This is a genomic window from Staphylococcus sp. ZWU0021 (assembly GCF_000798895.1).
Lineage (GTDB): Bacteria > Bacillota > Bacilli > Staphylococcales > Staphylococcaceae > Staphylococcus > Staphylococcus saprophyticus.
The window spans coordinates 425,837-483,507 of sequence record NZ_JTLN01000005.1 but is presented as its reverse complement, the minus strand read 5'-3'; the positions used below and the strand labels follow the sequence as shown (position 1 = coordinate 483,507).

General features: G+C 33.0%; 60 protein-coding genes and 2 pseudogenes (1 of these 62 cut by a window edge). 49 read left to right on the top strand and 13 right to left on the bottom strand.

The features are described 5' to 3' along the window. Positions 1–58 precede the first annotated feature (58 nt). From nagB to L987_RS02980, 11 genes and pseudogenes are all read left to right on the top strand, one after another. On the top strand, positions 59–787 hold the full coding sequence (gene nagB, locus L987_RS03030) for a glucosamine-6-phosphate deaminase (RefSeq protein WP_047502850.1): 729 nt from the start codon (positions 59–61) through the stop codon (positions 785–787). Positions 788–906: 119 nt separating this feature from the next. Continuing rightward, positions 907–1,539, top strand: a complete 633-nt coding sequence (gene hxlA / locus L987_RS03025) for a 3-hexulose-6-phosphate synthase (RefSeq protein WP_011303783.1) — start codon at positions 907–909, stop codon at positions 1,537–1,539. Between the two features lies 1 nt (position 1,540). Beyond that, on the top strand, positions 1,541–2,089 hold the full coding sequence (hxlB, locus tag L987_RS03020; protein ID WP_002484088.1) for a 6-phospho-3-hexuloisomerase: 549 nt from the start codon (positions 1,541–1,543) through the stop codon (positions 2,087–2,089). Positions 2,090–2,470: 381 nt separating this feature from the next. Beyond that, a complete protein-coding gene (locus tag L987_RS03015; RefSeq protein ID WP_052190936.1) occupies positions 2,471–3,835 on the top strand; it encodes an AMP-binding protein in 1,365 nt (454 codons plus the stop codon). A 3-nt stretch (positions 3,836–3,838) separates the two neighbouring features. Beyond that, positions 3,839–4,981: a thiolase family protein gene (locus L987_RS03010; protein ID WP_047502846.1), complete on the top strand. Its 1,143-nt coding sequence runs from the start codon at positions 3,839–3,841 to the stop codon at positions 4,979–4,981. Continuing rightward, positions 4,953–5,315, top strand: a complete 363-nt coding sequence (locus tag L987_RS03005) for a hypothetical protein (RefSeq protein ID WP_011303780.1) — start codon at positions 4,953–4,955, stop codon at positions 5,313–5,315. The genes L987_RS03010 and L987_RS03005 overlap by 29 nt, the downstream gene beginning before the upstream one ends. A gap of 1 nt (position 5,316) precedes the next feature. Further along, positions 5,317–5,580: a hypothetical protein gene (locus tag L987_RS03000; protein WP_011303779.1), complete on the top strand. Its 264-nt coding sequence runs from the start codon at positions 5,317–5,319 to the stop codon at positions 5,578–5,580. A 189-nt stretch (positions 5,581–5,769) separates the two neighbouring features. Further along, positions 5,770–7,182 carry an MFS transporter gene (locus tag L987_RS02995; protein ID WP_047502844.1) on the top strand — a complete coding sequence of 471 codons (1,413 nt, stop codon included), beginning with the start codon at positions 5,770–5,772 and terminating at the stop codon, positions 7,180–7,182. A gap of 221 nt (positions 7,183–7,403) precedes the next feature. Continuing rightward, positions 7,404–7,826 (top strand): MarR family winged helix-turn-helix transcriptional regulator, encoded by a 423-nt coding sequence (locus L987_RS02990; protein ID WP_047502842.1) that lies wholly within the window; start codon positions 7,404–7,406, stop codon positions 7,824–7,826. A gap of 109 nt (positions 7,827–7,935) precedes the next feature. Beyond that, positions 7,936–9,279: pseudogene (locus L987_RS02985) on the top strand (MATE family efflux transporter). A 123-nt stretch (positions 9,280–9,402) separates the two neighbouring features. After that, positions 9,403–9,849, top strand: coding sequence for an ASCH domain-containing protein (locus tag L987_RS02980; protein ID WP_011303775.1), 447 nt, complete (start codon positions 9,403–9,405; stop codon positions 9,847–9,849). 254 nt (positions 9,850–10,103) lie between these two features. Here L987_RS02980 and vraX read toward each other — a convergent pair whose 3' ends face one another. After that, positions 10,104–10,274 (bottom strand): C1q-binding complement inhibitor VraX, encoded by a 171-nt coding sequence (gene vraX, locus L987_RS13875; RefSeq protein ID WP_002484080.1) that lies wholly within the window; start codon positions 10,272–10,274, stop codon positions 10,104–10,106. Positions 10,275–10,565: 291 nt separating this feature from the next. Between vraX and isaB the strand changes: the two genes are divergently transcribed. Beyond that, the gene (isaB, locus tag L987_RS02970) at positions 10,566–11,075 is read left to right on the top strand and encodes an immunodominant staphylococcal antigen IsaB family protein (RefSeq protein ID WP_002484079.1); all 510 of its coding nucleotides are present in this window, start codon (positions 10,566–10,568) and stop codon (positions 11,073–11,075) included. Between the two features lie 92 nt (positions 11,076–11,167). Here the strand turns inward: isaB and thiD are convergent, their stop codons facing one another. Beyond that, positions 11,168–11,998, bottom strand: a complete 831-nt coding sequence (gene thiD, locus L987_RS02965; RefSeq protein WP_047502839.1) for a bifunctional hydroxymethylpyrimidine kinase/phosphomethylpyrimidine kinase — start codon at positions 11,996–11,998, stop codon at positions 11,168–11,170. 576 nt (positions 11,999–12,574) lie between these two features. Here thiD and L987_RS02960 point away from each other — a divergent pair. The 6 genes and pseudogenes from L987_RS02960 to L987_RS02935 all read left to right on the top strand — a co-directional run bounded on the left by L987_RS02960 (position 12,575) and on the right by L987_RS02935 (position 17,844). Beyond that, on the top strand, positions 12,575–13,231 hold the full coding sequence (locus tag L987_RS02960; RefSeq protein WP_047502838.1) for a uracil-DNA glycosylase: 657 nt from the start codon (positions 12,575–12,577) through the stop codon (positions 13,229–13,231). A gap of 2 nt (positions 13,232–13,233) precedes the next feature. Next, the gene (locus L987_RS02955; RefSeq protein ID WP_047502835.1) at positions 13,234–13,599 is read left to right on the top strand and encodes a DUF5327 family protein; all 366 of its coding nucleotides are present in this window, start codon (positions 13,234–13,236) and stop codon (positions 13,597–13,599) included. A gap of 36 nt (positions 13,600–13,635) precedes the next feature. Beyond that, complete coding sequence (locus tag L987_RS02950) at positions 13,636–13,998, top strand: DUF423 domain-containing protein (protein WP_103301711.1); 363 nt, start codon at positions 13,636–13,638, stop codon at positions 13,996–13,998. 61 nt (positions 13,999–14,059) lie between these two features. Beyond that, positions 14,060–15,547, top strand: coding sequence for an APC family permease (locus tag L987_RS02945; protein ID WP_011303768.1), 1,488 nt, complete (start codon positions 14,060–14,062; stop codon positions 15,545–15,547). Positions 15,548–15,784: 237 nt separating this feature from the next. Beyond that, positions 15,785–16,243 carry a MarR family transcriptional regulator gene (locus L987_RS02940; protein WP_047502832.1) on the top strand — a complete coding sequence of 153 codons (459 nt, stop codon included), beginning with the start codon at positions 15,785–15,787 and terminating at the stop codon, positions 16,241–16,243. A 186-nt stretch (positions 16,244–16,429) separates the two neighbouring features. Then, positions 16,430–17,844 (top strand): annotated as a pseudogene (locus L987_RS02935) (DHA2 family efflux MFS transporter permease subunit). Positions 17,845–18,006: 162 nt separating this feature from the next. On the opposite strand, the gene L987_RS02930 reads toward L987_RS02935, so the two are convergent. The 3 genes from L987_RS02930 to hemQ all read right to left on the bottom strand — a co-directional run bounded on the left by L987_RS02930 (position 18,007) and on the right by hemQ (position 20,528). After that, entirely contained in the window at positions 18,007–18,459 is a 453-nt protein-coding gene (locus tag L987_RS02930; RefSeq protein WP_011303765.1) for a threonine/serine exporter family protein, read from the bottom strand. Between the two features lie 11 nt (positions 18,460–18,470). Then, positions 18,471–19,241 (bottom strand): threonine/serine exporter family protein, encoded by a 771-nt coding sequence (locus tag L987_RS02925; RefSeq protein ID WP_370445203.1) that lies wholly within the window; start codon positions 19,239–19,241, stop codon positions 18,471–18,473. 537 nt (positions 19,242–19,778) lie between these two features. Further along, positions 19,779–20,528, bottom strand: a complete 750-nt coding sequence (gene hemQ / locus L987_RS02920; RefSeq protein WP_002484071.1) for a hydrogen peroxide-dependent heme synthase — start codon at positions 20,526–20,528, stop codon at positions 19,779–19,781. 175 nt (positions 20,529–20,703) lie between these two features. Between hemQ and pta the strand changes: the two genes are divergently transcribed. From pta to L987_RS02815, 21 genes are all read left to right on the top strand, one after another. Then, a complete protein-coding gene (pta, locus tag L987_RS02915) occupies positions 20,704–21,690 on the top strand; it encodes a phosphate acetyltransferase (protein WP_011303762.1) in 987 nt (328 codons plus the stop codon). Further along, positions 21,690–22,526 carry a lipoate--protein ligase family protein gene (locus tag L987_RS02910; protein WP_011303761.1) on the top strand — a complete coding sequence of 279 codons (837 nt, stop codon included), beginning with the start codon at positions 21,690–21,692 and terminating at the stop codon, positions 22,524–22,526. The genes pta and L987_RS02910 overlap by 1 nt, the downstream gene beginning before the upstream one ends. A 599-nt stretch (positions 22,527–23,125) precedes the next feature. Continuing rightward, positions 23,126–24,049 carry a mevalonate kinase gene (mvk, locus tag L987_RS02905; protein ID WP_011303760.1) on the top strand — a complete coding sequence of 308 codons (924 nt, stop codon included), beginning with the start codon at positions 23,126–23,128 and terminating at the stop codon, positions 24,047–24,049. 5 nt (positions 24,050–24,054) lie between these two features. Continuing rightward, positions 24,055–25,038: a diphosphomevalonate decarboxylase gene (gene mvaD, locus L987_RS02900; RefSeq protein WP_047502909.1), complete on the top strand. Its 984-nt coding sequence runs from the start codon at positions 24,055–24,057 to the stop codon at positions 25,036–25,038. A 12-nt stretch (positions 25,039–25,050) separates the two neighbouring features. Next, the gene (locus L987_RS02895) at positions 25,051–26,127 is read left to right on the top strand and encodes a phosphomevalonate kinase (RefSeq protein ID WP_011303758.1); all 1,077 of its coding nucleotides are present in this window, start codon (positions 25,051–25,053) and stop codon (positions 26,125–26,127) included. A 278-nt stretch (positions 26,128–26,405) separates the two neighbouring features. After that, positions 26,406–26,744 (top strand): DUF1450 domain-containing protein, encoded by a 339-nt coding sequence (locus L987_RS02890; RefSeq protein ID WP_011303757.1) that lies wholly within the window; start codon positions 26,406–26,408, stop codon positions 26,742–26,744. Between the two features lie 400 nt (positions 26,745–27,144). Then, on the top strand, positions 27,145–28,080 hold the full coding sequence (locus L987_RS02885) for an aldo/keto reductase (protein ID WP_011303756.1): 936 nt from the start codon (positions 27,145–27,147) through the stop codon (positions 28,078–28,080). Between the two features lie 260 nt (positions 28,081–28,340). Next, positions 28,341–28,883, top strand: coding sequence for a flavodoxin family protein (locus L987_RS02880; RefSeq protein WP_047502831.1), 543 nt, complete (start codon positions 28,341–28,343; stop codon positions 28,881–28,883). Between the two features lie 133 nt (positions 28,884–29,016). Beyond that, positions 29,017–29,496, top strand: coding sequence for a GNAT family N-acetyltransferase (locus L987_RS02875; protein WP_011303754.1), 480 nt, complete (start codon positions 29,017–29,019; stop codon positions 29,494–29,496). Between the two features lie 36 nt (positions 29,497–29,532). Then, positions 29,533–30,834 (top strand): HD domain-containing protein, encoded by a 1,302-nt coding sequence (locus L987_RS02870; protein ID WP_002484055.1) that lies wholly within the window; start codon positions 29,533–29,535, stop codon positions 30,832–30,834. 56 nt (positions 30,835–30,890) lie between these two features. After that, on the top strand, positions 30,891–31,403 hold the full coding sequence (locus L987_RS02865) for a YwhD family protein (protein WP_011303753.1): 513 nt from the start codon (positions 30,891–30,893) through the stop codon (positions 31,401–31,403). Between the two features lie 440 nt (positions 31,404–31,843). Then, positions 31,844–32,257, top strand: coding sequence for a DUF1934 domain-containing protein (locus L987_RS02860; protein WP_047502830.1), 414 nt, complete (start codon positions 31,844–31,846; stop codon positions 32,255–32,257). Further along, the gene (gene argS, locus L987_RS02855) at positions 32,258–33,925 is read left to right on the top strand and encodes an arginine--tRNA ligase (protein ID WP_002484052.1); all 1,668 of its coding nucleotides are present in this window, start codon (positions 32,258–32,260) and stop codon (positions 33,923–33,925) included. Between the two features lie 128 nt (positions 33,926–34,053). Next, on the top strand, positions 34,054–34,698 hold the full coding sequence (locus L987_RS02850; protein WP_011303750.1) for an endonuclease III domain-containing protein: 645 nt from the start codon (positions 34,054–34,056) through the stop codon (positions 34,696–34,698). Between the two features lie 183 nt (positions 34,699–34,881). After that, on the top strand, positions 34,882–35,766 hold the full coding sequence (locus L987_RS02845) for an ABC transporter substrate-binding protein (protein ID WP_011303749.1): 885 nt from the start codon (positions 34,882–34,884) through the stop codon (positions 35,764–35,766). A gap of 175 nt (positions 35,767–35,941) precedes the next feature. Then, a complete protein-coding gene (locus L987_RS02840; protein ID WP_011303748.1) occupies positions 35,942–36,892 on the top strand; it encodes a FecCD family ABC transporter permease in 951 nt (316 codons plus the stop codon). A 96-nt stretch (positions 36,893–36,988) separates the two neighbouring features. After that, a complete protein-coding gene (locus L987_RS02835; protein ID WP_011303747.1) occupies positions 36,989–37,690 on the top strand; it encodes an HAD family hydrolase in 702 nt (233 codons plus the stop codon). Further along, positions 37,691–38,491: an alpha/beta fold hydrolase gene (locus L987_RS02830; protein ID WP_047502828.1), complete on the top strand. Its 801-nt coding sequence runs from the start codon at positions 37,691–37,693 to the stop codon at positions 38,489–38,491. It begins immediately after the preceding gene. Between the two features lie 170 nt (positions 38,492–38,661). Further along, positions 38,662–39,171, top strand: a complete 510-nt coding sequence (locus tag L987_RS02825; protein WP_011303745.1) for an SA0570 family protein — start codon at positions 38,662–38,664, stop codon at positions 39,169–39,171. Between the two features lie 444 nt (positions 39,172–39,615). After that, positions 39,616–40,326 (top strand): membrane protein, encoded by a 711-nt coding sequence (locus L987_RS02820; protein ID WP_011303744.1) that lies wholly within the window; start codon positions 39,616–39,618, stop codon positions 40,324–40,326. A gap of 206 nt (positions 40,327–40,532) precedes the next feature. Then, entirely contained in the window at positions 40,533–41,336 is an 804-nt protein-coding gene (locus L987_RS02815) for an alpha/beta fold hydrolase (protein WP_047502826.1), read from the top strand. A 265-nt stretch (positions 41,337–41,601) separates the two neighbouring features. Here L987_RS02815 and sarA read toward each other — a convergent pair whose 3' ends face one another. The 3 genes from sarA to L987_RS02800 form a co-directional block, all read right to left on the bottom strand. Then, the gene (sarA, locus tag L987_RS02810) at positions 41,602–41,976 is read right to left on the bottom strand and encodes a global transcriptional regulator SarA (RefSeq protein ID WP_002484043.1); all 375 of its coding nucleotides are present in this window, start codon (positions 41,974–41,976) and stop codon (positions 41,602–41,604) included. Between the two features lie 360 nt (positions 41,977–42,336). Continuing rightward, positions 42,337–43,164 carry an efflux RND transporter periplasmic adaptor subunit gene (locus tag L987_RS02805; protein ID WP_231558562.1) on the bottom strand — a complete coding sequence of 276 codons (828 nt, stop codon included), beginning with the start codon at positions 43,162–43,164 and terminating at the stop codon, positions 42,337–42,339. Positions 43,165–43,386: 222 nt separating this feature from the next. After that, positions 43,387–44,316, bottom strand: a complete 930-nt coding sequence (locus tag L987_RS02800) for a DMT family transporter (RefSeq protein WP_011303741.1) — start codon at positions 44,314–44,316, stop codon at positions 43,387–43,389. Positions 44,317–44,541: 225 nt separating this feature from the next. Between L987_RS02800 and L987_RS02795 the strand changes: the two genes are divergently transcribed. Beyond that, positions 44,542–44,775, top strand: coding sequence for a hypothetical protein (locus tag L987_RS02795; RefSeq protein WP_011303740.1), 234 nt, complete (start codon positions 44,542–44,544; stop codon positions 44,773–44,775). Positions 44,776–45,272: 497 nt separating this feature from the next. Here the strand turns inward: L987_RS02795 and L987_RS02790 are convergent, their stop codons facing one another. Both L987_RS02790 and sroA read right to left on the bottom strand, forming a co-directional pair. Continuing rightward, a complete protein-coding gene (locus tag L987_RS02790; protein ID WP_011303739.1) occupies positions 45,273–45,491 on the bottom strand; it encodes a DUF2922 domain-containing protein in 219 nt (72 codons plus the stop codon). Positions 45,492–45,509: 18 nt separating this feature from the next. After that, positions 45,510–45,716: a sigS mRNA-stabilizing protein SroA gene (gene sroA / locus L987_RS02785; RefSeq protein ID WP_002484039.1), complete on the bottom strand. Its 207-nt coding sequence runs from the start codon at positions 45,714–45,716 to the stop codon at positions 45,510–45,512. Between the two features lie 147 nt (positions 45,717–45,863). On the opposite strand from sroA, the gene L987_RS02780 reads away from it, so the two are divergent. From L987_RS02780 to L987_RS02740, 9 genes are all read left to right on the top strand, one after another. Beyond that, positions 45,864–46,415, top strand: a complete 552-nt coding sequence (locus L987_RS02780; RefSeq protein WP_002484038.1) for a tyrosine-type recombinase/integrase — start codon at positions 45,864–45,866, stop codon at positions 46,413–46,415. 24 nt (positions 46,416–46,439) lie between these two features. After that, a complete protein-coding gene (locus L987_RS02775) occupies positions 46,440–48,836 on the top strand; it encodes a DUF4040 family protein (protein ID WP_047502823.1) in 2,397 nt (798 codons plus the stop codon). After that, positions 48,823–49,248: a Na+/H+ antiporter Mnh2 subunit B gene (gene mnhB2, locus L987_RS02770; protein ID WP_047502821.1), complete on the top strand. Its 426-nt coding sequence runs from the start codon at positions 48,823–48,825 to the stop codon at positions 49,246–49,248. The genes L987_RS02775 and mnhB2 overlap by 14 nt, the downstream gene beginning before the upstream one ends. After that, positions 49,245–49,595 carry a Na+/H+ antiporter Mnh2 subunit C gene (mnhC2, locus tag L987_RS02765; RefSeq protein WP_011303736.1) on the top strand — a complete coding sequence of 117 codons (351 nt, stop codon included), beginning with the start codon at positions 49,245–49,247 and terminating at the stop codon, positions 49,593–49,595. Before mnhB2 ends, mnhC2 begins: the two co-directional genes overlap by 4 nt. Continuing rightward, positions 49,588–51,087: a Na+/H+ antiporter Mnh2 subunit D gene (mnhD2, locus tag L987_RS02760; protein WP_077461053.1), complete on the top strand. Its 1,500-nt coding sequence runs from the start codon at positions 49,588–49,590 to the stop codon at positions 51,085–51,087. Before mnhC2 ends, mnhD2 begins: the two co-directional genes overlap by 8 nt. Next, the gene (gene mnhE2, locus L987_RS02755) at positions 51,087–51,569 is read left to right on the top strand and encodes a Na+/H+ antiporter Mnh2 subunit E (protein ID WP_011303734.1); all 483 of its coding nucleotides are present in this window, start codon (positions 51,087–51,089) and stop codon (positions 51,567–51,569) included. The genes mnhD2 and mnhE2 overlap by 1 nt, the downstream gene beginning before the upstream one ends. Continuing rightward, entirely contained in the window at positions 51,566–51,868 is a 303-nt protein-coding gene (gene mnhF2 / locus L987_RS02750; RefSeq protein ID WP_002484032.1) for a Na+/H+ antiporter Mnh2 subunit F, read from the top strand. The genes mnhE2 and mnhF2 overlap by 4 nt, the downstream gene beginning before the upstream one ends. Continuing rightward, positions 51,843–52,289, top strand: coding sequence for a Na+/H+ antiporter subunit G (locus L987_RS02745; RefSeq protein ID WP_011303733.1), 447 nt, complete (start codon positions 51,843–51,845; stop codon positions 52,287–52,289). Before mnhF2 ends, L987_RS02745 begins: the two co-directional genes overlap by 26 nt. A 423-nt stretch (positions 52,290–52,712) precedes the next feature. Then, positions 52,713–54,764 carry a cation:proton antiporter gene (locus L987_RS02740; protein WP_011303732.1) on the top strand — a complete coding sequence of 684 codons (2,052 nt, stop codon included), beginning with the start codon at positions 52,713–52,715 and terminating at the stop codon, positions 54,762–54,764. Positions 54,765–55,259: 495 nt separating this feature from the next. On the opposite strand, the gene mntC is transcribed toward L987_RS02740, so the two are convergent. The 3 genes in view from mntC to L987_RS02725 are tightly spaced (at most 22 nt apart) and all read right to left on the bottom strand, a layout consistent with a single transcriptional unit that may run on beyond the window. Continuing rightward, entirely contained in the window at positions 55,260–56,189 is a 930-nt protein-coding gene (mntC, locus tag L987_RS02735) for a manganese ABC transporter substrate-binding lipoprotein MntC (RefSeq protein WP_047502817.1), read from the bottom strand. Further along, entirely contained in the window at positions 56,186–57,022 is an 837-nt protein-coding gene (locus tag L987_RS02730) for a metal ABC transporter permease (RefSeq protein WP_100217406.1), read from the bottom strand. The genes mntC and L987_RS02730 overlap by 4 nt, the downstream gene beginning before the upstream one ends. Positions 57,023–57,044: 22 nt before the next feature. Beyond that, positions 57,045–57,671, bottom strand: partial view of a metal ABC transporter ATP-binding protein gene (locus L987_RS02725; protein ID WP_011303729.1) — the 3' portion only. 96 nt of this gene lie beyond the right edge of the window; only the last 627 of its 723 coding nucleotides appear in the window; its start codon lies off the right edge, out of view; it ends in the stop codon at positions 57,045–57,047.

Sequence of the window (57,671 nt, the reverse complement as noted above, 5' to 3'; positions counted from 1 at the left end):
TGTAAGTATATGGATAGATTAGAGTCGTTTTGTATTTATTTACGGGGAGGGCACGTATATGAAAATAACAAATCTTGGTACAAGCGGATATGCTTCATTTTATGTGGCGTGTGAATTATATAAACAAATGAGCCAACAAAATCATAGTAAATTAGGACTAGCTACAGGTGGCACGATGGTAGACGTATATCGCTTTTTGGTGCAATTATTAAGAAAAAACAAATTAGATGTTAGTGAAATTGAAACGTTTAATTTGGATGAATACGTCGGACTCGATGCACAGCATGAGCAAAGTTACCATAGTTATATGAATGAGATGCTATTTAAACAATATCCTTATTTTAATCCATCATTACTTCATATACCAAACGGGAATGCCGACAATTTAAACGATGAAACGAAACGCTATGAACAATTGATTAATCAAAAAGGTCCAGTAGATATTCAAATTCTAGGTATTGGTGAAAATGGTCATATTGGTTTTAATGAACCAGGCACAGATATTAATAGCGCAACGCATATCGTTGATTTAACAGAAAGTACAATTAGTGCAAATAGTCGTTATTTCGATAACGAAGTAGATGTGCCCAAACAAGCAGTTTCTATGGGCTTATCTACCATATTAAAAGCGCATAGAATTATTTTATTAGCTTTTGGTGAGAAAAAAAGAGCTGCTATTGAAAAATTAGCAGAAAATGAAGTGAACAGCGATGTGCCTGCTACGATATTACATGCACATCCAAATGTAGAAATATATGTTGATGACGAAGCGGCACCTCGATTATAGAAATTCGTTTTAAATTTTATGAAACGGGTAGACATTTTAGGTAAATGATTTTAATGAGTAATCAGTAAGTTTAGCCATGTTATGGCTTTGATAATTTAATTCAAGAAGGGATGATCATTTTGGAATTACAACTAGCAATTGATTTATTAAATAAAGAAGAAGCGGCAGAGCTTGCAAATAAAGTAAAAGATTATGTAGATATCGTAGAAATTGGTACACCTATTGTGATTAACGAAGGTTTACCAGCAGTACAATATCTAAACGATAATATTGATGGCGTAAAAGTCTTAGCAGATTTAAAAATTATGGATGCAGCAGATTATGAAGTAAGCCAAGCAGTTAAATTTGGTGCTGATGTAGTAACAATCTTAGGTGTTGCTGAAGATGCATCTATCAAAGGTGCAGTTGAAGAGGCGCATAAAAATGGCAAAGAGCTATTAGTGGATATGATTGCAGTACAAGATTTACAAAAACGTGCTAAAGAATTAGATGAATTAGGTGCAGATTATATTGCTGTACACACTGGCTATGATTTACAAGCTGAAGGTGAATCACCATTAGAAAGCTTACGCCAAGTTAAATCAGTTATTAATAATTCTAAGGTAGCTGTTATCGGTGGTATCAAACCAGATACAATTAAAGAGGTTGTAGCAGAAGAACCAGATTTAGTTGTCGTAGGTGGCGGTATTGCTAATGCAGATGATCCAGTAGCAGCTGCAAAAGCATGTAAAGATGCGATTGAAGGCAGATAATATGACTGAAATTACAAATTATCGCTTAATTTTAGATGAATTAGACCATACACTATCACATGTGAGAGATAATGAGGCGGAAGCTTTTTTAGCACAAGTAGTCAAAGCGAACCAAGTCTTTGTAGCTGGTAAAGGTCGCTCTGGATTTGTAGCGAATAGTTTTGCTATGCGTTTAAATCAATTAGGCAAATATGCGCATGTGGTCGGAGAGTCAACAACACCATCGATTACGAAAGATGATTTATTTGTTGTTATTTCTGGCTCTGGTTCTACAGAGCACTTGCGTATCTTAACTGAAAAGGCTAAAAGTGTTGGAGCTGAAGTTGTATTACTAACGACAAGTCCTAATTCAGCGATTGGTAAACTTGCAAATGCAGTGATTGAGTTACCAGCTGGCACGAAATATGATGCTGAGGGATCAACGCAACCTTTAGGTAGTCTTTTTGAACAGGCATCACAGATATTATTAGATAGTATTGTTTTAGATTTAATGTCTGAACTGAACGTGGATGAAGAAACAATGCAACAAAATCACGCTAATTTAGAATAATTGAGTAGCGATTAAAAATTTAAGCAGTGTTGCTTAGATTTTCGAGAGTCGACAAAGTTATAAATGCTTTGTCGACTTTTTTTATGCTCAGGTTTAAACAATTTTTAATTACTATTTTGTATTTAATCGTTTTGCAAGTTAGTGACACAAATGCAACGGTTTAGAGTGGTTATTTTAGGTTGATTACCAAAATGGGATGACTCCCCATAATTAATGAAATGTAATTCGAATATTGACTTATCATTACCCAAATGAACGCTTAATTGAGGTGAAAATGGAAAATATAAGTTCATATTTACCACAAGGAAAGATTCATGCTATTTAGCAGTTTTAATGTTAACATATTTGTTATGAAGGTTAACAAACAGTGGGGGAATCATAGTGGAATTATTAAAGAAAATGGATGATTATGCGAAAAAACAACCCAATCAATATGCTTTAGACTTTGGACGAGATAAACAAACGTATGCAGGGTTAGTACAAAATATGAAATGGTATAAACAACAGTTTCAGCATATACCACAATATAGTTATGTGGGGTTACTAATTGAAGATCCTTTAACCACCATAGAATTATATTTAACCATGCTTCATCATCAATGTATTCCTTGTATATTGGACTATCGTTGGTCAGAAGAACAGATTAAAACACTGATAGATCATTATGGCATCCCATTTTTAATAAATAGTGAATTAGAAGTGATAAAAATGCAAAATGAACAGGGACAACTCAAGTGGCACGAAGATGTATTACATATTGGCTTTACTTCTGGAACGACAGGTTTGCCTAAAGCTTATTATAGAAATGAATTATCTTGGATATATTCTTATGAAGAAACAGAAAAATTAATGAAAACTGAAATAGATACTATGATTGCACCTGGCCCCTTGTCACATTCATTATCTTTATTTGTGTGTGTCTTTGCGCTATACACAGGACGAACGTTTATTGGACAACAGCAATTTGATGCTCAGACATTAGCGGACATGATGCAAAATAATCATACAATCCATCATTGTGCTTTGTTTGTAGTTCCAACAATGTTAGATGCCTATGTATCTGGACAATTGGAAATACAACAAATTAAATATATTTTTTCTACTGGTGATAAATTACCTTATAGTTTGAGAAATCGTGTTGCTACGCATTTTCCTAATGCAACGTTAATAGAATTCTTTGGAACATCGGAAGCAAGTTTTATAAGTTATAACTATGATAATGAAGCCCCTAGCCATTCGGTGGGTAAGCTATTTCCAAATGTGAAAATTGATCTTGAGCAGCCTGACGACAAAGGTATTGGTAAATTAAAAGTTAAGAGTAACATGGTCTTTAGTGGATATGTTGATGATGCACATCAAAGTGATTGTTGGATAGGTATAGGTGATTTTGCATCTATGGATGCCCATAACTATCTATATTTACACGGTCGTGAGCATGACCGCATGATTATTGGTGGGAGAAATGTTTATCCAATAGAGGTTGAACGTGCTGTACAAGATTTCGAAAGTTTTCATGAGGTTTTAGTGATTAGTGCACCGCATACAAAATTTGGAGAAATTGCTGTTTTATTATATACAGGCACAGAACACGTGACTTACAGCGAACTAAGAGCATTTTTATCGAAGCGATTAGCGAGATATCAAATACCTTCCAAACTGTTAAAAATAGAAAAAATGGAACATACCCAAAGTGGGAAAATTGCACGTGAAACTATGAAACAGCGTTATATGAAAGGAGCACTTTAAACTATGACAGAAGTTGTTATTGTGGCTGCGAAACGTACGGCATTTGGTAAATATGGCGGTTCATTAAAACATTTAGAACCTGAAGCATTATTAAAACCATTATTTCGTCATTTAACTGAAACCTATTCAGAAGCGATGGCTCATATTGATGATGTAATCCTTGGAAATGTAGTAGGTAATGGTGGAAATATTGCTAGAAAAGCTTTGCTTGAAGCAGGGTTAAGTGAACATATACCAGGTTTAACGATAGATAGACAGTGTGGTTCAGGATTAGAAGCGGTCATTCATGCATGTAGAATGATACAAGCGGGTGCAGGTCATATTTATATTGCAGGTGGTGTAGAAAGTACGAGTAGAGCACCATGGAAAATTAAAAGGCCACAATCGGTTTATGATACACATTTACCGGAATTCTTTGAACGTGCTTCGTTTGCACCAGATGGACAAGACCCATCAATGATTGAAGCAGCAGAAAATGTTGCTAAAACCTATGGAATTACAAGAGAAGAACAAGATCAATACGCTTTAAATAGTCATAAAAAAACAATAGAAGCCTATGAAAACAATATCGTTCAACAAGAAATTATAAATTTAAGTGCTAAAGGTGAAATATTTAATAGAGATGATAGCATCAAAGAAAGATTAAACGTACGTACATTAAGTCGCTTAAAACCTTTATTGTCAGAGGGGACAGTTACTGCTGGAAATTGTTGTATGAAAAATGATGGGGCAGTATTACTTATGATTATGGATAAAAAAACTGCTTTAGCACATAAATTTAAGGAAGGCTTAATATTTAAAGATAGCATTACAATAGGTGTAGAACCGACATTGCTGGGTATGGGTCCAGTACCTGCAGTTTCTAAGTTACTTCGCAAAAACAAGATGACGATAGAAGACATCAACGCAATAGAATTAAATGAAGCATTCGCGTCTCAAGTAGTAGCCAGTCAAAGATGTTTGGATATTCCAGCACATAAGTTGAACAAATATGGTGGTGCTATTGCTACTGGTCATCCGTATGGTGCAAGTGGGGCTGCACTTGTAACTCGCTTATTTCACATGAAAAATGATAAACGTACTATTGCAACAATGGGTATTGGAGGAGGAATGGGCAATGCAGCCTTATTTGAAAGATGGTTATGAGACAAAAGTAATCATATTTAATGCTGAAGCAGTACGGCAATATAATGCGTTTTTTAATATTTCGGAAGAAGATGTCGTTCAACCACTTTATTGCGCCAAGTTATGGCCCGAATTTACGTTATTTCAACCGTTTCAAAAAAAGGAAATCAAACTTAGAGAAACCCAAGTTACTCAAATACACGATATAAAGGTGAATATACACTATTTAGCACAAATGTGCGTGATAGAGCAGAAAAAGGTACGCCAATTTATGAAATATGTCTTGGAATTGCAAATTTATAAAAATAAGTCTAAATGTATAACTATCAGACAAACGTTTATGGAGAAATTTTAAAATGTTAAGTATAAACGCTAAAGAAATAAACACCTATTTAAAATTAATCAATGACCAAAATCCGATTCATGCACATATTGTACCTGGACAAATGATTGTGCAAATGGCACTTCAAAGTCAACGATTACAGTGGACATCATATCGCGTTAAATACATCGAAACTGTTGGTATAAATGAGTTGATACAATTCCAAATGGTTTCCGAAAGTATCGTAGTTATTTTAAATCAACATGATGAAACCCTAATTAAAATAATTAAAGTTTAAAAAAATAATCCATTAATTTTACTTTTATTTATTTGTAAAAATCAAATGCATATGATGAATTTTTGCAATCATCAATATACATTTTTTGTATAAAAATGATTTAGAAATCCTTTGTAAAACTTAATTCAATTTGACAATATTAATTAACTACGTATAATTATATCACATGTTAAGGGAGTGGACACATTCATGGATTATGAAAAGGATTTTGATAAAAGTAATATAAATAAGGTTGATCCTAAAGCAGCTAAAAAAACTGTGTTTGCCACAGGTATCGGAAACGCGATGGAATGGTTTGACTTTGGTTTGTATTCTTATTTAGCGGTCATACTAGGGCAAAATTTTTTCAGTTCGGTTGAAAATGATCAACTCAAGACTATTTTTACATTTGCGACATTTGCGATTGCATTTTTACTTAGACCCGTTGGTGGTATTATCTTCGGTATTATTGGAGATAAATATGGTCGGAAAGTCGTATTAACGACAACTATTATTATGATGGCGTTCTCAACGTTAATCATTGGATTATTACCTACATACGATCAAATTGGCGTTTGGGCACCGATATTACTCTTACTAGGTAGGGTATTACAAGGTTTCTCAACTGGTGGAGAGTACGCAGGTGCTATGGTTTATGTAGCAGAATCATCACCAGATAGAAAACGAAATACATTAGGTTGTGGCTTAGAAATCGGTACATTATCCGGTTATATTGCAGCGTCTGTTTTAAGTGGACTATTATTCTTCTTCTTAAGTGATGACCAAATGGCAACATGGGGTTGGAGAATTCCATTTATCTTAGGTTTATTCTTAGGTATATTTGGTTTTTATTTAAGAAGAAAATTAGAAGAGTCACCTGTTTATGAAAATGAACTTGCATCGAAACCGAAGAGAGATAATATTGGTTTCTTAACAATTGTCAGATACTACTATAAAGATATCATTGTTTGTTTTGTGGCAGTTGCGTTCTTTAACTGTACAAACTATATGTTAACTTCATATATGCCATCATATTTACAAGAAATTGTGAAATTAGATAGTACAACAGTATCCGTATTAATTACTGTAGTCATGGCAGTGATGATTCCATTAGCATTAATGTTTGGACGCGTTGCAGATAGAATCGGTGAGAAGAAAGTATTCTTAATTGGTCTTATCGGTACAGCTGTATTGAGTATTGGTGCCTTTGCATTAATTCAAACAACAACAATTATCTTTGTAATCGTTGGTATCTTCGTTTTAGGTTTCTTCTTATCAACTTACGAAGCAACGATGCCAGGTTCTTTACCTACAATGTTCTATACACATATAAGATATAGAACACTAGCAGTAACATTTAATGTATCTGTATCACTATTTGGTGGTACAACACCATTAATTGCATCATCACTTGTAGCGAAGACAGGAGATCCATTATCTCCAGCATATTATCTAACAGCAGTAAGTATTGTTGGTATTATCGTTATCTCATTATTACATGTAAGTACCTCTGGTAAATCACTTAAAGGTTCTTATCCTAATGTTGAAAGTGATGAAGAGTACGAGTATTATGCCAATAATCCTGATAAAGCAATGTGGTGGGCAAAAGACAAACGTGTTTAATTAAATAAATATTTTTAAATTAAAAAATTGAATTTTAAGCTGTCATCAAGTTTAGCGACTTTATGGCAGCTTTTTTGTATAAATGGCGCTTGAGTCAATATTTTTAAATCAAAGTGATGATAGTATTGTTCTTAAATTAAAAAAATATCAAAATAACAATTGACACTAGAAAAAAACAGTGTATTATTATCGTTAGATATCTAATTAAATGAGGTGCTTGTTTGGAACAGTCATATGGATATTTATTTAGAATGATAAGCCATGAGATGAAACACAAGGCAGATCAGCGTTTGAAAATGTATGATATTACAAACGAACAAGGTCACGCGCTAGGTTACTTGTATGCACACCAAGCGGATGGACTTACACAGAACGACATTGTGAATGCCTTACAACGTAAAGGTTCAACAGTAAGTAATTTACTTAAGAACTTAGAAAGTAAGAAGCTCATATACCGTTATGTAGACGCGGATGATACTAGGCGAAAAAATTTAGGTCTAACTGCATCAGGTAGGAAATTAGTTGAAGGGTTTACAGGTGTATTTGACGAGATTGAAGCACTCGTGTGTGCGCAGTTATCAGAAGCAGAGAATGAAACAATGAAACAAAATCTATCTAAAATGCTTAGCAGTTTAGAAGATTAGTTACTATAAGTGGCTGTTATAAATTGAAAAATTAACAGCCACCATATTTTTGAATATATAGTTAGATATCTAATTATTAGGTGTCTAAATAAAAAGGAGTAATATAGAAATGAAAGACGAACAGTTATATTATTTTGAAAAATCTTCAGTATTTAAAGCGATGATGCATTTTTCAGTTCCTATGATGATAGGAAGTTTATTAAGTGTAATTTATGGTATTTTAAACATTTATTTTATTGGATTTTTAGGTGATAGTCACATGACATCAGCCATTTCACTCACTTTACCTATATTTGCAGTGTTAATGGGTTTAGGTAATTTATTTGGTATCGGTGGAGGAACTTATATTTCCCGGTTATTAGGTGCGAAAGATTATGTGAAAACGAAATTTGTGAGTAGTTTTTCTATTTATGGCGGCCTTATATTAGGTGTTATTGTTATTTTAATGACTATTTTCGCTACTGAACAAATTGCTCATTTATTAGGTGCACGTGGTGAAACACTTGGTTTTACAAGTGCATATTTAAAAGTAATGTTCCTAAGCGCACCATTTGTCATATTGTTCTTTATCTTAGAACAATTCGCTCGATCCATTGGTGCACCAATTATCTCAATGATTGGTATGCTGGCTAGTGTGGTTTTGAATATCATTTTAGATCCTATTTTAATATTTGGTTTTGATTTAAATGTAGTAGGTGCTGCTTTAGGTACAGCTATTTCAAACGTTGTTGCGTCGCTATTTTTTATCATTTATTTTTTGAGAAAAAGCGACATAATTACAATGAGTTTGAACTATGTAAGACCGACGAAAGAAATATTAGTAGAAATTTTTAAAGTAGGCTTTCCAGCATTTCTAATGAGTATTTTAATGGGCGTTACAGGATTAGTTTTAAATTTATTTTTAGCTGGCTATGGTAACTTTGCCATTGCGAGTTATGGTATTTAATTTAGATTAGTACAGTTTCCTGAATTGATTATTATGGGGCTATGTGAAGGTGTAGTGCCATTAATTGCTTACAATTTTATGTCTGATAAAGCACGTATGAAAAATATTATTAAAGTCGTAATTATGACAATCGTTGTGATTTTTGCAGTGTGCATGGTCATTGTGTTTACTACAGGTCATCAATTGATAGGTATTTTCTCTAATGATGCAATGGCGACATTTATGTTGAAAGTAACAATGACCTCATTATTATTAAATGGCATTGGTTTCTTATTTACTGGTATGTTGCAAGCGACTGGTCAAGGACGTGGTGCAACGATTATGGCTATTTTACAAGGTGTAGTCATTATCCCAGTTCTATTTGTAATGAATGGATTATTCGGTTTAACTGGCATCGTATGGTCATTATTAATTGCAGAAACAATTTGTGCTTTGGCTGCGATGCTCATTGTTTACTTATTACGAGATAGATTGACAGTAGATAAAGCAGAATTATTAGAAGGTTAATCTTTCTAATTTAATATAATAATACAAAAATCTTTGTGCATTCAAAATGTCTGCGCGAAGATTTTTTCGTTTTGTGTTATTTTTAAATAGTAACGAACTATTTATAAATATGGGGGATTTTATATGGCTTTGACAGTAGAGCAGTATTGGCGCAAATTTATTGAAGCATTTCCAAAATACAAAGGTGTACAATTTGAAGCATGGTCTTTTGGTGTTGATGAAGATGAATTAGCTAATTTAGTAAAACAAGGTGAAAAAACAGCAACAACTAGTGGTTATGAGACCTACAAAGTAGAAGGTGAACCGCTACCGGAAGCAGGAGATGTCAGTGTTGTATTAAATGAGAAAGGTCATCCACAATGTGTGATTGAGACGACACGTGTATACCAAACGCCGTTCAATAAGGTGACGGAACATCATGCTTTCTTGGAAGGTGAAGGAGATAAATCGTTAACATATTGGCGTGAAGCGCACATAGCATTCTTTAAACCGTATTATGAATCATTAGAAATCGATTTTAATGAAACTTCAATGATGGTTTGTGAAGAGTTCAAGGTACTGTATGTATAAAAAGAGTGGTACATCAGTTAGAACTGCTTCGAGGTTGCTCTCCAAGCAAACAAAGGGGACAATCTTTGTCTAACTGTGTACCACTTAGGGTGTGTGTTTATAGGGATGTGTTATTCAAAGTATGTTTAAGGGGACAACTTAGACATACTTTTTTTAATTTCATATTTCTTAATAAGGGGAGTTAATTGTATATCGTTTCTTCTAATTTCAATTTATTGCATCTTCTGTGTTGTCTTCGATGAGTCGAAAATAACTTAATAACTTAATTTCATGTTATCAACATCATTTTCTAGTAGAGAGAGTAACTTATATAATTCATTCGTGTTGAAGCTTTCATCGAACTTAACAGAAATCGTTTTGAAAGTCTTGGTGATAATTTCATATATTGGGTTACCATTTTCAAAAGCCTGTTTGTAGATAATCATGTTGAGTTTCCCTCCTTCATCTCTCTACACTACATATAATAATAGAATTTCATGCGAAATACATGAGTCTACAGTATCAACTTTTTATCAGTCTAACGTCGTATAACATCAGAAAGGCTGATGTAAAGCGTTTTCTGATGATTTGTTAGACAATTACAAAAGTTAGGTTACCTAATAATCAAAATAATAAATCGTATATTTAGTTTAAATTTGCACTTTTGGTAATATTTCTGTAACATTGTAATCGAATCGTAATCTGATTCAAAAAATCTTTAAATGGAGTGATACCAAATGAATAAGATAGCAAAGACTTTTGTAGCTGGTAGCATTGTATTTGGGACTGCATTAGGCATAAGCGTTTCTAATGAAGGTGTATCACAAACCGAAGCACAAGCAGCAACGACACAACCTTGGTATGAGTATAGTGGTTATACTTCAAAAGGTGGGGATTTTGTACTAGATCAATCATTTTATAATGGTTTAAAAGCAGGTAATGTTGAATTTAATGGTATTAAAGTTAATAGTCAATATACTTCTGATACAGCGACTAAAACAATATATGATCAAACATTCCAACAAATTAATGGAAATAAAGCGAATAGTGTAACTTTTGATATACAAAATAAAGCAGTAAGTTTTAAAGATATACGTGTGCAATATGGTCAAAATTATGAATATCAAGAACCCATGAATGGTGAGAAAAAAGCAAGTGGCGATGGCTTATACGGATATGATGTAGGCAAAGGTCATATTGTATTTTATGTAAGTAATGGTTACGTGAAAAGTGCAACGCTCTCATAACCCATAAATAGAATTATTGAATAGACAATAGAATCTGAAACATAAAAGCCCGTCGTTAACATTACAAGTTAACGACGGGCTTTTTAAATTGTTTAAACTTCTGTCACTTCTACGTCTACGTGTTCAACACGATTATAGGCACCGTGGTCTACTGGACCGACAAAGTCATTCATTTTCCAACCGTTTTTAATTGCAGAAGCAACAAATGCTTTAGCTGCGATAACGGCTTCTTTCGGTGATTTGCCATTTGCTAAATAAGCTGTAGTAGCGGCAGCAAATGTACAACCAGCACCGTGATTATAACTTTGCTGGAACATGTCTGTTGTTAATTGATAGAATTTTTGACCATCATAGTATAAGTCATAAGATTTATCTTTATCTAATGCTTTGCCACCTTTAATAATAACGTGCTTAGCACCTTGCTCATGAATTACTTCAGCAGCTTTTTTCATATCTTCAATTGATTTTAATGTTCCTAAATTAGCGAGTTGACCAGCTTCAAATAAATTTGGTGTGACCACTGTCGCTTTTGGTAGTAAGTATTCAATCATAGCGTCCGTATTTCCTGGGTTAAGTACTTCATTTTCCCCTTTACATACCATGACTGGGTCTACGACAAAATAATCTGCACCAGATTCAACATAGGCGTCGCCAGCACGTTTAATGATTTCTTGTGTACCTAGCATACCTGTTTTAACAGCATCTGGACCAATGGAAATCGCCGTTTCTAATTGTTTTTCGAATACATCAAATGGAATCGGTGTTACATCATGTGACCATGATTTTTTATCCATCGTGACGATTGAAGTTAGGGCTACAATACCGTATGTGCCTAGCTCTTGGAAAGTTTTTAAGTCGGCTTGCATGCCAGCACCGGCACTTGTATCTGAACCGGCAATTGTTAATGTTTTTTTCAATGCCATGGAATTTCACTCCTAAATATCTTTTGCATATATCATACCACGTTTGTCGAGTATTCTAAATAAAGGAAGTTTGTAGTGAAGTTAAATTTATCACTATTGAAAAAGGATATTATTATAGAAGTAGTTGGACTAATCATCGTGATGTCGAGAAAGTAACGAATAAGGGAATACCTGAGCTAAAGCTCAAACGGTCTAGGAACATATGAACTAAAGTTCATACGTAAGTGGTACTAAACTTGCTTAAAGCAAGAAGTTCCACTAATAATTATTGCGAAGCAAAAAAGTTTTTAAGGGTTACATTCACTAAAGTGAATGCATTTGTATAAAGGAACACATTTGCATAAACAAATGCGTAAGTCCAACTATTATAGAAGTAGTTGGACTAATCATCGCGATGTCGAGAAAGTAACGAATAAGGGAATACCTGAGCTAAAGCTCAAACGGTCTAGGAATATATGAACTAAAGTTCATACGTAAGTGGTACTAAACTTGCTTAAAGCAAGAAGTTCCACTAATAATTATTGTGAAGCAAAAAAGTAGTTCTTTATGTTATTATATCAATGAGGTGAGAGGTATATGGAATGGTCGGATGTTTTTCATGAAATAACTACGCGACATGATTTTGCTGCAATGCATGATTTTTTAGAAAAAGAGTATACTACAGAAATTGTTTATCCAGATAGAAAAAATATTTATCAAGCCTTTGATCTAACGCCATTTGAACAAGTGAAGGTGGTTATATTAGGGCAAGACCCTTATCATGGACCGAACCAGGCACATGGTTTAGCATTTTCTGTGCAACCAGATGCGAAATTTCCGCCCTCTTTACGAAATATGTATAAAGAACTGCAAGATGATGTGGGATGTATAAGAAAATCGCCGCATTTGCAAGATTGGGCACGCGAGGGTGTATTATTATTAAATGCTGTGTTGACAGTACGGCAAGGTGAAGCACATTCACATAAAAATATTGGGTGGGAAACGTTTACCGATGAAGTAATACAAGCGGTATCAGAACATTTAACACACGTTGTGTTTATATTATGGGGAAAACCCGCACAACAAAAAATTAAATTAATCGATACATCGAAACACCATATTATACAATCACCACATCCAAGTCCATTGTCAGCGTATAGAGGATTCTTTGGTTCTAAGCCTTATTCGCAAGCAAATACATATCTACAAGCCAATGGTAAACAACCTGTGAATTGGTGCGAGAGTGAGGTTTAAAAATGGAAAAAGATAAAATTATACAATTAATTGAACAAGAATTAGTACAAGCAGATGAAGCAAATAGTAACGCAGAATTTGAAAAACATATTTATGCGATTCATACGTTAACGTCATTAGTGAGTGACAATTCATCTAGTAAGAAAGTATATAGTGACAACAGTTTTAATGTGTCTTCTTCTTTTAAAGCGTCTAAGTCACAGAATATCTCATCTAAGCAGGGTGTTTCTGAAGATGAGATTCACGCAATGGGTGGAAAAGTATCAGGTGTTTCTTCATCTAATACAAGCACAAATCCATCACTCACTGCGAATAAATTAGTAACAGATGATGAAATAGGCAATGGCGATTCCATTTTTGATTTTTAAATAATTTTAAATAGTAAAGGATATGAATAGATCATGATGAAAGTGTTTATTATTTTAGGCGCATTAAATGCAATGATGGCTGTAGGTACCGGTGCGTTTGGTGCACATGGATTAGAAAATAAGCTATCTGCAAAATATTTATCAGTATGGGAAAAAGCAACAACTTATCAAATGTATCATGGGCTTGGATTACTAGCCATAGGTATTATTAGTGGTACAACTTCGATCAATGTAAATTGGGCGGGTTGGTTACTTTTCTTTGGAATTGTATTTTTCAGTGGTTCTTTATATATCTTAGCGTTAACACAAATTCGCATAATAGGTGCAATTACACCTATTGGTGGCGTACTGTTTATTGTAGGTTGGTTAATGTTAGTGATAGGTACGTTTAAAATATAAATTTATAATTGTTATAGAATTCATCTTGTGGGTATAATACACTCCATGAGGTGAATTTTTTATGAGTCAAAATAATCAGCAAGTAGATAGAGGAGATTTAAAGAAAAATCTATCTGAAAAATTTGTGTGGGCGATTGCTTACGGGTCTTGTATCGGTTGGGGTGCATTTATTCTACCGGGTGACTGGATAGGACAATCGGGACCAATTGCAGCAGCGATTGGTATTGTCATAGGTGCATTGTTAATGATACTTATTGCAGTGAGTTACGGTGCATTAGTTGAACGATTCCCAGTTTCGGGTGGCGCGTTTGCTTTTAGCTTTTTAGGATTCGGAAGATATGTAAGTTTCTTCTCATCTTGGTTTTTAACATTTGGTTACATATGTGTAGTGGCATTAAATGCTACTGCGTTTAGTTTGTTAATTAAATTTTTACTACCAGATATTTTAGAAACAGGAAAATTATATACCATTGCAGGTTGGGACGTGTATATCACTGAAATTCTCATTGCATCATTATTGCTTATTGTATTTATGTTTATAGCGATTAAAGGTGCTAGTGTGTCAGGATCACTACAATACTACTTCTGTGTAGCGATGGTTATTACTATATTACTATTGTTCTTTGGTTCGTTCTTTGGAGGTAATTTCTCTTTAGATAATTTACAACCATTAACCAACGAAAAAGAAGGTTGGTTTACTTCCATCATTATGATTGTTGCTGTCGCCCCGTGGGCCTATGTTGGATTTGATAATATTCCACAAACGGCAGAAGAATTTGATTTTGCACCAAATAAGACGTTTAAATTAATTGTATATAGTTTATTAGCAGCTGCATTTACTTATGTTTTAATGATTTTATATACAGGTTGGTTAGGTACACCATCAACAAGCCTAAACGGTAATTTATGGTTAACCGGTGCTGTTACGCAAGAAGCCTTTGGTTATATTGGTTTAGCTGTATTAGCAATTGCGATTATTATGGGTATATTTACTGGCTTAAATGGATTCTTAATGAGTTCAAGCCGTCTCCTATTTTCAATGGGACGTTCAGGTATTATGCCTTCTGTATTCAGCAAGTTGCATAAAAAATATAAGACGCCTTATATAGCAATTATTTTCTTAGTAACCATTACATTAATTGCACCTTGGTTAGGTCGTACAGCACTAACTTGGATTGTTGATATGTCTTCTACAGGTGTATCAATAGCTTATTTCATTACTTGTTTATCAGCAGCTAAATTATTTAGTTATAATAAATCAAGTAACACGTATGGACCTATTTATAAAACATTTGCGATTTTAGGATCAATTGTATCATTTATCTTCTTGTTGTTATTATTAGTTCCAGGTTCTCCGGCGTCACTTTCAGCACCTTCATACATCGCATTTGGCGGCTGGTTAGTGATTGGTTTAATCTTCTTTATTGTGCGTTATCCAAAATTAAAACGCATGGATAATGATAAATTAAGCTTGCTTATCTTAAACCGTTCGGAAAGTGAAGTTGTAGATTTAATTAATGAGAACAAGGCTGAAAACACGAATAAATAGCTTTTCTTGTGATTATTTTATGAATAAAGCATAGAAAACTTAATAAATAGTGAATTAAAACAAGTAGTATTCCTTTACGGTTTGCTGCTTGTTTTTTATTGGGTTAAATCTATAAAAAGGTAGAAATTCAAAAAATACTTTTAATTAAAATTGATATTAGTCATAATATATTTAACCGTTGCTATAGATTAGAACGTTTTGAGAAAGAGTAATGTATCAAGTATAGGAGATCAATTTATGAATAAAGAGGATTTATTACTAACGAATATAAAAAATGTATATGATAAAATCGTTTGGCTCAATAAACCTGTAATGGAAACGCGCCTAAAGGGATATACATCGACTGAAATACATTGTATTGAAGCAATTGAAAAAAGTGTGCATCCTAATGTGAGCCAACTTGCGCAAACATTATTTATGACACGAGGCGCAATTAGTAAATTAACAAAAAAATTAATTCAAAAAGATGCAATTGTTACTTATAAAAATCCTGATAATAAAAAAGAAGTTTACTTTAAATTAACGGACAAAGGGCGCATAGCATTTGATACACACGAACAGTTCCACAAAGAGTTTAAAGAACGTGATGCACAAGTCTTTGATGCAATGACAGATGATCAATATAAAGCTATGATGACTTTTTTAAATCAATACAATGCACATTTGGATAAGGAAATAAACGATAAAGAAAATTAAATAGAAAATGACTGAAAACCAGTAATTAGGCAAAGCGATATAAGCAAAACTATACAAGTATTACTTAAATGAGCAAGGTTGCTTAGGAAGAACTAGGCAATAATGCTTGAGTAAATGGTAGGGGAACGATTTATAGATAGCTGCGTAAAAATTTTGTTAACAAGAAAACAAAAAGCGAGTAGTATTTTGTTGACGAAGAAACAAAAGGAGAATGAATACGTGAAATCTATAGATAAAATACCTACAAATATAATGATTGCTGCTTGGGCAATAGCGCTCGGTGCGATTACACCGATGCTTGATGCCACAATGATCAATATTGCAATTAAAGATTTAACTCAGGACTTTCACACTACGTTAAGTATAATACAGTGGGGTGTGACGGGTTATCTGCTTGCATTGGCCATCGCAGTACCTATATCTGGTTGGTTAATGAATCAATTTAATAGTAAGCGAGTATTTATTTCAGCAGTCGTTGGCTTTGGGATAACTTCATTGGCAACAGGATTGAGTTAGAATATAGTAACGTTTATTAGTTTTAGATTATTGCAAGGCTTTAGTGCAGGTGTGATAACGACATTGATGCCTACGATGCTAGTATTGATCGCAGGTCAAAAGTATATCGGTAGAGTCATTGCAATTGTTAGTACACCTATGATATTAGGACCAATTTTGGGACCTGTACTGGGAGGTTTGATTATACATTTTGCAACATGGCAATGGATATTTTTTATAAATATCTTTGTGACGATTATTGCTGTGCCTATTATGATTAAAAAATTGCCTGACTTTAATCCAGTAAATAAAGAAAAGAAATTAGATTATATAGGTGTCATTAATTTGGCTTTGATAAGTGTGACGTTACTCTATGGTTTAGTACAAGTATCCAAGTTTGGTTCGTTTAATAATCCTGTGATGTATATCAATATGACCATTGGGGTTATCTGTATAATAGTTTATATTATTTATAATCGTATGAAACAGTACAATACGGTCTTACCGACAAATTTATTTAAATCTCGTAATTTTTTGCTTGTAGTTTAGGATTATTTCTAGCTAATGTTGCCATATTAGGTCCAATGATTATATTGCCTTTATTCTTTCAACGTTTTCAGCATTTCAATGCAAATGAAACAGCGATTATGTTAATGCCACAAGGATTAGGTATGCTAATTACACGTCCTTTAATTGGTGAAATTATAGACAAGTATGGAGGTAGAAACATTGTACTTATCAGTACGATGGTTGTACTCATAACATCTGTTTCATTTATGTTTATTTCTGGTCATACGCAAAGCGTTTGGATTGGGCTAATCTTATTTATAAGAGGTTGTGCAGTTGGTGGCGTAATGTTACCTCTGACAAGTTCTGCATATTATGGATTAGAAAGGGAACAATTATCGGAAGCTGGCGTAGGAATTAATATTATAGAGAATATTGGTTCTAGCTTTGGTTCGGCACTTATTGCAACAGTTGTCGCAACAGTCATACATTCAATGTCTGTTAATATACCAAATGAATTAACTGCATATCATGCTGGATTTTCAGTTGCGGTTATTGCACTTGTAGTGTTATTGTTACCAGCTTGGTTTATCCATTAAAAAGATAATAAATCACAGTTTGCAGAAGAATCTGTGTCATAAATGAAACATATAGGTTTTGATAGCTAATAATTTATGACTAAATGAATTTATAATAAATTTTTAATAAAATAAGCCACACATGCACTCTTTTCAACGCATGTGTGGCTATTTATATAAATATTAGATTCTTTTTTTACGTATTTTTGTACCTGAAATAATTAGTTTAGAAATTTGATCTGCAAAAAGTAGACCTAAGGCGATAGCACCAGCAATAAGCGTTACTTCAAGCATTGTATTAATGGCTTTACTAAATTCTAAAAGTACTAAATTTTTCGTAGCATCAAATGCTAAACCACCAGGTACGAGTGGAATAATACCGGGAATCATAAAAATGATGACAGGTTCTTTTTTAGAGCGTGCCATAATATGACTTAAGCAGCCTAATGCAAGACTACCAAAGAAACTTGAATAAATTGTATGTGTATTTAAACCATCGAAAAATATGGTATAGACCATCCAACCGCATGCACCTACGATACCTACCGTGTTATATAAGCGTTTTGGGACATCAAATATAACGCCGAAGAATAGGGAAGCGGTATAACTAAATATAAAATTTAATATCCAAAACATAGACATAACTCCTAAAATATAATAAGTACTGTACTAACGCCAGCTCCAATACCGAATGCAGTAACGAGCGCCTCTAATGATTTGGTGGTAAACATTAACATATGACCGCCAAACAAATCTTGAATTGCGTTTGTAATTAATACACCAGGTACAATAGGCATGACTGCTGCAATTATAATGGTAGAAATTGAACCACCGGGTATGAGATTATGACCGATAATGGTGACTAATCCAATAACTAATGCGCCCATAAATTCAGGGATAAATTGGGCATGCAATTTTTGTTGTAATATTTCGACTACAATATAACCGAAGGAACCAGCTAATAACGCTGTTAATACATCAGTTAAATGGCCGCCTTGTAAATATAAAAAACTGACAGATATGACGGCAGCAGCAATGAATTTATAAAAAAGGTAGTGGTTTTTTATACTTTGTTCTTGATATATTTTTTGAAGTTCTTGAAATGCATCTTCTAAAGAAATGTCACCGAGCGCCAAACGTCTAGAAATGCCATTTGTTCTGGAAATGCGGTGTAAATTCGTATCGCGCGTTCTAATTCTATACATACGTGGATATGACTCATCATGAAGCATGAAGTTGATAACGGTATTTGTAACAAAGCTATTACTTTCTTTGTGTCCCAAAGTGATAGCGATGCGTGTCATCGTATCTTCTACTCGAGAGCCTTCTGCACCAGATTCTAATAATATTCTTCCTGCTAACATGATGACATCTTTTGCCATCTTTTCATCATAACTTTCTATAGCTTGATTATATATTGTCATTTAATCACCAATTAATATTTATTTGAGCAACCCTGACAATCACTGCCTACAGGTTGAGTATAAGTTGCTAAAGTAATATTTTTTATTGTAACACTTTATGATCGTTATTTGTTATTTGAATTGGAACAAGTGCTTAAATGAAGGGAAACTGTATTTTGTGCAATTAAGTCAATACATTTATGTTTCAAATATTTCAAATAGGTTAAAATAGTATTAGTTAACTGTTACAGACATGTATTGAGTAGCGACAATATACAACAGTTAATATTAAATTAAGTAGTGATTAAAAGTTCTCCCAAACACACTACATTCAACAAAGGCACACTTATTTATGTGATGAGCGTGCCTTTGTTTATTGCGCTGATTCACACTTAATAAAATTTGAGAATTCTTTTTATGATTAAAGTGAATTGATAACACGTGTACATCGGAAATTGAGAAGATGTGTGAAAATATATATAAAGAAGGTAGCGACATTAATTGCCGCTACCTTCTTTAGTTTGAGAAATATGATAAATCCATTGAATGATTTTATAAAGCAAATAAATCTTGTAAGTTATCTTTAGTCACGATATGACCTACATAAAAGCTGCCGAAGTCGCCATAACGTGCAGTTGTTTCATCGAATCTCATTTCATAAACAATTTTTTTGAATTGTAATGGATCATCTGCAAATAAAGTGACACCCCACTCAAAATCATCAAAGCCCACTGAACCAGTGATGAATTGTTTGATTTTACCGGCATATTGTCTACCTATTTTACCGTGAGCATACATTAATTCTTGGCGTTTTTCTAACGGTAACATATACCAGTTATAAGTTTCATTACGACGTTTATCCATAGGATAGAAACAAATATATTCAGATTGTGGTAATTCTGGGAATAATCTTGGTTTGATGTGTGGATTTTCATAAGGATCTTCGTCAGATTTTCCTGCAAGATAATTACCTAATTCGATGATTGATACATAAGAATAGGTTGGAATTAAGAAATCTGCAATTTTCAATTTATTAAATTCGTTTTCAAAAGCATTTAAATCTTTCATTTCTGGACGCAATGCCCATAAAAGAATATCTGCTTTTTGACCTGTAATATTATAAAAAGCATGATCACCTACGTGATTTGTACGCGCTTCTTCATGTTTATTTAAAAATGTTTGTAATTCATCTACGATTGTTTGACGCTCTTCTGTTGGAACTAAGCGTAAACTTGACCAATCAATAGCGTATAATAAATGTAAACTATACCATCCATCTAACGTTTCTGGTGCTTGTGGCATTTAAATCGCTCCTTTTTCATGAAAAATTCTATGTCTTCACTACAAAATTCTACCATAAAGGAACACTTAAAACATAAGTAAATGATTACAAATTGGTGACATGGAATTCTAAGAAAGAATAACGTATAATGAAAAACGTAAAATAATTAAGAAAAGAAATTTGAGGAGGCCCCTAATGACTTTATTAGATGTATTACAAGAAAAACTTACGGGAAAAAACGTGAAAATCGTTTTACCAGAAGGTGAAGACGAGCGCGTATTAGAAGCGGCAACACAATTACAAGGTACTGATTATGTTTCTCCTATATTATTAGGAAATGAATCGAACATCAAAGCCTTAGCTAGTGATAAAGGTTTAGAAATTTCAGATTTAGAAATCATTGACCCAGAAACAAGCGAATTGAAACAAGAACTTGTTACTGCATTTGTTGAACGCCGTAAAGGTAAAGCGACTGAAGAACAAGCGCAAGAGATGTTGAAAGATGTTAACTACTTTGGGACAATGCTTGTTTATACTGGTAAAGCAGAAGGTTTAGTAAGTGGTGCGGCACATTCAACTGGTGATACGGTACGTCCAGCGTTACAAATCATCAAAACAAAACCAGGTGTCTCTAAAACTTCTGGTATTTTCTTCATGATTAAAGACGATAAACAATATATCTTTGGAGATTGTGCAATCAATCCAACACTTGAAGCACAAGATTTAGCAGAAATAGCTGTGGAAAGTGCAAAATCTGCTAAAAGCTTTGGCATGTCACCACGCGTTGCAATGTTAAGCTTCTCAACTAAAGGTTCTGCAAAATCTGACGATGTTGAAAAAGTTGCAACTGCTGTTAACTTAGCTCAAGAGAAAATTGAAGCAGATCATTTAGAAGATGTTGTTGTAGATGGTGAATTCCAATTTGACGCAGCAATTGTACCTGAAGTTGCTAAGAAAAAAGCACCTGATGCAAAAATTCAAGGCGATGCAAATGTATTCGTATTCCCAAGCTTAGAAGCAGGTAATATTGGTTACAAAATTGCACAACGTTTAGGCGGATTTGATGCAGTAGGTCCAGTATTACAAGGTCTTAATTCTCCAGTGAATGATTTATCACGTGGCTGTTCTAAAGAAGACGTGTATAATTTATCAATCATTACTGCAGCACAATCATTGCAATAATGGATTTAGCAAGTAAATATTTTAATGGTATAGATTGGCGTTATATTGATCATTCCTCAGGATTAGAACCAATGCAGTCTTTTGCATTTGATGATACTTTTTCAGAAAGTGTTGGAAAAGATTTATCGTGTAGTGTAGTTCGAACGTGGGTACATCAGCATACTGTTATACTGGGGATCCATGATTCAAGATTGCCTCATTTACAAGAGGGGATTCGCTACCTCACAGAAGAGCGCGGTTACAATGCAATCGTTAGAAATTCTGGAGGTCTTGGTGTTGTATTAGATCAAGGCGTACTTAATATATCGCTGCTCTTTAAAGGTAAACATGATATTACCATTGATGAAGCTTTTACTGTAATGTATTTATTAATTGCAAAAATGTTTGAAGATGAAGATGTAGATATCGACACACATGAAATCGAAAGATCCTATTGTCCCGGTAAATTTGACTTGAGTATTAATGGTAAGAAATTTGCTGGTATTTCTCAAAGACGCGTCCGTGGTGGAATAGCAGTGCAAGTTTATCTCTGTGTGGAAGGTGATGGTAGTGAACGTGCTGATATGATGAAATCATTTTATGCGCGTGCGTTACAAGGTGAAGAAACAAAATTCACATACCCTGACATTGAACCGCAATGCATGGCCTCGCTTGAAACATTATTAGGCAGAACGATTACTGTGCAAGATGTCATGTTTCAATTATTATACGCAATTAAAGATTTAGGTGGCCGTCTGAATATGAACCCTATTACCGATGAAGAATGGTTAAGTTATGAAGGTTATTTTGAAAAAATGATTGAACGTAATGCGAAAATAAACCGCTCTATGGATTGACGTTAATTAAAGAACAGGTGAGATACTTCAAATCGAAGTAATTCACCTGTTCTTTTTGTTTTGCGGATTTCAGCATAATTTGTGGTAATGGATTTTTATATCTGTTGAATTATAGAAATGAAATAAGTAATATAGTGAAAGTATGGTTAAAAAATGCAGTACTAATAAAATTCCTTGAATTTAACGTGAGTTTTTTGAATATATGGCTAGTGCGTTTTATAATAGGGAAGTATTGAAAATAATTAGTAGCTGGTGTTAACTTTTTGTAACAACGATTTACAGAGCATTTGAATCATTAATTTCAAGTCCTTTGCTAAAATAATGCATCTATGACTAGAGTCGTATGGTAATATATGAAATTTATGAGATAATGTGTAATGGTATGTGCAAAAATAGAAAAAGAACGATTGTTTTAGAATGAATATTAAAGATGCTTTAAATAATTAAGCGAGGCATCGTTAATGAACGCTGTGAAAACAGTTTATTTCCCAGGGAATATAGTTCATTGCATAAGCAGAATTAGAATGCGGGTATACACAAAAAAGGTGTAGTACACAGAAAATATAAAATTAAAGAAAATACTAAAGGTGATTGAAAATATGGCACAACAAGGATACGGGGAAGCGAATGGAAAGGTAATTTTAATAGGCGAACATGCTGTTACATTTGGCGAACCAGCTATTGCAATTCCATTTACAACTGGAAAAGTTAAAGCGAAAATAGAATCTCTAGAGACAACAAACGCTTCATATATAAAAAGTGATGTATACGATGGAGAATTACAAAAGGCACCAGAGCATTTGAAAGCAGTGATTACACGTTTTATTGAAAAATATAAGATAGCGACGCCTATTAAAGTTTCAATCGATACGAACTTGCCACCTTCTAGAGGATTAGGTTCTAGTGCTGCGATGGCAGTCGCTTTTGTGCGTGCAAGTTTTGATTATTTGGATGAGCCACTATCGGATGAAATGTTAATAGAAGAAGCAAATTGGGCTGAACGCATTGCTCATGGTAAGCCGAGTGGTATAGATACACAAACAATCGTCTCAAATAAACCCGTATGGTTCAAACAAGGTAAGGTTACAACATTGAAACCTTTAGATTTAAATGGTTATATGGTAGTTATCGATACTGGTGTTCGAGGTTCTACTAAACAAGCTGTTGAAGATGTACACCAATTATGTGAAGGTGATAGTACATATCTGCAATATGTTGAACATATTGGTAAACTTGTACATGAAGCAAGTGAATCAATTGAACATCATAATTTTGAACAATTAGCTAAGGTGTTTAATCTGTGTCAAAAAAATTTAAGAACACTTACAGTCAGTCATGACAAAATAGAAGAAATATTAGATGCCAGTAAGGCGCAAGGTGCGATTGCAGGTAAACTAACTGGCGGTGGCCGTGGTGGAAGTATGATTGTACTTGCAACTAATGAAGAGACAGCTAAGCGTATTGCAGAAAGTGCAACGCAATTAGGTGCGCATCATACATGGATTGAATATTTAGGAGGGTAATGAAGTTGGTGAATAGTGGTAAGGCACGTGCACATACAAATATTGCACTGATTAAGTATTGGGGAAAGGCTGACGAAACATATATTATTCCAACGAATAATAGTTTATCTGTTGCGTTAGAACGCTTTTATACTGAAACGAAAGTTACGTTTGATGAGAGCTATACGAAAGATACACTTATACTAAATGGTGAAACAGTTACTGCAAGTGAATCAGCTAAAATTAGTCGTTTTATGGATATTGTTAGAGCGACATCAGGCACAACAATGTTTGCATATATAGAGAGCGACAATCATGTTCCGACTGCTGCTGGTTTAGCATCATCAGCAAGTGCGTATGCCGCATTAGCAGCTGCTTGTGACAAGGCTTTAAACCTTGGATTAACGGGTAAAGGATTATCTAGGTTAGCACGTAGAGGCTCTGGGTCAGCATCAAGAAGCATCTACGGTGGCTTTGTAGAATGGGAAAAAGGGCATGATGATGAATCATCGTACAGTTTTCCCATTGAAGCAGATCATTGGGAACAAGAGTTGGCAATGATTTTTGTAGTTATTAATAATAAAACAAAAAAAGTATCGAGTCGTGCCGGTATGTCACATACACGTGATACATCTCGCTTTTATCAATATTGGTTAAATCATGTAGATGAAGACATAGCGTCAGTTAAGCATGCGATTGAGCGAAAAGACTTTATGCAAATGGGTGAAGTCATTGAAGCTAATGGTTTACGTATGCATGCTACCAATTTAGGTGCACAACCTCCATTTACTTATATGGTTGAGGATAGCTATCTTGCGATGGATATTGTTGATCAGTGTAGAAAAGCTGGTTATCCATGTTATTTTACAATGGATGCAGGACCTAATGTGAAAATTTTAGTAGAAAAGAAAAATCAACAAGCAGTTATTGATGCTCTACATAAATCTTTTGATAAAGATCAAATTATTGCAAGTGACATTATAAGTACAGGCGTTGAAATTATTGAGTAAGGAAGAGATAAAATGATTCAAGTAAAAGCACCAGGTAAACTCTATATTGCAGGTGAATATGCAGTTACTGAACCAGGATATAAATCCGTATTAATTGCGGTTGATCGATTTGTAACTGCTTCAATTGAAGACTCAAATGCCCCTCAAGGTACCATACATTCTAAAACACTACATCATGATCCAGTGACTTTTCAAAGAAGAGAAGATCAAATCGTCGTATCCGATGTACATGCGGCGAAACAACTTAAATATGTCATTACAGCAATTGAAGTATTTGAACAATATGTGCGCAGTAATCATATCAGTTTAAAACATTTCAATTTGACGATTGATAGTAATTTAGATGACGCAAATGGCCATAAATACGGGTTAGGTTCAAGTGCAGCCGTGCTTGTTTCTGTAGTCAAAGTTTTGAATGAGTTTTATGAAACGCATTTATCAAACCTTTATATTTATAAACTAGCGGTAATCGCGAATATGAAATTGCAGAGTTTAAGTTCATGTGGTGACATCGCTGTTAGTATCTACACTGGTTGGTTAGCGTACAGTACATTTGATCATGAATGGGTCTCTCAACAAATTGAAGATACATCTGTTAATGAAGTATTGAATAAAAACTGGCCAGGTCTGCATATTGAACCGTTGCAACCACCGGAAAATATGGAAGTATTGATTGGTTGGACAGGATCTCCTGCATCGTCTCATCATTTAGTGAGTGAAGTGAAACGCTTGAAGTCAGATCCAACGTTTTATGGTAAGTTTTTAGAACGTTCCCACCTATGTGTTGAAAAGTTGATTCATGCTTTTAAAACAAACCACATTAAAGGTGTACAACAAATGATTCGTACCAATCGCGAAATTATTCAATCTATGGATAAAGAAGCTACGATAGATATAGAAACGGCACATCTCAAAGTGTTGTGTTCTGTAGCAGAAAAATATGGCGGTGCTGCTAAAACTTCTGGTGCAGGTGGCGGTGACTGTGGTATTACGATTATAAATAGTGATGTTAATAAGAAATTGATATATCAAGAATGGTTAGAGAATGAAGTGAAACCATTAGAATTTAATATTTATCATGGTCAATAAAGTCATGACAACTTGAGCAGTATACTAATCTACAGATTAGGTACTGTTTTTATTATATATAAATTAAACGAAGACTGGACGTTAGTCTGTGAAATCTCTATATAAACTTGAAATTTTAATAAAATAGAGTAAAATAATTAGAGTTGTAAAATCTAAAATACATATTAAGTAAGGCATCATAAACCTTATGATGATACATATAAATGAATGTTTACATTGTGAAATGATATTTAAGCTGTTTTGATAAACTGTAAACCATAAGAAAGGAATGGGTGTAGTTGCAAAATAAATTTTTAATTTGTGATGATTGCCAAGGGGTAAACTGTAAGTCATTAGAAAAAAAGTTAACGAAATTAGATCCTGAAGCTGAAATAGAAATTGGCTGTCAGTCGTATTGTGGACCGGGTCGCCGAAAAACGTTTGCTTTTGTTAATAATCGTCCACTCGCTGCACTCACAGAAGATGAACTTATGGAAAAAGTGGAAAAACAATTACAGAAACCGAGAGACCATGAAGAAGAAGAACGATTAAGAAAACGTAATGAAGAACGTAAACGTCGTAAAGAAGAACAAGATAGAAAATTAAAAGAAAAGTTAGCGCAAAGAAAACATAAATAATAGCTGGGAAGGCTTTAATAAAATAAAGTACGAAAATAAAATGAATACTATATACTTCAAAAGCCTTACGTGGATGGGATTACGAAATCAACAAATTATATTTGATGCCGTAATCCCATTTTTTCAATATACGCTTTTAAAGAACATAATAGGTATGAAAATTTGATGTCGTAATCAAGCAAATATGTTTAGTTTTATAGCGTAATCATGCTAAATTTTAAATAGATATCATATTAGATAATATCTATTACTTACGTTTTTATTTTAAATATAAAGAAAAAGGGTAGAGTATAACTACTTATAAAAATAACAGTGATATATGGTTAAATCAATTGCTGTGGATAGCACATACATCGCTATGTGTAAAATATAAGAGAATTATAAAAGGAGTTGGGCTAGATTGACTAAGAAAACAAAGATTGGTAAGTCAAATGTTGAAGTAACACCTATCGCATTAGGTGCAAATGCAGTAGGTGGACATAATTTCTATAATGATTTAGATGAAGAACAAGGTAAAGAGACCGTACGTACCGCAGTGAGAAATGGTATAACGTTGATAGATACAGCTTATATTTATGGACCAGAGCGTTCAGAAGAACTCGTTGGTGAAGCGGTCAAAGAATTTGGTAGAGATGATTTTGCAATTGCTACTAAAGGCGCACACTATTTTGATGATGATGGTAATGTAAAATATTCAAATGATCCTCAATTTTTAAAAGATCAGGTTGAGCAAAGTTTAAAACGTCTGCAGTTAGATTATATTGATTTATATTATATACATTTTCCGGATGAGAACACGCCTAAGAATGAAGCTGTCGCTGCACTAAAAGAGCTCAAAGATGAAGGTAAGATCAAAGCGATTGGGGTGTCCAATTTCAATTTAGAACAATTAAAAGAAGCGAATAAAGATGGCTTGGTAGATGTTGTACAAATGGAATATAATTTATTAAATCGTGAAAATGAGCATATTTTCGAATATACTTCAGAACACGGTATCACGTTTATTCCATATTTCCCACTCGTTTCTGGTTTATTAGCAGGTAAATATAATGAGAATTCAACATTTGATGATATTCGTGCTAAAAATCCAGAATTTCAAGGTGAAAAATTCAAAGAAAATTTAGAGAAAATTGATCAACTACGTGATATTGCTGATAATCACAGAGTGGATGTTGCACACATTGTGTTGGCATTTTATTTAACAAAACCGTCATTAGATATTGTTATTCCAGGTGCTAAGCGTCCAAATCAAGTCGTTGATAATTTAACAACTTTAGATGTTGAATTAACTGAAGAAGAGATTGAAAAAATCGAAAAATTATTTCCTATAAAATAAAAAAATAAAAGTAGATGAACATGTATTATGTTTATCTACTTTTTATATTTATAAAGATGTTTTTAAAAATATACATTTATAGTAGGGGTTATAAGTTCAATTCTTGAGCAAATAATTTAATTTATTATTCTATTTTAAGTAAACTGTTTAGTAATTGTACTTTTTAGTGTAGAATTATTAATTAAGTTTAATGATTTTATGGAAATGTATATTTATAATTTTTGAAGGGAATATAAAATGAGTAGTAGAAGGAGATTAATATGATCACAGTTTTATTTGGAGGCAGTCGACCAGAAGGGAACACTGCAGGTTTAACTAAGATGGCCATAGCTGGATACGACTACGAATGGATAGACTTAACGCAATATCAATTAAATCCGGTTAGAGACTATAGACACGAAGACAAAAGCATAGATTCATATGCGGATGACTATAAGACGCTTATAGATAAAGTATTAGCAAGTGACACAGTTATAATTGCTTCGCCAGTTTATTGGTATAGTTTATCGGCATCAATGAAGGCATTTTTTGATCATTGGTCTGAAACTTTATTGGATTCAAATTATAAAGACTTTAAAGATAAGATGTCTAAGAAAGATTTTAGACTTATTATCGTTGGTGGTGATTGTCCTAAAGTCAAAGCCAAACCATGCATCACACAAGTTAAATATAGTTTAGAGTTTCTAGGTGCGAGTCTAGGGGGCTATATTATTGGTACAGCTGAAAGACCGGGAGATATTGAAAAAGATGTTTATGCACTGTCACGTGCAAAAGAATGGCAACAAACACTTGGGAAGAACTAAATATAACATAGATAGTTTGGGTGAATTATAATATTGCCCAAGCTATTTTTATATAAATAGCTAAAGTATTTTGAATACTAAAATTATGATATAATGTAGCTATTATGACCTATCTAAATAGGGGGAGAACAACATGCATAAAATTAGAAAAGCAACACCGAAAGATGTTGTAGGCATCAGAGATGTAGCAACAAAAGCTTGGTATAATACGTACATGAATATTTATGCGGCTAAAACTGTAAATGAGTTATTGGCTGCTTCATATAATGAACAACATTTATTAAAACGATTGGAAGATCAATTGTTTTTAGTCGTAGAAGAAGATGAAAATATTATTGGTTTTGCGAATTTTATTTATGGTTCTGAATTATTTTTATCAGCACATTATGTAAGTCCATTGTGGCAACATCATGGCTATGGTTCTGAATTATTAACTGAAGGTTTAAGTTATTTCAACGATGAATATAAAGAAGTCTTCTTAGAAGTCGATAATAAGAATGATGAAGCTGTTTCGTTTTATGAGCAAAAAGGCTTTGAAAAATTACGTTCATATACGCATGTTATGTATGGTGAAGCCATGGATTTAGCGTTAATGCGTAAGACAATAAATTAGTCTGCATAAGTATAGGATATGGATAGGAGGACTACATTGACATTTACAACATATGCTACACAAAAATTACCAGAAGAAAAAGTGTTTAAAGATCCAATTCATAGGTATATCCATGTCAGAGATCAAGTGATTTGGGATTTGATTAAGACGAAAGAATTTCAAAGACTAAGACGTATAAAGCAATTAGGCACATTATATCTTTCGTTCCATACGGCAGAACATAGTAGATTTGGCCACTCGTTGGGTGTATATGAAATTGTACGTAGGTTAATTGATGATTCATTTAATGGAAGAGAAGCATGGAATAACGAAGATCGCCCGTTAGCCTTATGTGCAGCATTATTACATGATTTAGGACATGGGCCTTTTTCTCATAGTTTCGAAAAGATATTTAACACGGATCATGAAGCATTTACACAGGCAATTATTACGGGTCCGACGGAAGTTAACGAAGTATTAAGTCGTGTTTCGGATGATTTTCCACAACAAGTTGCAGATGTTATTAATAAAACACACGATAACAAATTAGTCATCTCCATGATATCTTCACAAATTGATGCTGATAGAATGGATTATTTACAAAGAGATGCTTATTTTACCGGTGTATCATACGGAGAATTTGATATGGAACGTATCTTGAGATTGATGCGTCCATCTAAAGATGAAGTGTTGATTAAAGAAAGTGGTATGCACGCAGTAGAGAACTTTATCATGAGTCGCTATCAAATGTATTGGCAAATTTATTTTCACCCAGTCAGTAGAGGGGGAGAAGTGTTATTAAATAATTGTTTGAAACGTGCGAAATACTTGTACAATGAAGGCTATACTTTTAAAATGTATCCAACAGATTTCGTACCATTTTTCGAAGAATCCATGACAATTGAACAATATGTAGATTTAGATGAAGCGGTTGTCTTATATTACTTAAAGGCATGGGTGAAAGAAGAAGATCCCATCTTGAGTGATTTATCACGACGTTTTATCAATCGAGATTTATTAAAATATATGCCTTTTGATGGTTCGATTATAACAATCTCAGAATTAACTGATTTGTTTATTCAAGCAGATATAGATCCGAATTATTATTTTGTCAGTGAGTCCTTCTCAGATTTACCATATGATTATGATAGACCTGGATCAAATAGACAGCCGATTCATTTACTAAAACGTAATGGAAAAATTCGTGAAATTAGTAGTCAATCATTGGTTATCCATAGTATTACAGGAATTAATCGAGAAGATTATAAATTATATTATCCAAAAGAACTCATTGCGGATATTGAAGATGATCATGTAAAAAATGCAATTAATAGTATATTAGATGAATTGAATTCATAATATGATAACAGGTAAAATGAAATAAATGACTTAGATAATTTGGGAGGTGCACGTGAGTGGCTGAAAATAAAGGATTTAAATTTAACATTATTAAGAATGACCCACTTGATGGGCACAAAGGTACTAATATAGGTTCTATCAGTTTGGATAATGTGGCGCCTGTCTTTATTGATGTTCAAAATAAAGAAGCCTTTATTGATATTGGTGGTATGCACGCACGTTCAAGTGTAGAAAAAGGTGTTAAATGGATTAAAGAGAAAGAAGTCGTAGAAGGTGACGAAGCCAAGGAATATTGGTTATGCTGGGTTACGACTGAAAGAGGCGAAAATGGACCTTACTATGCTGGCGTGACAGGATGTTATTTATTAGTGAATAAGAGCATTCGCAGAGGTTACAAAAGCATGCCTGAACATGTTAATATGATGGATAAATCAATGAAACATCAAATCGATATAGATCATATTGGTGAGGACAATAAAGCAGTTTTGAAAGATTTTCTACAAACACATGATTTAGCTATGTGGAATAATTCAGATAAAGCATTACATGAAGCATTAGCAAGTAAATAATAAGTATAGGGATGTGGGACAGAAAGTGAATTTTAAATAATCTTTCATAGCCCTACGTATCCTATTAAGCCACAGATGCTTAATACCATATGTTCCCTAATTAAAGGGCATGTATAAGAACTACTAAAATTTCGAGTGGATTACATGAGCAAATGCTCATGCATTAGAACTACTAGAATGGTTAAGGATTACGTGCGCTAAAACGAATGCATAAGAACTACTCATTCACATAAAATGTGAAAGTAGTTCTGAAAAACAGCTTTAAAGAGGTTTAGACTATCAAAGTCGGAACCTCTTTTTTAATGTCGTGTGTTATTACAAATAATTGGATTTTAGCTATGTAACATAACATCCTTAAAAACGATTTATCAACTGTATAGCGACTATCAAGTATGCTATAATGGTTTGTATTATTTTAAAAGATTAGGGTGAAACGTACATTGGAAAACAATGTTAATATCCAAACGAAACAAGTTGTTAAACAATTTGAAAATAAAGAGAAATTTACAGCAAATACGCAAGGGCATTGGCAAAAACGTAATGCAGAATTTATACGTTATCAAGAAGAAATTGATGGTGTTGCTGTCAATGTAACTGTTAAAATTGAAGAAACAGGTGTGAAAATCATTCGTAAGGGTGAAATCAAAATGAATCTCCATTTTGTAGAAGGTGAAGATACGATTACTTTGTATGAAATTACTGGAGGACGTATACCTTTAACTGTGCGAACACATTCTATTCTGCATTTTGTAACGGAACATGGTGGTAAATTAAAAGTGCATTATGATTTAATACAAGATGATGAAAAAATGGGATCTTACCAATATGAAATTACTTATAAGGAGCAGTCTTAAATGAATATAATTGATCAAGTGAAACAAACGTTGATTGAAGAAATTAACCACAGTATTCAAAAAGCAGCGTTAGCTGAGGCAAGTGATATACCAGATATTAAAATAGAAATACCTAAAGACGATGCAAATGGTGATTATTCTACAAACATCGCGATGGTATTGACGAAAATAGCAAAGCGTAATCCTCGTGAAATTGCGCAAGCGATTGTCGATCATTTAGATACGACAGCTGCTAATGTTGAAAAAGTTCAAATTGCAGGACCTGGATTTATTAATTTCTACTTAGATAATGCTTATTTAACTGAAATTATCTCAGAGGCTATAGATAAAGATGAAAAATTTGGTAGCACTGCCGAACAAAATGGCAAAAATATATTATTAGAATATGTGTCAGCTAACCCAACTGGAGATCTACATATTGGCCACGCACGTAACGCTGCTGTAGGTGATACACTTGCTAATATTTTAACTGCGGCTGGTTATCATGTGACTAGAGAATATTATGTGAATGATGCGGGTAATCAAATTACGAATTTAGCGCGTTCAATAGAAGCACGTTATTTTGAAGCGCTTGGAGATGATTCATTTGAAATGCCTGAGGGTGGCTATCATGGTAAAGACATCATTAATATTGGTAAAGATTTAGCCGAAAAACAACCTGAACTTAAAGATTTGTCAGAAGATGAACGTATTAAGACATTTAGAAAATTGGGCGTAGATTATGAAATGGAAAAATTAAGAACAGATTTATCTGATTTTAATACGCATTTTGATAATTGGTTTAGTGAAACGTCTTTATACGAAAAAGGTGAAATTACAGAAGTATTAAACAAAATGTCTGAGCTTGGCTACACATATGAACAAGATGGTGCAACGTGGTTGCGTACGACAGATTTTAAAGATGACAAAGACAGAGTGTTAATTAAAAATGATGGCAATTATACGTATTTCTTACCAGACATTGCATATCATTTTGATAAAATCAAACGTGGTAACGATACGTTAATTAATTTATTTGGTGCGGATCATCATGGGTATATCAATCGTCTTAAGGCTTCATTAGAAACGTTTGGTGTTGAAAGTGACCGTCTTGAAATACAAATCATGCAAATGGTTCGTTTAATGCAAGATGGACAAGAAGTTAAGATGAGCAAACGTACTGGGAATGCAATCACGTTACGAGAAATTATGGATGAAGTTGGCGTAGACGCAGCACGTTATTTCCTCACAATGCGTAGCCCTGACACACACTTTGATTTCGATATGGAACTTGCGAAACAAGAATCACAAGATAATCCAGTTTACTATGCACAATATGCACATGCGCGTATTTGTTCTATATTGAAACAAGCTGCTGAAAGAGGTATTACACCATCTAAAGATGCGGATTATACCTTGATTACAAATGATAAAGCGATTGATTTATTGAAGAAAGTTGCTGAATTTGAAACAACAATTCAAAGTGCGGCTGCCAATAGAGCACCACATAGAATTACAAACTATATTCAAGATTTAGCATCACACTTCCATAAATTTTATAATGCTGAAAAAGTATTAACAGATGATGTTGAAAAAACAAAAGCATTGATTGCACTTATAGATGCAGTAAGAATTACGTTGCGTAATGCGCTAAGTTTAGTTGGTGTAAATGCACCAGAAACAATGTAAACGGAAAGTGTAATGGTTGAGAGCTAGTATTAGGTTTGTCATGGATGAAGAGAGATGTTTCATTCAAGTGACAAATCTTACTAGCTCTTTTTGTTAGTGAAAATAAGCGTGCAAATGAGGTGTTTAAAATGACATTGGATACAGAAAGTTTATATCGCATTTTATATAAGCATATGGGGCCACAAGGTTGGTGGCCTGCAGATTCAAAAATAGAAATCATTTTGGGAGCGATTTTAGTTCAAAATACGAATTGGCGAAACGCAGCCTATGCCATTGATTCATTAAAACAAGCTACTCTATTGGATCCACACCATATCTTGAATTTAGAATTAGAAGATCTACAAACATTAATTAAGTCGAGTGGATTTTATAAAAATAAAGCGAAAACCATACTGGCATTACTAAGTTGGTTGCATCAATACGATTTTGACTATAAAGCCATTGCTGATAAATATCATACTAATCTTAGAGACCAGTTGTTGCATATAAAAGGTGTTGGAAGTGAAACAGCCGATGTACTCATCGTTTATGTATTTGAAGGTATCGAATACATACCTGACAGTTACACAAGAAGAATTTATCGTTTACTCGGATATGAACATACAGAACAATATGACAAATTGAAACGCAACGTATCATTACCTGAAACCTTTACGAACCAAGATGCAAATGAATTTCATGCTTTATTGGATAATTTTGGAAAAAATTATTTTAACGGCAATGCCTCACATCAATATACATTTTTAGATGAATACTTTGAATACAATGACTAAAATGATATAGAAATTAGACTCTAATCAGTATTAATTAAGGGTTATCATCAATCAAATAATAGAAAGTTTATATATATGTGTAGCTTAAAAAATTAAATTAAATAGTTACTTTTAAAAATAATAGTAAAAAGCGCATGAAAATTTGATATGATTAAAGCAAATCATAAACTAGGAGATTATATCATGAAAAAGCAATTTAAAGTCATTTATCTTTTTATTATTTTAGCTGTTATATTGGCTGCATGTAGTACCAATTCTGACAAATCCACTAAAAACGAGCAGTCAGAAAAATCATATGACAGAATTATTTCTCTTATTCCTAGTAATACGGAAATATTGTATGAATTAGGTCTAGGAGATAAAGTGGTCGGTGTATCAACTGTAGATGACTATCCGAAAGAGGTAAAAGATAAAAAACAGTTTGATGCTATGAAATTAAATAAAGAGGCGTTATTAAAGGCTAAACCTGATTTAATACTCGCACATGAATCTCAGAAATCAACAGATGGTAAAGTACTGAATGGATTGAAAGACAGTGGTGTTAAAGTGGTCTATGTTAAAGATGCGCAATCTATTGATGAGATGTATGAAACTTTTAAGCAGGTCGGTAAAGTGACAGGTAAAGAAAAAGAAGCCAATGCGTTAGTGAAAGAGACTAAAAATAATATTAAAAAAGTTGTGAATTCAGTGCCAAAAGACGCAAAATCTCAAAAGGTTTTTATGGAAGTATCTTCAGAACCTGAGATTTATACGGCAGGAAAAAATACATTTTTTGATGATATGTTGAAGCAACTGAAAGCTAAAAATAGCTTTTCAAATCTAGATGGTTGGCAAAAAGTTAGCAAAGAAGCAATTATTAAGAAAAATCCAGATGTGATGATTTCAACGATGGGTATTTCAGAAAAAGATTATCAACAAATTATCGACAAGAGAGGCGGATTTGAATCATTAAATGCTGTGCAAAAAGGTAGAATTGAAGCGGTGAATGGTGATCAAATTTCTCGACCAGGACCTCGTATTGATGATGGTCTCAAAGCTTTAAGAGATGCAATTTATAATGAAAAATAGACAGTATAGTGAGTTCTAATTAAAAAGATTATTTAAGTAACACCCTGAAGTTTGTTTGTACATACTTTTCAGGGTGTTTTTTCTGATTAATAATTTATAATAAATGAGATAGTATTCGATGTGTTCAGATGGTATTGTAGGAGAGTGAAGATTTATTTGAAAGTGTGGCAAAAACATGAAGTATACTAAAACAATGTGTTTATGGATTGTGTTCATTATCATTAGTTTATTGCTGAGCTTATTTTGGGGTTTGGGTGATATAAGTGATACGCTATCACAAACAATATTATATCAAGTAAGAATTCCACGTACTTTACAAGCCTTGTTAGCCGGTGTTGGTTTAACACTTGCTGGACATATGTTTCAAACATTGTTGAACAACCCGCTTGCAGATAGTTTTACATTAGGATTGGCAAGTGGTGCTACATTTGGATCTGGGCTAGCTGTCGTTATAGGCGTTTCATTTATTTGGTTACCTATATTTTCAGTGTTATTTAGCATAATGACTTTAATACTGGTTATTGTACTAACCAGTGTAATGTCTAGAGGGTATCCGGTTAGAACACTAATCTTGGCTGGCATAATGATTGGTGCATTATTTAATGCATTTTTATATGTGCTCATTATTTTTAATCAAGAAAAAATGAACAATATCGTTAATTATATGTTTGGTGGCTTCTCATCTGCAGAATATAACGAAGTGATTTATATCGGTATTGTATTATCCATAGGTATGATAATTTTATTGAGTTTGGTGTCAAAAATTAAAATATTACAGCTTGGTGATTTACGAGCTCAGTCATTGGGGCTTAATGTGCGTAGTGTAACGTATAGTGTCTTGTTAATCGCCTCCATCATAACTGCCGTCATTGTTGCATATGTAGGTGTTATTGGATTTATTGGGATGGTTATTCCACAGCTCGTACGAAGAAGTCGCGCACATTATAATCTAAGACAACAAATGTTATTGAATATTGTGATTGGTGGTACAATTATGGTACTTTCAGATTGGTTAGGTAGTGTCGTATTAGACCCTTTCCAAGTACCAGCTAGTATTATACTCGCATTGTTGGGGATTCCCGTATTGTTTTACATTATCGCGACACAACCGCGAATGCAAGAATAGTCATTTTAAGGTAAAATAAATAAATCAGATTGCAGTAAATACAGGGAATAATATCATTTTTAATAGAGTGACATATTAATTAAAGAGGTTATGATAATGGATTTAACACAAATAAAAGCGATTGTATTTGATTTAGAAGGCACCCTTTTGGATAGAAAAAAATCACGCGAGAAATTTATAGAAGAACAATATGAGCGGTTTCATGATTATTTAGTACGTATTCAATTAGCAGATTTTAAGAGAAAATTTATAGAGTTAGACGATGATGAAGACCATGATAAACCAGAACTTTATAAAGCCATCATTAAAGATTTTCATGTCGATCGATTAACATGGAGAGACTTGTTTAATGATTTTGAAATGCATTTTTATCGCTATGTGTTTCCATACTATGACACATTGTATACTTTAGAGAAATTAACAGAAAGTGGTTATCTAACAGGTGTTATCGCCAATGGCAGATCTAAAATTAAACAATACCGAATGCACGCCTTAGGTGTAGAAGATGCTATAAACTACTTATCTACTTCAGAAACAGTGGGTTATCGAAAACCACATCCGAAAATTTTTGAAGACATGCTTGATCAATTAGGTACTCAACCTGAAGAAACAATGTATGTAGGTGATGACCCATTAAATGATGTTGCGCCAGCAAGAGCAATGGGAATGGTAAGTGTGTGGTTTAAAGAAGATGATGAAGTGGATGTTGAACCATTGCCAGAAGAAGTTGATTTCACGATTAACACGACAGAAGAATTATTATCTATATTACCAATTGCAAAGAAAGGAAGAGAATAAATGAATTTATTTACAACAAGCGACGGTACTGCGCTCAATTACAGAACGAGTGGTGAAGGCAATGCAATAGTGATGATTCACACTGCATTCGATAATTTAACAGTATTTGATATGATCGAAGAAAATTTTACTGATGATAACCAAGTTATACTTGTTGATTTAAGAGGTCACGGATACTCTGACAAACCACAACATATTGATTTCAAGGAATATGCTGAAGATATTAAAGAGCTATTAGACTATTTATATGTCACACAAGCATCATTGATTGGTCATGAATTAGGAGGATCTGTTGCTAGCGCATTTGCAGCAATGTATCCAGAAATGGCTGACTCAATTACATTAGTAAATCCAACGCTGTTAAACGATATGTCTCCAGAAGAACGTTTATATCGCAGGTATGCCAATCAAATTAGAAATTGGGATAAAGAAGAACAACAGAAATTTTTAGATAAGCATTTATATTACTCAAAACGTAAAGCTAAGAAATTCTTAAAACATGTAGATAATACAAATGGTATCGCTACAGAAGCAGAATTAGAAGCAGTCAAAGATTCATTTAATGACAATAATATCATGAGTTATTTAAGTGAAATTGATTTACCTATTTTGATTATTGCTGGTCAACATGGTGAAAGAACAACCATTGTTGAAGCGAAAGAAGTGGGAGATTATATTGGTGAAGTACAATTTGAAACATTTACTGCGTCTGGATTATATCCATTTGTTGAAGAAAAAGATAAATTTGTAGATTTGGTGTTAAAATTTATCAAAGACAATGAAAAAGAATTAACATATTAACCTTCAATTCGATATGAATGAAAGTTTGTAAGTGCTGTTATGCAGCAATTTTTTATTACAAGTCGCACTGTTTTTGTAATCTCATTGTAACAATACTGTTATTTTAGTAACATTTATAGTACAATATGGGTGAGCACAAAGAAACTTATAAACAGAAGGAGAGCGTGCTTATGAAAAAATTATTTGCAGCAGTAATCGTATCGGGGTTAGCACTTTCCGGAATGAGCACAGGTAGTGTTGATGCCGCGTCAGGTAACTCTATCCAAAATGTTAAATCACTGCAACAAGGAGATACAACGTTAGAAGGTGCGAAAATCGGCGAACCTGTTCAAAACTTATTGAAATCTAATGATGTATCCGTATACTCACACAGACCGGATGGCAAAGAACATTATTATGAATTTAAAAAAGATAATGGTGTACTTGTTGTAACAGCTGACGGTAAAAAGAACAACGGTAAAATTACGCGTGTTTCTATGAGTTATAATGATACAAACGGTCCAACTTACAAAGCGGTTAAAAACATTGTTGGTAGTAATGCTGTTACACGTGAGCATTATAATAATGTAACTGGTAATTTCGGTTATGTTCAAGACAATGATTTATCATATCAATTTAGTTCTTCATCACCAAGTGATAAAAACATTAAATTGTACCGTATTGATTTGACTGAATCATAAATATCAGTGAAACAATGTAAATAGCTTATATAAGCTGAAACGCATGCGCAAATATTGCTACAATGCGTTATTGGTTACAAGTATTGCGACATTTGCATAAGAACTACTTTTTCACGAAAGAGTAGTTCTATAGAAAACGATGTATTAACGTCACTTGAGTTAGAGATAGTCGCTAACGTATAATATAAATTAGAGTCTGGGACTTATATAGTGTCTCAGACTCTAATTTATATTGGACATTAAATCATACGAATAAGCAATGGCTTGTGTATGGTAAATCAAGTGGGGTTTCGAAACCTTTATTGAAAATGAAATTATCTATCCTGTACTTGTTATTTTATTGTTAAAATCAAGTGTAGTATGAGATTATTAAAGAAACAGCTTTGATATCTCAACTACAATAGTGTTGATAGAGTAAAGTGAATTTTATAAAAGGAGTCAAATATGAGAGTTAACGATAAGGTTTTAGTAGAAAATATTAATGACTATTTTACTCATAAAGGTCTTTCTCCAAACTTAATAGAAGATATTAAAGAGAAATTAAAAAAGGATTTCCAAAAATCTGAAGCCAAAGATGAAGACTATATTGAATATAGACGAAAATCACCAGCAGAAATAATACTAACGATTCAACGCAATTTATTCACACTACAACTCAATCCTATTATTTTTTTTATTGTTAATTTTATTTTACTTTCTTACTTATATGATAAGCAATATGTATCATTTCAGGCAGCTACGGGCACCTCTATTTTTTACTTTTTAATTATTTTACCAATTTCAATCTTCATATACTTGCGAATTGATTGGAAGAATTATTTATACAGTAATAAGTTTGAAATGGTGATTGGCTTAGTAGTGGCCATTGCTGCGTTTGTTCTCGTGATATTACATACATTTGATATTAATTTAGGTATTGTAGCAGTTACAATATATGCACATCAAGTCGTATTTTTTATAGGTATATTATTCAGTATTTCAGGTATTTATTTTAAAAGATTAGAGTTTACAGGAATTGGATTACTATTATGTCAAAAAACAATTGATGCGATGATTGGAAACGCGAGTATTGCACAAATTGGCTCAATCATTATTTGGATATTATTGTTAATTGTCATTATTTATTATACAATCCGCATCTCTTCTAGAAATTAATAGTATTTATGATTTAAACACTTAAATGAAGCGAACACGTTTCAGTGCTAAACACCTAAGGTATGGTGTGGCATTGGAACGTGTTTTTTATTTATAAGCATGTATTTAATGTTAATTGAATATGGGGACATAATTTAAAATTAAAAAGAGAGCATAAGGCGATTCAATTACGGGTATATGAATTTTGTAAAGGGAGGTGGCCCAAAATGGAAAAAGTCGCAACAAATTACAACAACGAGATTGCATACATCCGAGAGGGTCAAGGTTTTCCTGTGATACTGATTCATGGCCTAGATGGCAACATGGCTTCATTATATAGCCTAAAAGATGAATTAAAACATAAATTTGAAGTAATTGTTTATGATGTAAGAGGACACGGTAAATCAACAAAAAAGAATTCGTTTAATTTAGAAGATCATGTAGAAGATTTAAAGGCTTTGATGACAAAATTTAATATTTCATCTGCACATCTTATTGGTCATGACATGGGAGGATTAATTGCAAAGCATTTCACTGATAAATATGGATCAATGGTCGCAACATTAACTTTAATTGCTTGTAATCTTATTGATAGTGTACATGCTTTAAATAAATTAATGATTGAGCACCAAGATGAAATTGAAGGTTTTGATAAATCTGAAGCACTGATATTATTATTGCCTTATATGTATAAAGAACAAGAAAAAGCTAAGAAATGGTTTCAAAATCAATTGATTTATAGTAGACAATCAGCAGAAGATAGTGCTGTAGCCACACGAGCATTAATGAATTTTCCTGTATTTAATAAAGATATTGTTATTAAACAAACAGATGTGCCTACATTAATTGTTAATGGCATATATGATCCTTTAATGACAACAGAGACTATTGAAAAATATCATTATGCATTTGCAAGACTGCAAATACAGATATTTAATGAATCAGGTCATGCACCACATATTGAAGAACCAGAACATTTTTTAGATGTTTACAGTGATTTTATAGAGGCTAATGAATTTCAAAAAGAATAATTAGATTTAGTGGATTTTTAAAGAAATGAATATATCAACATAGTTGCAGAATGAAGTGTTTTGAATTTTAGATAAAATTGAGATGAGACAGAAACCAAATTTTAAAAACTTGGTTTCTGTCTCAGTTATGTAATTAAAGATGCTTAGGATGTAGGCACAGCTAAAATACATAAATAGGGGTATTTTAATATAACAAATACCTGTCTTATCATAGTCAAAGAGGCCGAGACATGCATTGCATGTCTCGGCCTCTTTTATATTAAGCTTAAACTTCTTTTTCGTCGTTAGCTTCTTTAATGCGATCATTCACACGTGATAATAACTCGTTAATTTTTTTACGTTGTTTAGTGTTAACTAAAATTAATACTGTTCTTTCATCATGTTCATTACGTTTTTTATCGAAATAATCTTCTTGAGATAAGTTTTTAACTGCTTTAACAACTTGAGGTTGTTTATAGTTCAAATGATTAATAATATCTTTTAAATAATATTCTTCACTTTCGTGTTCGCTAATATAAGTTAATACAGCAAACTCCTCGAAACTTATTGAAAATTCTTTTTTGATAATTCCTTTTAATTTATCAGCGTAAGTAACCATCGCTAATAATTCAAAGCAATCATTGATTTTGGTGATAGCCATCCTTATTCCTCCCTATTTTATTGCCCAATCAAATATACATGTTAAAAGTGTTTTTGTATAAATATTTGTCTTAATTCAAAGTTAAATACAAAGAGTTTATCATAATTTGCAGACCTATTATATTTGAGTAAAATATATTAAAACTGCTATTATTTAGTTTATTATAACTAAATAAAAATAGAAAGTAAACAAAAAACTGTTTAAGCGGTACATGAATGATTTAAGATATTAATTCAATTCTTTAAATACCAATGAGGGAAATATAATTAATATTTCTCATTTTCAATTTTCCATGATTTGATAAAATTACTAAAAAAATAATTTCTAATTAAAGGTGTTTACTATTTATACCGTGTACGTTTAATTTTTCGACAGAACATGATTTGCATTTTTAGCAATTGTATCGCCTATATTTAAACCTTCTATAACTTTCATATCTTTGTTATTACCCAATTTTTCTGTTTTAATAACCCGTTTAATAAATTTTTTATTTCTTTGTAAAAAAACGAATTGCTTTTTATATATTGCAGTTTTTGGAATTTCAATAGTGTAATTAGGTTTTTCTACGCGTAAATGCCGACCGAATTTAATATCCGGTGTTGAACTGATTTCAACATGATACCGAGATGATTTTGTATTAGCTTCAGTATTTAAAGGTAATTTACTAATGAAATTTACAGTACCTGTGAAACTATGACCTGGATCAATGCATATGTGTACTTTATCCTTTAATTCCAATGTATTTACTATTGATTCTGGAACTTTAGCTTTGATTATAGCACTGGGATTAAAAATTTGCAGAATAAGACCATTATTTTGAGAAGGCACACGTTGATTAATGGCAATTTGACCATCCATCGATGCGTAAATCGTTGTGCGTAGTTGTGTTTGCAGGGTTTCAATTTCATGTTGTGTACGATTTCTTTCAATTGAGATTGTAGGATACTTAAGTGGGTCAATGTTATTCAAGTGGGCTAAGTATTTTTGTTTAGAAGTGATTTGGTGCTCGATGTCAACATTGTAATATTCAAATAGGGGCTGGTTCTTATTGACGTGTTCTTCATTCTTAACAAACCAATTGTGGATGATGCCTTTATTTGAATCGAAAAAAATATTTGTTAGTTGAGAAGGCGATTGTATACCTGTGAAGTGTTGTGGTTCTTTATGTTGAATTTTGAGTGTTTCCACTGTATGGGGATGCTCAGTATGAGACTTTGTTAAATAGAGCCAGCTTAGTAGGGTGATACTACAAAATAAAGCGAGTAGTGTGATAAAAATTAAAAATTTCCGCAAAGAAGTCACCTCTTGATGTTTTGATAAACCTATTATACTGCGGTGTAGCATTGCTTTTCTATAAAAAAATAGCGTCATTTACCAAAAGTTTAAAGTAAATAACGCTACGATACATTTTTAGAATAATCTCAATAAAATAATACCAATCATTATCGCAATGATGCCAATGATTTTTCGCGTAGTGATTTTATTAATGCGCGTACCTAATAAACCAAAATGATCAATGATTACACCCATTAGCATTTGACCTAACATAACGATAATCGTCGTTAGTGCAGCACCAAGATGTGGCATTAATATGATATTTGTAGTTACGAATACAACCCCCAGTATACCACCGATAAAATAGATTGGTTTGAGTTTACCTTGTTTTGCATCGACTGTCTTGAGTTTAAGACTTCTATTAAATATCAATGTAAGTATGAATAGGACAATGGTACCAACCGCGAATGAAATCAATGAGGCCATAACAGATGAGTGTATTTGTTGACCTAAAGCACTATTGATAGCTGTTTGGATTGGAGGACAAAAACCAAAGATAAATCCAATCACTAACCAGATGTAAACGGGTGATGACTTATTTGTTTCAATGGGTGTTCTTTTTACATAGTTCATAAGTATGATGCCGAAAATTAAAACAATGATACCTAGTACTTTAAAGATAGTAAAAGGTTCTTGATTTGCACCAAACCAGCCAAAGGTATCAATCATGACGCCCATAATAATTTGACCAGATACAGTCATAACAACGGTTAATGACGCGCCTAAACGAGGTAATAGCAATAGATTACCAGTAAGGAAAATAACACCAAGCATACCACCGACAAACCATATGTAACTGAAAGATTGATTATTGTAAAACTGTGCTGTAAATACATGAGGATTGGTAATAAGATTAATTAAAATTAAAAAAATAGTTCCGGTTGCAAATGAGATTGTAGACGCATAGAATGAAGATTTCGTATAAAGACTTAATCTAGAGTTGATTGAAGTTTGAAAAGGAACCACCATACCTGCGACAATCCCGATTATATATAAGAGGATCATTAAATCACGCTTTCTTTCAAGATATATATACATTATATAGGAAAGAGAAAAATATGCATACATTTAAATTCAATCAAGAAATATTTGTATATTACAAAAAATAATGTACACAATACACAAAATGTAATAAAATATGTATGTTGATAAATTTAGAATTTTAAAAATTAGCAAAATTAATCAATTTTAAATAACAGAAGTAATACAAGAAGTGAGTGACTATAGATAGTGAAACGGCTTTCCATAATTCGACTTTTAGATCAAGAAACTTTTTTCTTGGGTGTAGGTAGAAATGATAATATAAAAAAACATCAATTTTTAGAAGTGTTGAATTCAAGGCATTCTTATAAAAATTTAGCCCAAGTCGTCGAAGTATATGATCAGTATGCGATATGTAAAAAATTAGGTAAGAAAAAGATATTTTTTGGCGATACTGTTAGATTACGACCACATAGAGATTAAGCCACCTTCAAAAATAAAGGAGAACTAGTCCGTTCATGGATCAGTTCTCCTTTATATTTAAAATCAATTATTAGATATCGACAATTCTGTAGGTGCTTATGAATACTGTTCTAAGCGTGGCATAACGTAACCAACTCATTACATTATGTATAAGTATATTCAAATACAAGGTTTATTGGTCAATTAACAATAATAGTTTAGTGAATTATCAATTTTCATAATAATGAAGAAAACGGCAATTTCTATTTGAATTAAATAGAAATTACCGTTGTTTTATTAATCTAAGATGTTTATGACCTATGCACCAGTTACTTTATAGCAATTGTAGGCGACCAACGTAATTAGATTTATAACTTACTTTCATTCAAGTAAATGACATAGTCTGATTGTAGGGCATAGGTATCTACTTTAGCTAACTTTTTAAATCTTCTATATTTTGATTTAATAGTGTGACTAGGAAGTCCGTTATAAAAGTTTCTACCATTAAGTTAAATAGTTTAGTTTTCAAATATGAGTTTAGTAGATTTGTCTATAATCTGTGCTGAATGAATAGACGTTGGAATACCAGATTTAGGTCGTAAAATATCTAAATCTATGATTTTAGTCATACCTTCTTTAACTGCTGATTCGTTTACGAAGTGTTCAATTTTGGGTAATGGTAATTTGATTGCTTTATTTACTGCATCATTGAATATAAGCTCTAGGGTTTGTGACATTGTTTAGTGCCTCCTCATTTAGTTAATAGCTTCGGTCTTAATGACTTCTAGCTTGTCAAAACGTTCTCCAGTGATTTGTTCGATAATTGATTTAAAGCTTTTGAGTTGTTCTGGTGTCGCTTCAGTATTTAAATTAGTAAAGTGACGTTTGACCTGACTGGCTTTTCCATCTTTATCGTACAGTGTGCGTGACATTGTTACTGCAAGTTGACTAATTGTACTCATCTGTTTCAACCTCCTTTCACTATATATATCGAAATTAAATAGTGAATTGGCCAAAAATAATTTGAGAAATTTAAGTTAATCCCTTTCATGTGACATAAATATCATATATCATTAAATAAGAAACATTTATGGTTGAGAGGTGAATATATGAACCAAGTAGATCCAATTAGGGATATTAATGAGATAAAGGCAATGTATAAAGTACTTAGTTGTAAATCAAAACGTGATTATTTATTTTTTAAATTTGCGATACATACAGGTGTGAAACTGTCCGAATTATTAAACCTTTGTGTGAGTGATGTAAAAGGTGAAGAAAATAAAATTAAATATTATTGGCTTGAAGAACATGCATCGAATATTCATATTAGATTGCCAGATAAATTAAGAAATGAATTGGCACAATATATAGAAGAAGAGCATTTAGAGGATAGCCAATTATTATTTCAATCCAATAGAACATTGAAAGGTTTGTCACGTCAGCAGGCGTATAGAATTATACATGCTGCAGCAGTAGAACTAGGCATGTTACATATAGGTTTAACTACGCTTAGGAAAACATTTGCGTATCATGCGTATCAATCAGGTATTTCAATTTCTATTATTCAAAAGTATCTAGGTCATCAAACCACGTATGAAACGATGAAATTTATTGGTATTTCAACTAAAGCAAGTAAAACAACAATAGCTTTAAATTTATAAAATAATAACTAAAGGGGGGATACGATGAGTTTAGTATATCTACTAAGCACTTTAATATTAATAATGGTCATTCTATTATTTACACTGACAAATATAAAATTCCAGAAATATGCTGGACATATAGCACTTTTAGCACCCATAGTTGCTTCGGTTTACTTTTTGTATCAGCTACCATCTGTGATGCAAGGAAACTTTGTATCAGTTAAAATACCTTGGCTCACATTATTAGATATCAATATAGACTTTCGACTTGATGGTTTAAGTTTATTTTTTAGTTTATTAATTTCTCTTATTGGATTAGCCGTTGTTTATTATGCAACACAATACTTATCTAAAGAACATGATAATTTACCACGTTTTTATGTATATTTATTATTATTTATGTTCAGTATGTTAGGCATTGTAACAGCTAACAATACAATTTTAATGTATGTATTCTGGGAATTAACAAGTGTTTCCTCATTTTTACTTATTGTTTATTGGTACAGTAAGGGTGATAGTCAGTTCGGTGCAATACAATCGTTTATGATTACAGTATTTGGTGGACTGGCATTATTGGCAGGTTTCATCATGATCTACAGTGTAACTGGTACGAATTCAATCACTTCTATTATTGAACAGAGTGATAAAATTGCACAAAGTCAATTATTTATACCAATTATCATCCTGCTACTACTTGGCGCATTTACTAAATCTGCCCAATTTCCTTTCCATATATGGTTACCAAAAGCCATGGCAGCACCGACACCTGTGAGTGCGTATCTACATTCAGCTACTATGGTAAAAGCAGGTATCTTTTTACTATTTAGATTTACATCTGTATTAGGATTAAGTGATTTTTACATTTATAGTGTCACATTTGTTGGTTTAATTACGATGATTTTTGGTGCAGTGAATGCCACAAGACAATTTGATATGAAAGCAATATTAGCTTACTCAACCATTAGTCAATTAGGAATGATTGTTTCTATGGTAGGCCTTGGAGGTGGCTTTGCACAACATCCAACAGGTGAGTTGTCAAAAATTTATGGCATGATTTTATTTGCAGCACTATTCCATCTGATGAATCACGCATTATATAAAGGTGCCTTATTTATGGGCGTAGGTATTATCGACCATGAAACGGGTACAAGGGATATTCGCCGTTTATCTGGTTTGAAAAAAGTATTTCCAATCACACACATTGTGATGTTACTATCTGCTTTATCTATGGCAGGTATACCGTTTTTAAATGGCTTTTTAAGTAAAGAGATGTTCTTTGATGGATTAGTAAGTACAGTTGAATTACCTCAATTTAATCTCACGCTTACAGTTATCATTACTGTAATCGGTGTGATCGCAAGTATATTCACATTGGTTTATGGTGTTTATATGATCAAAGAAGTATTCTGGGGAGACTATCAACAAGCAGACTTACCAAAAAAATCACCGCATGAACCATTTTTATTCACGCTACCTTCTGCAATTATGATGATTTTGTTACCGGTCATATTCTTTATTCCTAATCTATTTGGACATAATATCATTTTACCGGCATTACGAAGTATCACAATTGGAGAAAAAGTAGATCAAGTTGCACCGCATGTATCACAATGGCATGGCTTTAACTTACCGTTAATCTTAAGCTTAATTGTGATAGTAGTCGGATTTATCATGGCACTTAGAATTAATTGGAAAAAGTATGCAAATCAAGTGAAAGTAAAAACGATTACTGATTTATATTTAGGTTCATATAAACAATTTGAACATTATTCTGGTTATGGTATTCGCTCATTAATGAATAACCGTTTGAATCATTATATTACGATTACCTTGCTCATTTTTAGTATGGTTGTCATCTACGGTATGATTCAAGCTGGTTTCCCAGAAGTACATCAAATTCATGTAAGTGATTTCGGTCCGATAGAGGTCATTACGTTAATTGTTGTATTCGTCCTGGGTATTGCACTCACCTTTATTAGACAACGTTTAACTATGGTTGTCCTTAATGGAATTATTGGTTATTGTGTAACGATATTCTTTATCTTAATGAAAGCACCAGATTTAGCGTTAACGCAATTAGTAGTAGAAACAATAACAACAATTCTATTTATTGTTAGTTTCTCTAGACTGCCTAACGTACCACGTGCGAAAGTTAATAAAAAACGTGAAGCAGTCAAAATTATTGTTTCATTATTGATGGCAGTCATTGTTGTTACACTTGTATTTATTGCACAACAAGGTGATTCGATGCCAACAATTTCAACATTCTATCATGATGCATATAAATTAACAGGTGGTAAAAATATCGTGAATGCAATTCTTGGAGATTTCCGTGCCATAGATACATTGTTTGAAGGTATGGTACTCATTATTGCCGGATTAGGTATTTATACGCTACTTAACTTTAAAGAACGGAGGGGTCAAGATGAAAGAGAATGATGTTGTATTAAAAACCGTAACGAAGATCGTTGTGTTTATTTTGTTAACATTTGGATTCTACTTGTTTTTGGCAGGTCATAATAATCCAGGTGGCGGATTTATCGGCGGTCTCGTGTTTAGTTCAGCGTTTTTACTAATGTTCTTGGCTTTTGATGTTAAACAAGTATTAGTAGCGTTACCGCTTGATTTTAGAATTCTAATGATTTGTGGTTCATTACTATCATTTCTCACTGCTGTTGTACCTATGTTCTTTGGTAAACCGTTCCTTTACCAAACAGATGCTTATGTACAATTACCGTTATTAGGGGAAGTGCACTTAACGACAGTTACCCTATTTGAAGCGGGAATCGTATTAGCCGTTGTGGGTGTTGTTGTGACCGTTATGTTGTCTATCAGTGGTGGTCGTTCATGAATCTGATATTATTAATGGTCATTGGCTTCTTAATATTTATAGGAACGTATATGATATTATCAGTCAATTTAATCCGTATTGTTATAGGCATTTCGATTTATACACACGCAGGTAATTTAATTATTATGAGTATGGGTAATTATAGTAAAAATAAAGTGGAACCTTTAATAGGTGAAGGAAGTCAAAATTTTGTCGATCCTTTATTACAAGCCATTGTTTTAACGGCGATTGTTATTGGTTTTGCTATGACGGCTTTCCTTCTTGTATTAGTTTACAGAACCTATCGTGTGACAAAAGAAGATGAAATTGATGTATTGAGAGGTGATGACGACGATGCTAATGAGTAATTTATTGATTTTACCATTACTTCTGCCAGCTGTATGTGCTTTAGGCCTTGTGTTTATACGTACACACAGTAGATTATCTAGAATATTTTCTATCGGTACAATGGCAGTAACGACAGTTGTTTCATTGCTTCTACTAATTTATGTTATGTACCATAAGCCGATTGCTTTAGATTTTGGTGGTTGGCAAGCACCTTTTGGTATACAGTTTGTCGGTGACTCACTAAGTCTCTTATTGGTTACAACATCAAGTTTTGTTGTCACACTGATTATGGCATATGGATTTGGTAGAACTGAAAAACGTGCCATTCGTTATTATCTACCAAGTTTTATTTTGTTTTTAACAGTGGGTGTCATCGGTTCGTTCTTAACGGCAGATTTATTTAACATCTATGTTATGTTCGAAGTGATGTTACTAGCGTCATTTGTACTTATCACTTTGGGACAATCAGTTGAGCAGTTACGTGCAGCCATTATCTATGTAGTATTGAATATATTAGGTTCATGGTTACTCTTGCTCGGTGTTGGTTTGTTATACAAACTGACTGGTACACTAAACTTTACGCTTGTTGCACAAAGATTAAATGAAATGGATGATAAGAGTTCAATTGTCATTGTCTCTATGGTCTTCTTGATTGCATTCAGTGCCAAAGCAGCACTTGTGCTATTTATGTGGTTACCTAAGGCATATGCCGTATTAAATACTGAACTGGCTGCATTGTTTGCTGCTTTAATGACTAAAGTCGGTGCATATGCATTAATTCGTTTCTTCACATTAATATTTGATGAACATAGTGGTATTACACATCCATTATTAGTCTTTTTATCTTGTATTACGATGTTGATTGGTGCATTTGGTGTACTTGCTTATAGGGATATTAAGAAAATTGCTGCCTATCAAGTTATTCTATCGATTGGTTTCATAATTTTAGGATTAGGTACGAATACAATCGCTGGCGTAAACGGCGCGATCTTTTATTTAGCAAATGATATTGTAGTGAAAACATTGCTTTTCTTTATTATTGGTAGTTTGGTATACATTACTGGTCTTAGACAATATAAAAGTTTATATGGGCTTGCCAAACAAGAACCCTTCTTTGGTGTAGCTTTTGTAGTCATGATATTAGCAATCGGCGGCGTGCCACCATTTAGTGGTTTTCCAGGTAAAGTATTTATTTTTAAAGGTGCGATTGAAAATGGAAATTACATTGGTTTAGCATTAATGATTATAACGAGTTTAATTGCTATGTTTAGTTTATTTAGAATTTTCTTTGTGATGTACCTTGGTAATGAAAACAAAGGAGAGGCAATTGTATTTAATAAAATACCTACTTATCGTAAAAATTTAATCGGCGTACTGGTTGCTATGATCATCGTAATGGGCTTAGCCGCACCATTACTATTTAAAGTGACAGATAATGCGACACATTTAAATATGGATGATGGATTATATGAAAAAATGGTAAATCCTCATTTAATAAAGGGGGATAAATAATGAGACAAGTCTTACTTAATATTGTCATCGCATTTTTATGGGTATTATTTCAAGATGAAGACTCTTTTAAATTATCCACCTTCTTTGCAGGTTATCTCATTGGTATATTAGTTATCTATATTTTACACCGCTTTTTCGGCCAACAATTTTATTTAAAAAAAGTTTGGGTTGGTATTAAATTTTTAGCCGTGTATCTTTACCAATTAATAACATCAAGTATGACAATAATCAATTATATTTTATTTAAGACCAAAGATTTAAATCCAGGATTAGTGACTTATGAAACAACATTAGATAATGATTGGGAAGTCACATTCTTAACTATATTGATCATCATCACGCCAGGATCAACCGTAATTAGAATATCTAAAGAAAAGAAAAAGTTCTTTATACATGCAATTGACGTTTCCGACAAAGAGAAGCAAAAATTGTTGAAAAGTATTAGACAATATGAAGGACTCATATTGGAGGTGGCAGAATGATCGGCACACTAACAGATTTTTTCATAACAAGCGCACTGATTTTATTTGGTATTGCTTTATTATTAACTTTATTTAGATTAATTAAAGGACCGACCACTGCGGATAGAGTTGTCACATTCGATGCTGCTAGTGCTATATTGATGTCTATGGTTGGTTTGTTAAGTATTGTATTTGGAACTTTTTCGTTCTTGGATTCAATCTTACTTATCGCTATCATTTCATTCGTAAGTACGGTGTCAATTTCTAGATTTATAGAAGGGGGACACGTCTTCAATGCAAATAACAAGCGAAATCGTTAATCTAATCGCAGCAATTATGATTTTCTTAGGAAGTATCATTGCTTTAATAAGTTCTATTGGATTAATCAAATTCCAGGATGTTTTTTTACGAAGTCATGCAGCGACTAAAAGTTCTACGCTATCTGTATTATTAACGTTAGTGGGTGTTATCATATTCTTTATTTCTTCACAAGGCTATTTAAGTGTAAGACTAATATTAGCACTGGTGTTTATTAATTTAACATCTCCAGTTGGTGGACATTTGATTTCACGTGCCGCTTATCGAACTGGCGCTTATATGTATAGAAAAAGTGATGCACCAAGACAAACGAATATTTTACTGAGTTCCTCTGAAAACAATACGTTTGAGCAACTGAAACAACGTGCGCATGAACGTGAAGAACGAAGACGTAAAACTTATGAAAAAGAGCATGATTATTAATGAACGAATATAATCGCAGGAAGTAGGATGATGAGACCCGTTTCGGCTGGGTTTCCATGCTACTTCTTTTTTTGTTGTTAAGTACATGATGATAAAATATGATTGCTGCACAATGAATTTAATTGCTTAAATAAAAAGTTTTGTAGCAATAGAATGATATAAGAGTGAATAAATAAAAAATATGTATGAAATATTTTATTTTCAAGTGCAATACGTTTAAGTGATGGGGCATAAAATGATAAAATAAAATATATTTGTAATTGTGTTTATTTTTAAGTTCATTATCAAATTGGGGAATGAAATTAATTTGATAATTTGTGATTAAGAGTTTGGGACGCAATATATTCATGTAAAGACGATGTTATTTTTTGTTTCAACCTCAACAATTATGAAAGAATAATGACGTTTAAAAGAGGTGAAACCTTGCAAATATTTGAAACTATACTTATATTTTTAGCACTAGTCATATTAAGTTCATTCTTACACACTTTTCTTCCAAAAATACCTTTAGCTTTCATTCAAATTATATTAGGTATGCTATTGTATGTCACACCTATTCCAGTACAATTTAATTTTGATTCAGAATTATTTATGGTGGCTTTAATTGCTCCGTTACTTTTCGTAGAGGGTGTTAAAGTCTCTCGTGTTCATTTAAGGCGATATATTAAACCTGTGTTAATGATGGCATTAGGGTTGGTAGTGACAACTGTGATTGTAGTAGGTTTATTTGTGCATTGGATTTGGCCTGAGTTACCTATGGCAGCTGCTTTCGCACTCGCTGCAATATTGTGTCCAACGGATGCCGTTGCAGTCCAAGCAATCACGAATGGCAAAGTACTTCCTAAAGGTTCTATGACAATTTTAGAGGGTGAGTCTTTATTAAATGATGCAGCAGGTATCATATCTTTTAAAATTGCCGTAGCAGCATTGATTACAGGTGGATTTTCAATGGTGAATGCAGTTGAACAATTTTTAATTTCTTCAATTGGTGGATTTATTGTTGGGTTATTAATTGGTGTCGCACTTGTTCGTTTCCGTGTGACGTTATCAAGACGTGGCATTGAAAATATTAATATGTTTACATTTATCCAACTTGTAACACCATTTATCACATATATCGTTGCCGAAATGTTCCATGCTTCTGGTATTATTGCAGCAGTTGTTGCAGGTTTAGTACATGGTTTTGAACGTGATCGAATTGCTCAAGCACGTACTAGGTTGCAGATGAGCTATAATCACACATGGAATATATTAGGATATGCATTAAATGGATTTGTGTTTTCTATCTTAGGATTTTTAATTCCTGAAGTTGTAGGGAGAATTATTGAGAACGAACCGCATAACTTAATATTCTTAATTACTGTGACATGTCTTATTGCATTAGCTATTTATCTGTTCAGATTTTTATGGGTTTTTGTTTTATATCCTTATTTTTATTTACCGGTGAGCCCGTTCCAAAAAATGATTTCACATAATGAGGATGATCAGAAAACTGCAGAAACCCCGCCAAAAAGAGGCATGTATGCGTTTATAATGACGTTGTGTGGGGTGCATGGTACGATTTCCTTAGCAATCGCACTGACATTGCCATATATGTTAGCAGATCATCATTCATTTATTTTTAGAGATGACCTATTATTTATTGCCTCAGGTATGGTTATTATCAGTTTAATTGTGGCACAGATGATTTTACCAGTCGTTACACCGAATGCTAAAAAACCTAAAATCGTTGGTATGAACTTTAAGCAGGCACGTGTTTATATTTTAGAAAAAGTTATCGATTCATTAAATCAGCAATCGTCAGTTACGTCTAGTTTCCAATATGGTAATGTTATAAAAGATTATCATGATAAGCTAGCATTTTTAAGAACGGTTGAAAATGAAGATGAAAATACTAAAGAGCTTCAGAGACTTCAAAAATTAGCATTTGATGTAGAAAATCAAACATTAAATGGTCTTGTTGAAAATGGCGATATTACTACAAACGTGTTGGATAACTACATGCGTTATACAGAACGAACACAAGTATATAAACAAGCTTCGTTATTACAACGTATCAAAGTTGAAGTAAGAGCAATGATTTTAAAGAGAAGAATACGTACGAAAGTGAAAACGAATGCGGCCTCTCCATTATCTGTTGTAGATAACTTACGTGAGATTTCCAACATTATGCGTACAGTACATTATCGTGTAGTGAGTCGATTAGGCAAAGAAACAACGGAAAACAATAAATTAGAAGTTGGTATGATTTGTGATAGTTATCTTATTCGTATCGATAATTTAACACCTTCCAATTTCTTTAATCCTAAAAATGAGAACTCTATCACGAAAATTAAATTAAGCGCATTAAAAGAGCAACGTCGTATTTTAAATCAACTTGTAGAAGATGAAGAAGTAAGTGAAGTAACAGCTTTAAAAATTCGTGAAGCAATTAATTATGATGAGATGATTATTGTAGATAGTTCAACGGATTGATAAGGTAATAAATAACACTAGATTCCATTTTGGAAGATAGTTATAAACTGCCAACAAAGTATCCAACTTTGTTGGCAGTTTTTTTTGAACACTTTTAGCAGGTACTGTCTTAACCTGTAGTTTTTGGCTAGTATTTTCCCGTAAGAGTCAGTCGAATATGATATGTAAAAGATGAATACTTGAGCTAAAGCGCATGCATAAGTGCCACTAAGTCATGTAATGAGAAGGAATAATTGAGCTAAAGCTCATGCATAAGCGAAACTAATTTTTTTCAAAGTGGAGGAATACTTGAGCTAAAGCGCATGCATAAGTGCCACTAAGTCAATGACTAAGTGGCACTAAAAAAACTCCATCAATGGGGGGAGGAGCCACCATTGATGGAGTGTAAGGGAGATGATTTAAGGCTTGAATACCACCATGCCGTACGTTTAATTAGGAGGGAAGTCGTACGACATGGGACTATTCACCTATGACTAGGTTAATAGCCCGCACCATCTATTCCATGCTGCCGTGTACAGTTTCTATATTCGATTTCATCATATTGTAATATGAATCACCTTTAGAACCTTCTTGTCCGATTGAATCGGTAAATACTTCACCGTATATATCTTTCTTCGTTTCTTCACTTAAACTTTGCATACTCTTCTTATCGACACTTGTCTCGACAAGTAAGTGTTTAAGTTGATTATCTTTCACGAATTCAATTGCTTGTTTCATTTGTTCAGGAGTACCTTGTTTTTCAGTATTAATTTCCCAAATATAACCTGGCTTAATGTCATATTGTTTAGAGAAATATTTAAAAGCACCTTCACTTGTAATCATTGCTCTGCGATCTTTTGGAATATCATTGAATTTTTCGTGACTCTCTTTATTTAATGATTCTAATTTAGCAATATAGTCTTTACTATGAGATTCGATATCTTCTTTGTGTTTTTCATCATGTTTTAATAAGGTATCACGTATCGTTTCAACATATTTAATCCCATTTTCTAAACTTAGCCATGCATGAGGATCTTGTTTAGATTCATCGCCTTCAGCACCATTTAAATAAAAAGGTTTTACTTTTTCAGATACTTTAACCACACTGTCATCTTTAGTTGATTTATTAGCTTGAGATAACGCTTTGTCGAACCAACCATTACCAGTTTCTAAATTTAAGCCATTATAGAAAACAATATCTGCATCTGTTAATGCTTTGATGTCTTTTGGTTTTACTTCATATTCATGAGGATCTTGACCAACAGGGACAATACTGTGAATTTCGACATTATCACCACCGGCATTTTTCACCATATCGTATAAAATAGAGTTAGTCGTAACGACTTTTAGTTTTTCATTTGAATTTGAGTTTGAATCACTTTTTCCATTACTACATGCTGCTAAAAATAATAGTAGGATAAGTGCAATCGATATTAACTTTTTCATATTTGTTGTCCTTTCTTATTGAAAATATTGAATTTGTTTAAAATGAATATCACAACATAAATTATAAATGCACAGAATACAATTGTGGCACCACTTGGAATGTTATAAACATAACTAATATACAAACCAACAATTGCACTAATCGTACTTATAATACTTGAAATAATCATCATAGTATGTAATTTTTTGGCGATTAAAAATGCTGCAGAAGCAGGTGTAATCAATAGTGCTACTACTAAGATAATGCCAACGGTTTGAATACTTGCGACAGTTACGAGAGATAATAACAACATTACAAAATAATGAAATACAGTTGTATTTAATCCGCTCATTCTACTGAAAACTGGATCAAATGTAGATACCATTAATGGTCTATAAAAAATGATGATTAACACCATTACAATGATACCTACAATAATAGTTGACCAAAATGTAGATTGTGTAACAGCAAGTAAATTACCGAATAATATATGATATAAATCAGTGGTACTGTTAATCAAACTGATTAAAATAACACCTGTGGCTAAAAATGCTGTAAAACTAATCCCAATGGCAGCATCTGGTTTGGTTTTACTATTTTTAGTAATGAAGCCAATGAAAATACTTGCAATCATACCTGTAATTAATGCACCAATAAACATTGGTATACCAAATAAAAATGATAATGCAACACCAGGTAATACGGCATGACTCATTGCATCACCCATAAGTGAAAGTCCCCTTAAAACAATAAGACAGCCAACAGTACCACATACAATCCCAACAACAATTGAAATGATTAGGGCGTTGCTCAAAAATTTATAGTCTAGCAAATGCTGTAAAAATTCCATAATAAGTTAAGTCCTTTCTAAAAAATTAAGTCGTTCCGCTTTGTACTGTGGCATTTAAAAACGTTTTGTTTAGATTTTCTGGTTGCATAGCGGTAATGCTATCCCCAAAATAGCGAATATTTCTATTTAATAGAATGACACGATCAAAGTATTCTTCGGTTTTAGATAGATCATGATGGACAATGAGTAATAATTTGCCTTCCTCTTTTAACTTGCGTAATTGATGCATAATGATTTGTTCACTATGGAAATCAATCCCTACAAAAGGTTCATCTAATAAGTACAAGGTACTTTCAGACATTAAAGCACGTGCTACAAGTACACGTTGTAATTGACCGCCACTTAATTCTGAAATTTGACGGTGACGCAAGTCTTCTAATTCCAAAGTTTGCATTAATTGATTTAAGCGCTGTTTCGTAGTTGGCGTCACCCACCTAAACCAACCGATATCTTTGTAAGCTCCTGATAAGACTACATGCTCCACATTTATAGGAAAATCTAAATCTATGTGCGCTTTTTGAGGGATATAAGTGACATGCTTCAAATTATTTTGTATGGAATCATCATTTAACTGAGCAGAACCTGTTGGTTTGAATTCACCAATCAGTGATTTAATAAATGAGGATTTTCCGGCACCATTAGGCCCCATAAT

What these genes read in the sequence shown, in the direction of transcription:
- nagB (WP_047502850.1), top strand. Translation starts at nt 59, where the DNA reads ATGAAAATAACAAATCTTGGTACAAGCGGATATGCTTCATTTTATGTG.
- hxlB (WP_002484088.1), top strand. Translation starts at nt 1,541, where the DNA reads ATGACTGAAATTACAAATTATCGCTTAATTTTAGATGAATTAGACCAT.
- L987_RS03010 (WP_047502846.1), top strand. Translation starts at nt 3,839, where the DNA reads ATGACAGAAGTTGTTATTGTGGCTGCGAAACGTACGGCATTTGGTAAA.
- L987_RS03005 (WP_011303780.1), top strand. Translation starts at nt 4,953, where the DNA reads ATGCAGCCTTATTTGAAAGATGGTTATGAGACAAAAGTAATCATATTT.
- L987_RS03000 (WP_011303779.1), top strand. Translation starts at nt 5,317, where the DNA reads ATGTTAAGTATAAACGCTAAAGAAATAAACACCTATTTAAAATTAATC.
- L987_RS02995 (WP_047502844.1), top strand. Translation starts at nt 5,770, where the DNA reads ATGGATTATGAAAAGGATTTTGATAAAAGTAATATAAATAAGGTTGAT.
- L987_RS02980 (WP_011303775.1), top strand. Translation starts at nt 9,403, where the DNA reads ATGGCTTTGACAGTAGAGCAGTATTGGCGCAAATTTATTGAAGCATTT.
- vraX (WP_002484080.1), bottom strand. Translation starts at nt 10,274, where the DNA reads ATGATTATCTACAAACAGGCTTTTGAAAATGGTAACCCAATATATGAA.
- isaB (WP_002484079.1), top strand. Translation starts at nt 10,566, where the DNA reads ATGAATAAGATAGCAAAGACTTTTGTAGCTGGTAGCATTGTATTTGGG.
- thiD (WP_047502839.1), bottom strand. Translation starts at nt 11,998, where the DNA reads ATGGCATTGAAAAAAACATTAACAATTGCCGGTTCAGATACAAGTGCC.
- L987_RS02960 (WP_047502838.1), top strand. Translation starts at nt 12,575, where the DNA reads ATGGAATGGTCGGATGTTTTTCATGAAATAACTACGCGACATGATTTT.
- L987_RS02955 (WP_047502835.1), top strand. Translation starts at nt 13,234, where the DNA reads ATGGAAAAAGATAAAATTATACAATTAATTGAACAAGAATTAGTACAA.
- L987_RS02950 (WP_103301711.1), top strand. Translation starts at nt 13,636, where the DNA reads ATGAAAGTGTTTATTATTTTAGGCGCATTAAATGCAATGATGGCTGTA.
- L987_RS02945 (WP_011303768.1), top strand. Translation starts at nt 14,060, where the DNA reads ATGAGTCAAAATAATCAGCAAGTAGATAGAGGAGATTTAAAGAAAAAT.
- L987_RS02940 (WP_047502832.1), top strand. Translation starts at nt 15,785, where the DNA reads ATGAATAAAGAGGATTTATTACTAACGAATATAAAAAATGTATATGAT.
- L987_RS02930 (WP_011303765.1), bottom strand. Translation starts at nt 18,459, where the DNA reads ATGTTTTGGATATTAAATTTTATATTTAGTTATACCGCTTCCCTATTC.
- hemQ (WP_002484071.1), bottom strand. Translation starts at nt 20,528, where the DNA reads ATGCCACAAGCACCAGAAACGTTAGATGGATGGTATAGTTTACATTTA.
- pta (WP_011303762.1), top strand. Translation starts at nt 20,704, where the DNA reads ATGACTTTATTAGATGTATTACAAGAAAAACTTACGGGAAAAAACGTG.
- L987_RS02910 (WP_011303761.1), top strand. Translation starts at nt 21,690, where the DNA reads ATGGATTTAGCAAGTAAATATTTTAATGGTATAGATTGGCGTTATATT.
- mvk (WP_011303760.1), top strand. Translation starts at nt 23,126, where the DNA reads ATGGCACAACAAGGATACGGGGAAGCGAATGGAAAGGTAATTTTAATA.
- L987_RS02895 (WP_011303758.1), top strand. Translation starts at nt 25,051, where the DNA reads ATGATTCAAGTAAAAGCACCAGGTAAACTCTATATTGCAGGTGAATAT.
- L987_RS02880 (WP_047502831.1), top strand. Translation starts at nt 28,341, where the DNA reads ATGATCACAGTTTTATTTGGAGGCAGTCGACCAGAAGGGAACACTGCA.
- L987_RS02875 (WP_011303754.1), top strand. Translation starts at nt 29,017, where the DNA reads ATGCATAAAATTAGAAAAGCAACACCGAAAGATGTTGTAGGCATCAGA.
- argS (WP_002484052.1), top strand. Translation starts at nt 32,258, where the DNA reads ATGAATATAATTGATCAAGTGAAACAAACGTTGATTGAAGAAATTAAC.
- L987_RS02850 (WP_011303750.1), top strand. Translation starts at nt 34,054, where the DNA reads ATGACATTGGATACAGAAAGTTTATATCGCATTTTATATAAGCATATG.
- L987_RS02845 (WP_011303749.1), top strand. Translation starts at nt 34,882, where the DNA reads ATGAAAAAGCAATTTAAAGTCATTTATCTTTTTATTATTTTAGCTGTT.
- L987_RS02840 (WP_011303748.1), top strand. Translation starts at nt 35,942, where the DNA reads ATGAAGTATACTAAAACAATGTGTTTATGGATTGTGTTCATTATCATT.
- L987_RS02835 (WP_011303747.1), top strand. Translation starts at nt 36,989, where the DNA reads ATGGATTTAACACAAATAAAAGCGATTGTATTTGATTTAGAAGGCACC.
- L987_RS02830 (WP_047502828.1), top strand. Translation starts at nt 37,691, where the DNA reads ATGAATTTATTTACAACAAGCGACGGTACTGCGCTCAATTACAGAACG.
- L987_RS02825 (WP_011303745.1), top strand. Translation starts at nt 38,662, where the DNA reads ATGAAAAAATTATTTGCAGCAGTAATCGTATCGGGGTTAGCACTTTCC.
- L987_RS02820 (WP_011303744.1), top strand. Translation starts at nt 39,616, where the DNA reads ATGAGAGTTAACGATAAGGTTTTAGTAGAAAATATTAATGACTATTTT.
- L987_RS02815 (WP_047502826.1), top strand. Translation starts at nt 40,533, where the DNA reads ATGGAAAAAGTCGCAACAAATTACAACAACGAGATTGCATACATCCGA.
- sarA (WP_002484043.1), bottom strand. Translation starts at nt 41,976, where the DNA reads ATGGCTATCACCAAAATCAATGATTGCTTTGAATTATTAGCGATGGTT.
- L987_RS02800 (WP_011303741.1), bottom strand. Translation starts at nt 44,316, where the DNA reads ATGATCCTCTTATATATAATCGGGATTGTCGCAGGTATGGTGGTTCCT.
- L987_RS02790 (WP_011303739.1), bottom strand. Translation starts at nt 45,491, where the DNA reads ATGTCACAAACCCTAGAGCTTATATTCAATGATGCAGTAAATAAAGCA.
- sroA (WP_002484039.1), bottom strand. Translation starts at nt 45,716, where the DNA reads ATGAGTACAATTAGTCAACTTGCAGTAACAATGTCACGCACACTGTAC.
- L987_RS02780 (WP_002484038.1), top strand. Translation starts at nt 45,864, where the DNA reads ATGAACCAAGTAGATCCAATTAGGGATATTAATGAGATAAAGGCAATG.
- L987_RS02775 (WP_047502823.1), top strand. Translation starts at nt 46,440, where the DNA reads ATGAGTTTAGTATATCTACTAAGCACTTTAATATTAATAATGGTCATT.
- mnhB2 (WP_047502821.1), top strand. Translation starts at nt 48,823, where the DNA reads ATGAAAGAGAATGATGTTGTATTAAAAACCGTAACGAAGATCGTTGTG.
- mnhC2 (WP_011303736.1), top strand. Translation starts at nt 49,245, where the DNA reads ATGAATCTGATATTATTAATGGTCATTGGCTTCTTAATATTTATAGGA.
- mnhD2 (WP_077461053.1), top strand. Translation starts at nt 49,588, where the DNA reads ATGAGTAATTTATTGATTTTACCATTACTTCTGCCAGCTGTATGTGCT.
- mnhE2 (WP_011303734.1), top strand. Translation starts at nt 51,087, where the DNA reads ATGAGACAAGTCTTACTTAATATTGTCATCGCATTTTTATGGGTATTA.
- mnhF2 (WP_002484032.1), top strand. Translation starts at nt 51,566, where the DNA reads ATGATCGGCACACTAACAGATTTTTTCATAACAAGCGCACTGATTTTA.
- L987_RS02745 (WP_011303733.1), top strand. Translation starts at nt 51,843, where the DNA reads ATGCAAATAACAAGCGAAATCGTTAATCTAATCGCAGCAATTATGATT.
- mntC (WP_047502817.1), bottom strand. Translation starts at nt 56,189, where the DNA reads ATGAAAAAGTTAATATCGATTGCACTTATCCTACTATTATTTTTAGCA.